This window comes from Psychromonas sp. MB-3u-54 (assembly GCF_002836415.1).
In the GTDB taxonomy this organism is placed as follows: Bacteria; Pseudomonadota; Gammaproteobacteria; order Enterobacterales; family Psychromonadaceae; genus Psychromonas.
Genome location: NZ_PJBP01000177.1, coordinates 1 through 57,671 on the forward strand (window position 1 = coordinate 1; position 57,671 = coordinate 57,671).

A 57,671-nucleotide genomic window follows, 5' to 3' on the forward strand; every position below is an offset into this window, starting at 1 on the left:
CAGACAGAAAACAAATGTTTTGTTTTTGAAGTGCATATTTTCCCCAAGCGTTGTCTCACGCTGTCAGGCTATATTAGGCAAATAGAACATACAGCGCAATCCTTACAAAATGCACTTGATAAAAACCTTCCCGAAGCGCTGATCGCCTTTGAATGCACACTTTTTATTGATCAGTTCCAAGTATTATTACAACTGGTACAAAGCTTAGAAAAAGGGGAAGCCGACATATTATATAAATCCTATTCATCCATTAAAGAAAATATCTACCAACAGTTACAGAAACAATATCACTATGAAGAACGTTTATTAAACATGATTGCAGAGCAGGAAGAGTTAATGACCCATTCAAACGCGCCACAAAAAATAGACATTAAAGAAAAAATTGAGGTCTTAAAAGGACGGTATCAAAAGTGTACTAGCTATACTCAAATGTTAGAATTTAAATTTCAGGATAGCAGCGATGAGTGAAGGTAAAAAAAACCATGCTCCGCTAGAGAATGCACCGCTATCAGTGCAACTAGCCGTTGATTTAATTCAACTATTAGAAGAAAATAAAATTGATAAGCAAGTGGCGGTGGGCGCTTTAGAGATAGTATTAAAAGATTTTAAAAATAAACAGGACTAATCACTCTTACATAAATTACCTGATATTTTGAGCTGCTTACTCAATAAAAGCGCTCTTTAAGATCAGAATATTTTGAGTGAATGGTTAACAAACTATAAAATTATTGCTTTTCTGATAGGGAATTTCGCTGACAGTGATGCCAGTGACACGTGCGGTTTGAGGCCCTTTTTCAAGCCATTTCAGCATTTTCGCTATTTGTTCACGCGGGCCGTACATAACAACTTCAACATCACCACATTGTAAATTTTTTGCATGTCCCATAACATGATGCAAACGCGCTTCCATACAGGTAAAATAGCGGAAACCAACCGCCTGCACTATGCCCGACACAATCACTTTACAACCGATATTATCCATATTACTCCTCTCTAAATAACCATCACAGTGAGTCACTTTTGTAAGAAAAATAGTTAAGTTGATACCAACCAGATGCCGACACACATCATTAAGCTACCGGCAATTCTATTCATCAGAATAACATTACCACGCTGCTCTAAAAGGTGGCGCAAAGTATGACCGCCCGCTGCATAAAGCAATAAACAGACTAATTCAAAAAACAATATGATAGCGACTAAAATCATGGCCTGTGGATATAATGGTAGCTCAGAATTAATAAAAGGGGGTAATAATGAAATCATAAAAGCCCACCCTTTTGGATTGGCAATAGCAGTCACAAATCCTTGGGTTATAAGTGACTTGCGAGTAACATTACCCTGTTGTACAAAATTTTCAGGAATCGCCATTTTACCGCGAGAACGCCACATCTGTATACCCAGATAAAACAGGTACATCCCCCCCAGATATTTCAGCACCAGAAACATATTCGGCCGGGCTAATAAAATAGTTGCCACACCAATCAATGATGAAATGCTCACCAGCGCAACCCCAACTAATTCACCGACCATCATCCACAGGCTTTTACGTACACCTATTGTCATACCCAAGGTCATTGCCAGCGTCATACACAATCCAGGTGTCGCCGATACAGCAAAAAAAGTGGGAATAAATAATAGCAGAGCAGAGCAGAATATTCCATTTTATCTCCAATAGATAAAAAAGGGCCAGCAACAAATAGCTAAATTTGCTGCTGTGATGAAATTAACAGGGTACTGCAGTAATGATTACTGGAACGCTACTGTTTTCGCCAAGTCGTGCCGCCAGGACCATCTTCTAAAACAATTTTTAATGCCGCCAGTTTGTCACGCGCCGAATCCGCTGAAGCCCAATCTTTATTTGTTCGAGCATCATTACGTTGTTTGATAAGTGCTTCTATCATGGCAACTTCATCTTGGGTTTCATCACCCTGCAAAAACTGCTCTGGTGGCTGGTTTAATAAACCAAGCACATTAGCAAGTGGCACTAATAATCCCGCCAATAAAGATGCCCGTTTAATATTCGACTGTTTAAGACGGTTTATTTCTTTAGCAAGATCGAACAATACAGCTAAAGCCTCAGGCGTATTAAAATCATCATCCATGGCTTTAATAAATTTCTGATAATACGGATTAGTTTTATCCAACGGGGTGTCTTTATCGAAGGTTAAATCACGAACTGAGGTGTATAAACGCTCCAGGCTCGCACGAGCCTGCTTTAAATTATCTTCAGAATAGTTAAGTTGGCTGCGGTAATGTCCCGAAATCAAAAAGTAACGGACCGACTCACTATCGAAAACTTTTAACACATCTTTAATGGTAAAAAAATTGTTAAGTGATTTCGACATTTTAACTTTGTCTACCTGCACCATGCCCGAATGCATCCAGGTATTAACATACTGGCCATGATGTGCACAACAGGATTGTGCAATTTCATTTTCATGGTGAGGAAAAGCAAGATCCGATCCGCCACCATGGATATCAAATACTTCACCAAGATGTTTATGGTTCATGGCTGAACATTCAATATGCCAACCGGGACGACCGTTGCCCCAAGGCGAAGTCCAAAAAGGCTCTGCGGGTTTTGCCATTTTCCAAAGAACAAAATCCAGTGGGTTACGTTTACTCTCTTCAACTTCGACGCGCGAGCCTGCCCGTAACATTTCCAAATTTTGACCGCTTAATTGACCGTATTCTTTAAAACTGTCAACTGCAAATAAAACATCATCGTTTTCGGCCACATAGGCGTGCCCTTTTGCGATCAATTTTTTGATCATATCGATAACTTCTGGCATATGATCCGTTACCCGAGGTTCAAGATCCGGGCGTAACATAAACAACGCATCAAAATCTTGATGCATAGCCTCGGTAAAACGTGCTGTTAATTGCTCACAGCTTTCATTATTTTCGGCCGCCCGTTTAATTATTTTGTCATCTACGTCGGTGATATTACGAATATAATTAAGTGAATATCCGCTAAAACGTAAATAACGCGCCACAGTATCAAAAGCCACAAATGTGCGACCATGGCCTATATGGCAATAATCGTAAATAGTGATACCACACACATACATACCAACTTTACCGGGGATGAGCGGTTTAAACGGTTCTTTTTGTCGCGTTAAGCTGTTGTATATTTTTAACATTGGGCTTCCAATCTGATCACTATAAAATGGGTATTCTAACCCGCAACTAATAGAAATTCACCCTTTGTATTTAATGAATCTCATGCTTTAGGGTATGATGCAAGCAAACCCTAAGGGGATTTATTCTTTTTTCAAAAACAGGATTCAAAAATGGTTACTTTACATACAAACTTTGGTGATATTAAACTTGATTTAAATGCAGAAAAGGCGCCTAAGACGGTTGCCAACTTCATCAAATATGCGCAGTCGGGTCATTATGACAATACTATTTTTCATCGCATTATCGAAGGTTTTATGATTCAAGGTGGTGGTTTTGCAGCAGGGATGGAAGAAAAGCCAACCAATAAACCAATAAAAAATGAAGCAAATAGCGGTCTGTCAAATACAAAATATTCCGTCTCTATGGCAAGAACAATGGAACCTCATTCTGCGTCTGCGCAATTCTTTATTAATCTTAACGACAACACGTTTTTAGATTTCAAATCGGAAACGACCGATGGTTGGGGATACTGCGTATTTGCACAAGTTGTTGAAGGATTCGATGTTGTTGATAAGATGAAAAATGTGGCAACAGGCAACTCTGGTTATGTGCATCAGGATGTTCCGCTGGAAGATGTAGTAATCACAAGTGTCACTATTGTTTAACGGTTAACTGGTGTCTTCTATGCGCACACTCTTTATCGCCGATCTGCATCTCAGTGAAAAGCATCCGCAAATAAGCCGTGCATTTTTTGAGTTTCTACAAAATGAAACTGAAAATGTGGATGCCTTATATATTTTGGGTGATTTATTTGAAGTGTGGATCGGAGATGATGAGCGCACTCCGTTAATGAATGAAGTTGCGCTTAAATTATCAGAATATGCACTGAAAAATAATATATTACTGTATTACATTCATGGTAACCGTGATTTTATGGTTGGCAAAAAATATGCAACACAATCATCAATGCAATTGTTACCGGAACACTGTGAAATAAATTTGTATGGCAAAAAAATATTGATTTTACACGGTGATACACTTTGTTTAGCAGATAAAAATTATCAAAAGATGCGTACGCTGATCCATAACCCTCTTCTACAATTCGTTTTTAATCTTTTACCACTCTCCCTACGTAAAAAAATAGGCTGGAAAATTCGACATGCAAGCAAGTCCAAAAAGGTCTATAAAAATCGGGAAGTGATGGATGTAACTAAAGATGAAGTAGTACGTTTAATGGAAAAGCATGATGTCCAAACATTAATTCACGGGCATACCCATATGGTCGCTTGCCATGAAATATTGATTAAAGGGCAAGCTGCACAACGATATGATGTCGGCGACTGGCGTAATAATTTAAGCTATGTCGAAGTGCAGCAAGATAAAATTAATTTGGTTATCCGCCCGATTAATTTCTATCACCTGCATCATAAACCAACCGAAGTAAATCTATAACTTTTTGTTTATTAATATTAAAACACAAAAAAGCCGGCTAACTAGCCGGCTTAAATATCAAGTTTAAAAATCAAGAATGGGCATAATCCAGGGTGATAGCAGCCGCTTCAAGTAAAAATGAGTCGATAGGTTCAAAATCATCAGGAATATCATCGATCGATTTCACCTCGGGTAAACCTGCACGTTTTAAACGTTCGTTCACTCGTAGTAACGCTTGCTTTTCATTTTCTTCTCGTAATTTAAGCCGATCACTTTCTTTAAGAGAAATTGTCGTCATATCTTTTTCTTGAAGATATTCTTCAATATCTTTTTCTAAGTAACTAAACTCAATTTTATTTTTAATACGTAAATTGTGTTTTGCAGTTAATGACTTAACAACAGATTGTAAATTATCTACCGGAGAATAATCAGCTGATTTTATATTATCCCAAGGTAATGCATTTTTTTCCAGGCTTTCACCCGTATCATTAGGATCGATTCCACTTGGAAATTGAATGTCAGGAATGACGCCTTTGTTCTGCGTACTGCCACCGTCGATACGATAAAATTTAGCGATGGTATATTGAACTGAACCAACCAGATCGGCATCTTTATCATAAAATCGAGAGATACGACGATGTTGTTGTACCGTCCCCTTGCCGAAACTTTGCTCACCGAGGATAATTGCACGGCCATAATCTTGTAAAGCTGCTGCAAATATTTCAGATGCAGAGGCACTGTTGCGATTAATCAAAACAGTTAACGGCCCTTTATAACTTACCGCGTTATTTTCATCCTGATGTACCAAAACTTGATTACGTCCGTCCCGTACCTGCACAACGGGCCCTGTTCGAATAAACAAACCGGTTAATAAGGTCGCTTCGCTTAATGCGCCCCCCCCATTATTGCGCAAATCAATAATAATACCTTTAATATTTTCTTTTGCTAATAAAGCTAATTCTTGGTCAACATCTTCACTTAATTTCATGTAAAAGCTTGGAATGGTAATAACACCAATTTTTTGACCATCAATGACTTCTACGGATGATTTTGCTTCACGGTCTTCAAGGTGTATTTCTTCACGTGTGATGACCACAATATGGCTTTTATCGCCAGCTTTACCCGATAAAACCTGTAATTTAACATCGGTTCCTTTGGGGCCTTTTATTAAATCGACAATATCATCTAAGCGCCATCCAACCACATCAACAATTTTTCCATCATCTTGTCCGACGCCTATTATTTTGTCGTTTTTGAAGATCTGATTGGAACGCTCTGCAGGTCCACCAGGAACAAGACTTCTGATCACCGTATAATCATCTTCGAGTTGCAAAACAGCCCCTATCCCTTCCAGAGACAAGTTCATTTCCATTTTAAAACGTTCAGCATTGCGAGGTGACAAATAGCTTGTATGGGGTTCAATAGTTCGCGCATAAGCATTCATAAAAGTTTGAAAAACATCTTCACTTTCAGTTTGAGTCAAATGTTTAAGTGCGTAATTGTAACGTTTACTTAATAGCTCTTTGATTTCTTTCCATTTTTTACCGCTTAATTTAAGCACTAAAGCATCGGATTTTACTTTTTGCTGCCAAATTTCATTAAGTTCAACCGTATCTTTTGCCCAGGATGCCTGGCTACGGTCAAATTGAAACTCATCTGGAGCCTCAAACTTAATTTCTTTGTCAAGTAAAGATAGCGCATAACTAAAACGTTCATAACGACGTTTCAAACTAAGTTGGTAGATTTTATAGGCAGGCTTTAATTGACCCGTTTGTAAATTATCATCGAGAGAAAATTGATATTTTTTTAAACCGTCAATATCGCCCTGCATGAAGATTTGTTTATTATAATCAAGCTGCTCGATGTAACGCTCAAACACTTGTTGCGAAAGAGCGTCATTCAAGGGTATATATTTGTAGTGAGAACGACTGAATAAGTCGCTCACTCTTTTCGTCACTTTAGCATGCTGTGCTTGTTGCTCTAATTGAGGGATGTCTACGCTATCAAAATCGGCTGGAACCGCGTAGACAATACCAATATATAAATAACTCGCTATAACGGCTAAGTGTCGAAAATATTTGTTCATCAATATTCCTTTAAACAATTAAATGTTTGGCTTTAACTTTAACCATCATTCCAGAAGCCAGTTGTACCTGAATATCATCCTTTGAAATTTCAACAACAACGGCAGAAACAGGTGATTTACCCAGCAACACTTTGACAGTTTGTTTTAACGTAAGTTCAGAGTGAGTTGCTTCTTTATACTGACTCAGGTCAACCGAAGTTTCTTTTTTAACTACTTTTTTCTCAGTGCGTTTAGGTACATTAACTTGCTTGGCGACTTTCGCGGGTGCAGCTTCTTTCTGCGCCTTTTTCTGTTTAGCAAACACTTTATCTTTACTTTCTTTAAGTGTTTTTAAAGCATGATCGGCATGTTCAGCAGAAACACTGTCGCCTTCATTGCCATCTAAATCAACACGCTTTTCTGATACTTTTATACAGTGCAGGTAACGCCAACTTAATGTGTATTGACGTAAGGCGCCACGTAGTTGAGTTTTACTAACCCGCTCTTCATTTTCTAAACGTACAGCAAGATCTTGAAATATGCCAATTTTCAACGGTTTTGCAGGGTTATTAGCCGCTGTAAAACATAAAGGAAACTGTTCAGTTAGAAAGTTAATTATTTGTTTGTTGTTAGTAAATTTTTCTGTGTTTTCCATGTAGAACCTAATTAGTGATGCCAATAGCTCAATGATTAAAACGGTGTCTTAAATCATTGCGAGTATAAATTTATTCCACAGTATAGGGATGCGATAGTAAAATGTGAAACTTAATTTAGGTTTGTTAATCATTTTACGGATTGTAAAGGCCTAAACTGACGTGCTTGCTGCTCTATTTTTAATTTAATCTGTTTTTAAAGCACCTAAATTGATCTAACCCCATAACTTTATAACCAAAACAAGTAGGATGTGTCGCCCATAAACCCCTTGGTTTATCCTGACTTGATATCAGAATAGAGATTTATTATGACACCTGAATTACTCTCCCCTGCCGGGACGTTAAAAAATATGCGTTATGCTTTTGCTTATGGAGCAGACGCTGTTTATGCCGGTCAACCGCGTTATTCACTGCGTGTAAGAAACAATGAGTTTAATGTTGAGAAATTAGAAATTGGTATAAATGAGGCACACGCACAGGGCAAAAAGCTTTACGTTGTCTGTAACATCCAACCCCATAACTCTAAATTAAAAACATTTATACGCGATATGCAGCCCGTGGTGAATTTAAAACCCGATGCGTTAATCATGTCAGATCCCGGTTTAATCATGATGGTACGGGAAGCATTTCCACAGATGCCTGTCCATTTAAGTGTGCAGGCGAATGCAGTGAATTGGGCAAGCGTTAAATTTTGGGAAAAACAAGGTATTGAACGGGTTATTTTATCGCGGGAATTATCATTAGATGAAATCGAAGATATTAGACAACATTGTCCTGATATTGAGATTGAAGTCTTTGTTCATGGTGCACTGTGCATGGCCTATTCAGGCCGTTGTTTATTGTCCGGTTATATCAATAAACGCGATCCCAATCAGGGAACGTGCACCAACTCCTGCCGCTGGAAATATGATGCACATCCGGCAGCAGAAAATGAAACGGGTGATATTGTGGCGATTCAACGCCCGGATCCAACGTTAGGTGAAGGCAAACCGACTGACCAGATGTTCCTATTACAGGAGCAAGGTCGTCCCAATGAATACATGCCGGCATTTGAAGATGAGCATGGCACTTATATCATGAACTCCAAAGACTTACGCGCGATTCAACATGTTGAACGCCTTTTAAGCATCGGTGTGCAGTCTTTAAAAATTGAAGGTAGAACCAAGAGTTATTATTACTGTGCGCGCACTGCGCAGGTTTATAGAAAAGCGATGGATGATGCCATCTCGGGTCGACCCTTTGATCCGAAGTTAATGGGGACATTAGAAAATCTTGCACACCGTGGGTATACGGAAGGTTTTTTAAGTCGCCACACTCACGATCAATATCAAAACTATGATTATGGTTACTCCATGAGTGATACTCAACAATTTGTGGGGGAAATGACCGGTCGTGACGCCAATGGTTGCGCTGAGGTGTTGGTTAAAAATAAATTTTTAGTCGGTGACCAACTTGAATTGATGACACCGCAGGGTAATATTAATTTCACTTTAGAGCAGCTGCAAACCAAAAAAGGAGAGCTTGTTGATGTGGCACCTGGTTCAGGACACATTCTTTATATGCCAATACCCAAAGAAATTGACCTTAGTCATGCATTGTTAATGCGTAATCTCAATAACGGCCAAAACACCCGTAATCCGCACAGTAAATAACCATGGCACTCTTAATTAAAGATAACTGTATCAATTGTGATATGTGCGATCCCGAATGTCCGAATGAAGCCATCTATTTTGGTGAGGAGATCTACGAAATTAGTGCGGATCTTTGCACTGAATGTATCGGTTTTTATGAAAAGCCAACCTGCATGACGGTCTGTCCAATTAACTGTATTATTATTGATCCTGAAAATATTGAATCTGAGCAGCAATTGATAGATAAATTTGCAGAATTATATAGTTAGTCGCTATAGTAGCCAGTTTTATCTCTCTTCAGGTAGCGCATGCAACAAGCAAAATTTCTGCAAGGATCTATTTTAAAACATGTCATCACCATGTCCGCCACTAATGCTATCGGCATTAGTGCGTTGTTCATGGTCGATTTAGCAGATATCTATTTTATCAGTTTATTGAATAATCCGGCCCTCGTTGCTGCAATAGGCTATGCGACTGCAATATTGTTTTTTACCACTTCAATCAGTATTGGTTTAGTCACAGCAAACAGTGCCAAAGTGGCCAAAGCCATTGGCCAGAAAAACCGCCAGAAAGCTTGCCGGTATATTTCCCACATCACCCTCTATGCTTTTTGCCTAACCACTTTATTAACCGTCTTTTTATGGTGGTTTACACCACAATTATTAGCGTTTATTGGCGCGCAGGGGCTGGAATTAACCGAGGCTAGCCTCTATTTACGGATCATTTTACCGACCTTTCCCATTTTGGCGATTGCCATGCAGATGGGCGCGACATTACGTGCAATGGGTAATGCAAAAGCGGCCATGTTTGCGACATTAGGCGGTGGGCTGGTCAACGCGGTACTCGATCCGGTGTTTATCTTTTTACTGGACATGGATTTGCAGGGTGCCGCAATTGCTTCCGTCATTTCACGTTTTTTTATTCTAGCTATTGGCTTATATTTTGTTTTTTTTAAATACAAAATGCTTACTTTCCCTGAATTTAATAGTTTTCGCGAAGATATAAAAAAAATATCGCATGTTGCATTACCGGCAATATTGACCCAAATTGCAACCCCTATCGGTAATTTATACGTGACCTATGAGGTCGCTAAGTTTGGCACTGAATATATTGCAGGATGGGCAATTATTGGTCGCTTGATACCCGTGTCTTTTGGTATGATGTTTGCTCTGTCGGGTGCCGTTGGACCTATTATTGGACAAAATTATGGCGCACAACAATTTGATCGCGTTCGAAAAGTGTTAAATGAATCATTAAAATTTATGACCAGCTATACAATAGTCATCGCATTATTATTATCAATGGCGCAAGAGATGATAGTTAATTTATTTCATGCACAAAACCAAAGCGCTGAGATTATAAGAATATTTTGTCAATATATCGCAGCCAGCTTTTTATTTAGCGGCATTACGTTAATTGCGATGACCTACCTTAATAATTTAGGGTACGCAAAATACGCAACTTTTTTAAATGTAGCTAAGATGACGCTGGGAACCATACCTTTTGTCACTATTGGCGCTTTCTATTTTCAAGCACCAGGTATATTGTATGGTCAAGCTGCAGGGAATATTATATTCGGTATTTTCTCTTTGTTATTAACCTATAAGATAATGAGTAATATAGAAAAAATATAAATAAAATGACCTAAGTACTCACTCAACGTTTTCTGATATTAAAAATCGCCTTTATTGAGTAAACTGCTCAAAAATACCGAAAAATTGTTGCAAGAATACTCAGCTTCAACTTATTGGTCTATTTTGTTAACCATAAATAGTAATATTGCTCTAATCAAAACCAGCGAGGGATTCATACCTAAATGACTGAAGGGGAACAACCATTCGGAATGTTAAATGCTTGTATTTACATCCACCGAGAGAGGATTAATTCAGTTAATCGCTCGACAGATATGTTGCGCCTTGTGCTAGTCCGAAGACACTTTGCATCTTCAAGTCGTTTGGGTAACCCCCGACCCACTTAAAAATACCGTATTCAGCGGGTTGGCTATGTTTATATATCAAATGGGATGATAAATTTCACCATGCGTTTTATTCTTATTTTTACTACGGCACTTATTTTAAGTGGATGTTATCAAAGCGAATCATCACTAAAGGATAGTTTAATATACTGTCCTGAAAGTAAGGCGCTCTCTTTTAATCCACAAATCAGTCACGACATATCAAGCTTAGATGCAACAACTCACCAGTTATATAACCGCTTGGTTAAAAGAGATCCAACCACTCATAACTACGTTCCGGATCTTGCTACAGGGTGGTTGTTAAGTGCCGATAAATTAAGTTATACCTTTTTCTTACGGCAGAATGTTAACTTTCATCAAACAGATTATTTTACTCCAACACGTCATTTCAAAGCAGATGATGTTATATTCAGTCTGCAAAGAATGCTCGATCAAGCCCACCCTTTCCATTCAGTTAACCACGGGATGGGTTACTATTTTTTTAACCACCCTTTTACTAATTTAATAAAAGATATTGTCAAAATTGATGACTATACAATTAAGTTTATTTTAAAAAAACCTGATATAACCTTGCTTGACAATCTAGCGGCTCATTATTCGGTGATTCTGTCTCAAGAGTATGCCCAGCAATTAATAGCTCACGGTGAGCCTGATAAAATTGATTTTTATCCTATTGGAACAGGCCCTTATAAATTTAAATCCTCCAATGATGCGGGTATTACTCATTATCTTAACCATGCCAAATTTTGGGGAGATAAGGTCTCGGTAAACAATATTATCTTTGACGTGACGGAAAATAATACTAAACGTTATGCAAAACTACTAACGGGTGAATGCGATATTATTGCGAATCCAGCACCCAGTCAGTTAAAACAGATGAGTGAAAAAGCGAATATATTGCTCAGCAGTGAACCGACCGCCAACATTCTGCTGTGGGCATTCAACAGTAATAAAATTCCTTTTACAGAAAAAAAAATTCGCCAGGCTTTTTCGAAAGCCGTCGATCAAAATAATCTTTTAGAGGCGGTATTTTATCAAAGCGCGACTGCAACAAGCACCCTATTAAACCATCAATCTTGGGCATACAATCGACGTTCAACTGACATTCCGTACAAGCCACAGGAGGCATTAAGCACCCTGCAGGAAATGGGTTATGATTTTAATAAAAAAATCACCATTCTGACACCCGTCAAAAATTCACTTTTTAACCATAGCTTCCATAAAATAGCTGAATTAATTCAAGCAAACTTATTAAAAATAGGCGTAGAAAGTGAGATACTCTTTTTAACGCAAACAGAACTTGAAAAACGTTTGCTCAGTGGCAAATATGATACCTATTTGACTGCGGTCAATGGTAAAATCAATGATCCGGATAGTATCTTCAGACCCTTACTAAGTTGTGATTCAACCGTATTAGAAGGCAACTCAAGTCAATGGTGCAGTAAAGAGGTGCAATCTTTATTGAATTTAACCTTGTCAGAATCAAACTTCACAACCCGAATAAAAAATTATTATAAGCTGCAGGAAATTATTCAGGAGGAACGTATTTATTTTCCAATTGCACATGTATTACGTATGGATGCATTTAAGATCAATATATCTGGTTTTTGGGTTGATCCTTTTACGGGTATAAACTTCCAACATGTCAAAAAAACAGAAGCTCACTAACTATGCTTAACTATTTATTTCGGCGCTTAAATTTATTATTAATTACAGCACTTATTCTTTCCATCATTGCATTTATAATCTCACTTTGGTCAAATCAGGCACGCACTGTTCAAGATGTTAATGTCTTTATCCTTTATTTGGATTACATGGGTAATATTTTACAAGGTCAATGGGGAATTTCATTAATCAACCAAAAATCTCATATGCAGAATGGACTGATTGCATTTTCCTCAACACTCGAACTCTGTTTAGTGGCTTTACTAACCTCGGTTATTATTGGTATACCGCTGGGTATTTTTTCTGGAATTTATCGTAATGGGATTCTGGATTATACCATTATGTCAATTGCACTTATTGGTCTGGCGCTGCCCGCGTTTTGGCTGGCTATCATGCTGATTATGTTACCTATAACATTCGATATGGGACTGCCAGTTGACGGCAATATCAGCCCCATCTATGACATTCCAATGATCACCGGTTTTCAACTGATAGACAGTTTATTAGCATCAGACTTATATAACCTGGCAGCCTTTGTCGATCGTTTAACGCATCTGATATTACCCTCGGTGGTTTTATCTTTTTTTCTAACCAGTGAAATAATCAGACTCACCCGATATTCAATATCTCAAGTCATGAAAAGTAATTACATAAAAGCCGCAAATACTAAAGGGCTAACGGTAATACAGATTGTTTTCCGGCATGTTTTAAAAAATGCATTGCCGCCTATTATTCCTCAATTAAGACTGCAGTTAAATACCATTATTTCTATTGCGATGACGGTAGAAATTGTATTTGATGCTCAAGGATCAGGTGTTTGGTTATTGACCAGCATCAAAGCCGGCGATTATTTGGCACTCTCTGCAGCTGTTATCATTATTTCGGGATTCATTTTATTATCGAGCATAGTCATCGATATTTTACAGATGTTTATTTCCCCCACCACACGGAAAATGTTATATGCTGATAAATAACGAATTTAACGAGCAAAAAATACAATCCCCATTGCATTATATTTGGTCTATTTTTCTCAAAAATAATTTTGCGGTTTTTGCCATGTGGGTTGGTATTGGGCTTATCCTGATTTCCTTGTTTGCCGATGTTATCGTGCTTTACTCCCCTTTTTTACAGGATCCAGAACACTTATTATCAGCCCCTTATTGGATTGAAGGCGGAACCACTGAGCATCTTTTTGGCACCGATGATTTAGGAAGGGATACCTTAGCGCGTTTAATTAAAGGTTTTCAATTCACCTTCGGTGGCGCATTAGTTATCACCTGTGCTATCACCTTTGTTGGTGCTATTATCGGCTCGACAGCGGCTTTAACCAGAGGTCTTAAAGCCAGTGTTTTACATCACCTTCTAGATGCACTTTTAACTATTCCGACATTACTTATCGCGTTTATTTTAATTGTGTTGTTCGACCCGAGTTATCAAAATGCCTTAATAGCAGTCTCACTTTCACTCCTGCCGCAGTTTATACGGGGCATCTACAACACCATCGACAGCCAATTAAACAAACAATATGTGGTTGCCCTTCAACTTGACGGGGCAACCAATATACGTCTGCTGCGGTTTGGTATATACCCAAATATCCTCGAACCGATAGTAACGCTGGTCAATAGGATTTTCACTATGGCAATATTAGAAATCGCAACGCTCGGTTTCTTAGGGTTTGGCACCCAATCACCTGATATTGAGTTGGGTAAGCTAATCGCCGACAGTATCGATCTGTCTTATTTATCCCCCTGGCTTATCATACTGCCAGGTCTGCTGATTTTTATTATCATTATGGTTGTTAATATATTTACGGAAGGTTTACGCCATGCAATTATACAAGGGGAAGATTGATGGCTCTATTAGATATACGCAACTTAAGTATCGATATCACAACGGCCCAGGGCACTACGCGGGTTGTTGATAAAGTATCATTACATATTGTTGATGGTTCAATACATGGTTTTTTTGGAGAGTCGGGCTCAGGTAAAAGTTTAATTGCCAGCGCTATATTAGGATTACATAACCCAAATTGGAAAGTAACAGTCGATAGAATGTTTTTAGACTCAAAGGATTTAACTAAACTCTCTCCGTCTGAGCGGCGTAAAATAATGGGAAAGGAAATTGCCATGATATTTCAACATCCCCGTTCTTACTTAGATCCAAGTAAAAAAATATTTCCGCAAATAAACGAAGTTTTACCTGATATCTCTTTAAAAAACCGAATATTTGATAAAATAAAGCACGATAGAAAGAAAACATCAACTCAACAAATAAAAGCGTTATTTCACAAAGTTGGCATTCAGAATGATCAAGCTGTATTACAAAGTTATCCTCACCAGCTATCGGAAGGTATTTGCCAAAAAATAATGATCGCAATGGCAATTGCTAATAATCCGAGACTTATTATTGCAGACGAACCAACCAATGCCATGGAAGCCGTGACTCAGGCGCAGATACTGCGCTTATTGTATAAATTAAATAGGTTGCACAGTACCACTATTTTATTATTAAGTAATAACTTTGGCTCTATCTGTCATTTATCCGATTTTATCACTCTGATTTACTGTGGTCAGGCTGTTGAGTCCGGTAGTTATAAAAAAATCACTGAAAGCCCAATGCATCCCTATACAGAAGCAATGATAAAAACCACTCTAAATTTTAACGAATCTATTATCCATAAAAGTCAATTATATACATTGCAGGGGAACATTCCCTCCTCCAACCAAATACCTATAGGTTGTCGCTTGGGACCGCGCTGTCCGCGAGCGCAAAGAACCTGCGTAAAAAATCCTGATACGTCAAATTATAAAGGACATACGGTCCGTTGCCATTACCCAACCTTAGATGAAAAAACAGCATGACCGCACTTCTTCGCATAGATAATTTATATAAACAATACAAAGGCAGTAAGTTTTTTTTGTCCTCCGGCTTTCGTAATGCCGTAGGACCAATAAATTTCACCCTTGAGAAGGGGAAAATTTTGACCATTATTGGTGAAAATGGATCAGGAAAAAGCACGCTTGTACAGATGATCGCAGGCGTGATCCCAAGTACTTCAGGTGATATTTATATTAATGATCATGCTCTTGCTACCATGACACGACAGGACAGGTGTAAATCGGTTCGTATGATATTTCAGAATCCAAAAGTATCCCTCAACCCTAAAATGACTATCGGGAAAATATTATCCGCCCCGCTGGAGTTAAATACTGATTTAACGGCAGCACAACGTAAGCAACAGATCATAGCAACATTAGAGCTGGTTGGTTTATTACCGGATTATCTGCAATTCTACCCAAATATGTTATCAGCGGTTCAACAACATCAAGTTGCCATAGCACGGGCGATGGTCTTAAATCCTGATGTCGTTATCGCAGATTCAATTTTATCAACCTTAGATATCTCTCTCGGTTTTAAAATAGTAAATATTTTATTGAAGATACAAGAAAAAAAAGGGGTTAGTTTTATATTTATTTCGCATCATATGAACTTAGTTCGTCATATCAGCGATCAAATTATTGTTATGCAAAAGGGCATTATCGTTGAGAATAATACAACGGATAATATATTCAATTCACCTCAGAAGATGATCACCAAAAATTTACTAAAAAGCCAACAGCCAGACTACAGGAAATAATCCCATGATTCTTCATTGATTTATACTTTATATACCATATATTGTACGTTATATGTTATATTTTAAATCAATAGCTTTTAATAAAAATTTTTATTATTATTGTCAGTCAGTCTTCAATAGTCCAATAACAATACACCATGAAAACTCATCACCAGCAGCAGATGGAATCGAGCGGATTTTCACTATCCGGAAATTTTAGCAAAAAGAATATATTAGCGTTCAGAAAATCATGGAGTCAATTTGGATGAACAATTATAAAAAAACGATCTGGGTAAATTATTTATTTACATTTTTATCAGCAGTGGCTATTACTTTGATTATAAAAGTTGTTTTTAATCCACTTCTTTCTCAGCAACAAGAACAGCTTATACAAGCACTAAGTTTAGATGAAGCTCCCCTGTTTGTGGATGAATCATCATTAAGCCGATTAGTTGAACACAATCAATTTTCTTATATTAAAATAACTAACCCGCAGTTAATGCTGCCATTGGTCTATGAAAACAAACAGGCAGCAGGGATCAGCCGATTTTTATTTTCTATCCCCTCCACTTTTGTCAGCTCCGAAAATAGCACGCAGTTAATTGAATTTAAGTCTAATAATGATGCCCTATTCGGACTGTTGCCAAATATTCTTTTTACCCTATATAGCGCATTAATCATTGTGTCGACATTTATAATGTTTAATTTCTATCGCCTGTTTAAAAACATTGAGATAGCACTTATTAATGAAATATCTGAGACAACGACACTGCAGGGTCCCTATACTAAGGTTTCTGCAATATTAAATGATCAAAAAGAAGCATTCCAAAACAAATTAAATGAACAGAAAGAAAAAATAACCAGATTGACGCAGCAGGCGACGACTGACAATCTCACTGGCGTGAATAACAGAAGTGCATTTCGCAAAACCTTAACCGAAATTTTAAGTGCAGAGAGCGGACAAAAACACGCCATCTTATCTATTATCAGAGCAAGTGAATTACTGGCAATAAACTCTCAGCAGGGCTTCATGCAGGGTGATTTATACCTTGAAAATCTCACTGCAATTATCCTCAAAGTGACCTCTCCCCATAAAAATATATCGGTTTACCGGATCAGCGGTTCCGATTTTGCGTTGATAGCACCGGGAATGAGCGTCAACGAAGCGCAACAAATTGCACAAGACTTAAAGGCTCTATTTGACCAATATCAAGCTCAGCATAACCTCGGCAGTATTGCCTACAATGGCATATCATCATTCCTGTCTGGACAGAAGCCCGAACAGGTATTGGCACGAACTGATTTAGCATTGGCAAAAGCTCAAACAGAAGGCGTTAATAGCTGGGTATTTCAACAAAGTAATGATAATGATAACCAATTTGGACAGCAACAGTGGCGTACTGTGATCGAGAATATTATCGCCCAAAAGGGGGTCATATTATTACACCAACCTATTCTAACACTTCCACCTGATATGGTCGGCTATGAGGAAATTTTCACCCGATTCGTATCGGATGATGGTCATGTGACACCCGCAGAGACTATTTTTGCAATGGCTCAACGTGTTGATATGATAATTAAACTTGAGCAATTAATTATCGGAGAAGTAATAAATCAATGCCGCAAGAAAACCGACCAGAACAGTCGTTGGGGGATCAATATAAGCAGCTCTGCTATGCAGAACAGTAGCTTTATCGTGTGGTTAGAAAGATTATTATTACGTGATCCTAAAGTAGCCGCATTACTCACTTTCGAAATGCAGGAAGAGTTGCTCGATAGTAATATTGTTTCAAGTAAACGGGTTTTTGATATGCTCAGGCGCACCGGGACACGATCTGCAATTAGTAACTTTGGTAAAGGGATTGGTTCATTTGGCCTCCTTAGGACACTTAAACCTGATTTTGTTAAAATTGATTCAAGTTTAATCAATAATATTGAACTTGACAGTGCGAATCAACAATTTATAAGGATGATTATAGATGTTGCGCACCGCATGAATTGTTCTGTTATCGCCGAAGGCGTCGAGCATTTAGCGCAAAAGCAGATATTGGAAACCATGCATATAGATGGTATTCAAGGCTTCTTAATCGCACGCCCGAGCGAACTAAAGATCCCCGGCCAAGTGAACTTGATATAGTCAATTAACATAACAATCACATTAAATTGCCCGACGTGATGCAAGTCGGGCTTTGCATCTTAAAAATTATTTTTGTACAATACCCCGCAAATCCTCGGCTCTCTTTTTCAAGGTTTATTCATGTCAGACGTACTTTCAAAAAAACAACAGTTCTCACTAAAAAAACTGAACAAATCTTTACGGAAATCCACAGGTCAAGCTATCGCAGATTACAATATGATTGAAGATGGTGACCGGGTTATGGTTTGCTTGTCGGGGGGAAAAGATAGTTTTACTATGCTTGATATTTTACTTGAGTTACGCGCGGCTGCACCCATACACTTTGAGATCATTGCCGTAAACTTAGATCAAAAACAACCTGATTTCCCCGAGCATATCCTGCCTGAATATTTACAAAAGTTAGGCGTTGATTACAAAATAGTAGAAGAAGACACCTACAGTATTGTGCAAGATAAAATTCCGGAAGGTAAAACAACCTGCAGTTTATGCTCACGTTTAAGACGCGGCATTTTATATCGGACAGCTAAAGAATTAGGCGCGACTAAAATTGCCCTTGGACATCATAGAGATGACTTATTAGCAACGCTAATGTTAAACATGTTTTTTGGCGGTAAATTAAAATCTATGCCGGCAAAACTGGTTTCTGATAACGGTGAACACGTTGTTATCCGCCCGTTAGCCTACTGTAAAGAAAAAGAGATTGAAGCCTACGCAAAACTCAAAGAATACCCCATTATTCCCTGTAATTTGTGCGGTTCACAACCCAATTTACAGCGACAAGTCACCAAGAATATGTTGAACGAATGGGATGTTAAATTCCCGGGCAGGCTAGAAACTATGTTTACCGCCATGCAAAATGTTGTTCCTTCACATCTTTCAGACACCGCTCTTTTTAATTTTAAAGAGATAGACAAAAGTTCCGGGGTAATTGATGGTGGCGATATCGCTTTTGATAAAGAACCCATAAAGCATCACACTGAAGACATCACCCCGATCGAAACAGAATATTATCAACAGCATCAAGCCGTTAAAATAAAACAATTAATTTAGCATTAAAAGGCGACATTTCAATCTATTCGCTTTGTTACAGATCATAGTATTGTCTCTTAGAAAGCATGATCTGATCTGTTTCTAAAAAAAAGGTAGGCTTAACGCAATAGTCATTTATACTCGAATACAAATTTTAATTTAATAACAATAATGGAGAAAAGCATGAGAACACCACTAGTAATGGGTAACTGGAAATTAAATGGTACAAAAGAATCTGTATCAGCTTTAATCAAAGGCATTGAAGCTGCAGCCGATTCAGCAAAAAATGTTGAAGTAGTCGTTTGCCCGCCCACTATTTTCATCGAACAAGTCGCTAACCTGGTTGCAGATAACAGCATCGAATTTGGTGCTCAAGACGTAAGCACCAATGTTTCAGGTGCTTTTACGGGTGAAACTTCTCCTGTAATGGTTAAAGAATTCGGCGCTAAATACAGCTTAGTCGGTCACAGTGAACGTCGTCAGTACCACAATGAAACAGATGCCGTTGTAGCCGCTAAATTTGTTGCTATTCAGGCTAATGCTTTAGTCCCTGTCTTGTGTATTGGTGAAACACTAGAAGAGCGTGAAACTGATAAAACATTTGCTGTTGTAGAAACACAACTTAAAGCAGTTATCGATGTTGCAGGCATTGACGCATTAGAAAACTCTGTCATCGCATACGAGCCAGTTTGGGCTATCGGTACAGGTAAAGTTGCATCTTCAGAGCAAGCTCAAGACGTTCACGCGCACATTCGTACTTGGTTAGCAGAGCAAAGCAAAGTTGTTGCAGCAAAAGTACAAATCCTTTATGGCGGCAGTGTTAAAGCTTCAAGTGCAAAAGAATTATTTGCCCAGCCTGACATTGACGGTGGTTTAGTTGGTGGTGCGGCATTATTGGTTGAAGAGTTTGTTGGTATTATTGAAGGTGCTAAATAGCCTTATAATTTAATATTTATAGTTAATAGTTAATATCTATAAAAGGCGCTGTTAAGCGCCTTTTTAGTTTCTCGTCTGATTTCTCACTTTGTAATAAAAACCATGATATATTCAAAAAAAAAGAGTAGAACTAAGCATTTTAGATTATCTTACTTATTAAAATGGTAAACCAGCACATGCAGTTAATGGGTATTTATCACTGATTTATTATGAGCACAGAGTTGCTAAGAAAGTGTTTTTTTTATGGACCATTACATTATATCTACCACCTCAGCTTTGCACTTTTTTGGAATTTTATCCACCAATAGCCTGAAATCAGCTGACATTTAACTGACGACCGCTTCCTTCGAAGCTCATACCAAACGTATTAAATTTATGATCAATGCCTTCAAAGGATAAAGTGTGCAGCAGCTCTCGGAACCGGGCCTTTAGGTTCGGCCTGTTGCTTTTAAGCCTGAACAGCACTTTAAAGGGACTACCACAGAGAACACCGAGGCGCTGCGCGCTACACAGAGAAAGACCAGCCCGTAGGGTGCGCTCCACGCACCGATTGCCACTGCCTGCGGAGCATAGAATGCACTCTACCCATTCCATTAATTAACTTCAGATCACAATTTAATTTCTTTTGGTATCACTATTGGTTCCTGCTCCCCTTGTCATAGGAATGATCTCCCCTCTAATACCAATCCGCATAAGTAAATGGTCTAAAATTGCGAAGGAAAAAGTAATGATAGCAAGACGTTTGATTGAGCAATAGCTGGCTATTGAGATTGAAAACAACGAAGCTAGCGTTAATTTTAACAAGTAAGATAGGTCAGATATTTATGCGGATTGGTATAATATCACTTTCTTGCAAGTGAGCGGATTAGCAAGCTTTACAGGACAAAAAAATGGCATCATCAGTATTGATGAAGCCATAGATAGCTGAAGTTAAAAATGAGAGTGGTTAAAATGGTAAAAAATTAAATGTATATTCCAGCTCCGTTTCGGCAAGCAGTTTAGAACCAAAGTTAATCAAACGAATTCTACGTAATAGTTTTCCAGCAAAATCATAATTATCAATTTCGATTTCAGAAGCAATAATCTTAACGGCAGAAACACTACCATCAGGTAAGATAATTAGCTTAACCGTAACACTGCCTTCCAAGCTTGGGTCGCTGCGCAACGCTCGGCGGTAGACAGAATAGATAGCACTTTTATTCCTATCAAACATTTGCCGAATTGATTCGCTACTGCGTTGTCCTGAAGCTCTTTCAACAGCCTGAATGACTTCTACCTGCTTCGCTATTTCATCAACGACCGTTGCCACTTGAGCAACTTGACCTGACTGATTTGAAGCTAGTTTGCTAGTTTCCCCCACATCACTAAAGCGTTTACCCGTAAGACCACCAGAGGTGCCTGTCACTTTTTGTCCAAGCATAACCCGTTCCGTTTTTGCGTCAGTTCCATTACCTTCGGCTAAGCCACTATTAGCAGTAGGGGCTACAGACGGCACGGCTTTAGCAATGTCACGCATGGCATTTAACTGTTTCGATAACGCTAACAGGCCAGATTTCTGTACTTTTTCGTCAAGCGCTTTTTCAGCTATTTGAGGCTTCGGTTTTGGTTCCGGCTTCGGTTTTGGTTCCGGCTTAGGTTTTGGCTCCGGTTTTGGTTTAGTTTCCGGCTTAGGTTCTGGTTTAGGTTTAGGTTTAGGTTTAGGTTCCGGCTTAGGTTCAGCTTCAATTTTTTTCGGTTCGGGTTTAATCTCAGGTGGTTTTACTGCGACCTTGCTCTTCATTATTTTGATCAATTGCGGAGGTAACTTTTCTTTCTCTTCCCGACTTAGTTCTGGCAACTCCACAAATGAAACAAACACTGAAGATAGCAGTGTTATTGCTACCATCCCTAAAGTTAGTCTGTTAAAAAACCTATTGCCGAGTTGAGTATCCCATGTTGGTAGGCTTCTATTTTCAAAATTATTCACTACAGACTAGTCCCCGTCGTTGAATGCTGAGCCTGAATGAATTGTTCATCACTGGCACCATACACTTGCTCTACAGCTAAAGAAATATTGGTATAACCAGCACCTGCAGCGGTTTGCATCACTATCTTTAAGAGTGAATAGGGTACATTTTTATCTGCCAGAATGTTAATTCCTCGCCCCTCGTCAAGATTTTCATCTGATAATGGTGACTTTGCACTGTAATAGTTTAACTCTTTAGTTAAACGCCCAATTTCAGCACTTTTACTCTCCTTAAGATCAGCAACCTTAACAATAGGTTTACCTTGAAGCAAAATAGTCGACTCAAAAATGGTCAGCACCAAGTTATCCCGTGCGCTTGCTTTAGAAACAGACTCAGGCAGTTGCAGCTCTTTATTATTTTGCAGCACTTGTACATCGGAAGCGTTCACCATCAAGAAAAACACCAAAATAGTAAAAATATCCATCAGTGATACTAGCGATAACCTAGAGGTTTTTTTCATTCGCGTCTGGTGGTGTTCCATGCGAACTTGTCTTGCCGATTTTTTCATTGGCTTACCTCTTGAACTGACGCTTCTACTGATACAGTTTCTGTCCGAATCGGCGCATCACCCAATGAGATGTCTGGAAAAAGCTCTGCATCGACCACCGATGCAACAACCACCGCTTTGTAAGATCGTGTTTTATCCATCAAAGCAATAATAGTTTGATAATTCGTATCTTCTTGTAAGAGAAGAGACACGTCCTTTTTTTGGATATTTTCACTGATCAATGCAGCTTTCAGCTGTTTGAGTGTAGTGACAAATAAATCGTAATCATAACCATTATCATCAGCCGGAATTACCTTAAGTAAATGTGATTGCGGGTAATAAATTTCAATCTGCTGTTTAAATACTATGATTTCAATCTGCTTTTCCTCATCGCTTAGCAGCTGAGACTGTTCAGTTGTGTCGCTTAACTGAGGTAGCTTAAGATCTAACACGGTAATATGTGAAAATACCATCATCATCAAAAGCACGGGCACCAACACAATCATCAAATTCATAAACGAAGTGATATCTAGTTCTACGTCTTCACGCTTGATCCTCTGCTTTCTAAACATAATTAAAACCCTAACTACTTAGTTTCAACATTAGAAAGCAGATTGTTTTTGGCGATAATATTTAAAAACTTAACACCCGCTGTTTCCAGATTAGTAATAATATCTAAGGTTTTAGTCTGCAACACTGCGTGGAAACCTAATAATGGGATAGCTGCAATAAGACCAAATGCAGTCGTATTCATCGCGACCGAAATAGATTCTGACAGCAAGCTTGCTTTTTCAGCAGGATCCGCATTTGCTACTGCTGAGAATGCCGCAATAAGACCAATAATTGTCCCTAATAGACCCAATAAGGTGGAAATGTTCGCCAAGGTGGCTAGATACTGAGTACGCTTTTCAAGTTGTGGTAATGCATCCATTATCCCTTCTTCCATTGCATATTCAATTTCTTGACGCTCAGCGGTTTGCTTCATACGACGGATACCCGCTTGAAAAATACCGGTGATTTCCGATTTCTCTGTTAATAATGCAATATTGTTGAATTCAAGATTTTTTAACATTGGGTTAATAATTGCGATCGCTTTACCATTTTGACGTGACACTCTAAATAAATAGATCGCACGCTCAAGTGCAATAGCTAAACCAATAGCTAATACAATTGCGATAGGTAGCATGAAGTCGCCACCTTCCTGGAAAAAACGAATAATTGTATCGAACATAAAGTACTCCAAAAAATGTAATGTGATTATTAAAATATTATTTTAGTTTTGTAATAATAATTGCTGATAACGAAGTGTTACTCTAAGAATGAATTCTCGAAAATGTACTTGAACAACCATCCAAATTCTTTAAAAATGCAATAACTATCAATAATTTATTGCCCCCCTATTTCTAAGCCTATATTTATTGCTCTATATTATCTTGCCATTAATGGTCTGCCTTAAAGTATTCCATTTCGCGGGCTAAACTAGCTGCATCCAGTGGTCTAAATTTTTGCTGATTTTTGTCATTAACCAGCTGAACCGGTATCTCACTAAATACTTCAGATTTTTGCCAAGGTACAATAGTCATGACTTTAGGCTGCTCTTTGTCCGCGATAATGTCTGATTGCAACGACAGTACCTTGCGGGGTTTATCGGTAGTCACTTCAGCACTCGCACATGGAGCCAACAACAACATAACGGCCACTGTAAACATTTTCATTATTTACCCCTTGTTTGCTTGCGTTATTTGACGCTTAACATCACGGATCCAGCCTTTCACTCTGCGGTTACCCTCTGGATTGATCAATTGATATATTTGATAGTTTTCAACTGCAGACGTTTTTTGGTTTAAATATAAATCCTGCAAAATTGCAAGATTTAAATACGCATCAGAAAACCCCGGCCATGCTGAAATAGCCGCTTGATAACTTTTTTCGGCTTCAGTAAATTTTCCCATCTTACGCTGCAGGGCACCTAAACGATTATGCGCATAATAATTGTGCGGATTGGCACTCACCGCCGCTTGATAATGCTGCATTGCCGTGGATTGATCCTGCTGCTTGATAGCAAGATCCCCAAGCTGCAGCTCAATCCCGGAAAACTCAGGATGTTGATTTAGTAAACTGAGCAAAAGCTGCTTTGCGGCATCTAGCTGATGACTATTTTTTAACGCTAAGGACTGTGTAAATGACTCAGTCAATGAATCAGGTGCTACCACAGCCGTTGACAGATAAGCATTAGGTGAGGTTAAAAGTGCTTGTTTACGTAACTCATCAGCACTCAGTTCAATCTTAACGGCAGTACTCTCCTGAGGCAGTACGTCCGATACTTGCGGTGCCAAGCTGCAACCGGTTAACGTGAGCAACGCTAAACCCGTCAGCTTTTGTCTATTAATAAATCTCATTAACATCCTCAACAATGATTTCTGGTTTGTAATAACGACCAGATTGCAATTTACTTAGCTCATTAAAGCTCTTTTTAACCCATTCATCATAAATCCCTGAATAGACACTATTGCTGTTGCTTATATAGATGGCAATAGCCTGGTCTTCAAAGGGAAAAGCTTGTCCTTCAAGTAAAATATCATAGCGCTCCAGACCTAACTCTCCCAAGCCCGTTGGTCGCTCAGAATCCATCAGATCTTTGGCCAATTGTTGATAGAGCCCTGCCAGCTCATAGGTTGCTGCGGTAGAAAAATCAGCAACTTTATAATCGAGGACGCGGTTAAGCGCAACAACACTCTCATTAAGCAGGCCTTGCTTTTTAGTCAAGCTTTTTGCCAGTGGCAATTTCAACTTGGTATGCTTAAATTTAGCGACGGGGATTTTACTTAACTCGTTGGCAGACATTGCCGCTAAATAACGGGAACGGGCACTGCGAGCATCTCCTGCATTAGTGTCACTAGCAATCAGCTTGGTCAACCAAAATTTACGTTTTAAAGGCTGCTGCGTTTTTAAATAGTACTCACTCAATATAAACTGTGCTTCAACCAAATTAGCTAAAGGCTTAGGATAGGTATGGGCATAAATTCGATAAGTGCTCATTGCCTGGTCAGCATCCCCCCCATTTTCGTAGGATTGTGCAGCCAACCATAATAATTCGTGAGCACCTTCGTCTGCTTTATTATTCTCCCAGCCCAGCTTTAAGTATTTAGCCGCTTGAGACCATTGCTCAGTTTCCTGATAAGCAAAGGCTAATTTAGTGGGTATATCTGCGCTTAATCGGTGACCATTAAAACGCTTATTAAAGTCAAGCAGTTGATCAATCGCTTGGTTATACTGCTGCTGATTAAGCAGGTGAGTCGCTAAATCATATTGAGCATTAATACGCACTTGACTATTGGGTACAAGCTTAATTAAACGTTTTAAATGCGTAATCACCGCCCCCATATCGGCGGGTTCACTGGCGATTGCAGCTTCAGCTTGTCGGTAAATAGTCAGACCTAACTGCTCTGATAACGCCTTATAACTTTTATCATTTGTCGCTAATGTACTGAGGATTGCAGCATAACTGGACTCTGCATCAGCAAAGTTTGTCAACTCAAACTGGCTGTGGGCAATCACCAGCTGTGCAGAGTGAAGCTGTGCCTCTGATAATCTGTCTCTGTCAAGCAATGCTTGCTGAGCAAAAAGCAAAGCTTGTCTATATTGTTTATCTTTAAACCCGTCTTGAAGCAATTTCACCTGCAAACTAATACTGCGCGGATCGCTCTTAAAAGTATCTAAAAAGAAATTAATAGCAGCGAGTTGCGCGGCTTTATATTCGGCAGCTTGTTCAGTATCAGCGTGATTGGTCAGCAAAGTATCGTAAGCTAAAATAACAGTATAGGCAGCATTAGCCTGGTGATCATTGGCTTTAAAGGGCTCAATGTCAGCCCCGTTTGTGGCCACCGGCGCAATCTTCATATCACTGCTTGCTACCTGCTGATATTGATCAATAGCGGCATCAATATTGCCTGACTTAAGCAAGGTTTCAGCATAATAATAACGAATCGATGCCTGTGCTTGATCATCGGGGAAGTTGGCTAAATATTGCTGATAATCTCCTGCAGCAGCTTGATAATACTCAGTTACTTTTGTCGCTAAATCATTATTACCTTGCTGCGCCTTAAGCTCTAGCCTCTGAGCTGCAGCATGCTGATTTTGAGTCTTAACTTTTAACAGTTGCTGTAATGTCTGCGCGGCTTGTTTCCGTGTATTGCTGTTTTTACCAAGCCAATAATCATTAGTCAGCTGATAGTCAGCAATAAATATTTTTTGTTGTTCAAGCACTAAACCGGGAAAGCGCCCTTGCGTTAATAGGTTGATTTTTTTTAGTGCAAATAAAACCGAGGTTTCACTATTCGGATAACGCTGAATAAAGGCCTCTAATACATCAGCCGCTTCGGTATAACGCTGCTTCTTTACCAGGTCATCGGCTAACAACTCATAGTTTAGTTGTTCATATTGTCGTGGGCCCACTATCGAATAGTGTCTTTGAATATTATTTGCACCATCAGCTTGACTAAAAATCAATGTCATTATCGCAAATGTGTCCCGTAATAACAGCTGGTCTTTCTTGCTTAGCGTATTGGCAATATCATCTACATTATGAATGCGTGAAGCACGCTCGGCAGAGATTAATCCATCCAAAATATCAGTATAATTAACCAACGCTTCCGAGTGACGCTCTAATTTAAAGTTGCTCCAACCTTCCATATACAGCGCAATACTGTAATAGGGGTTGTTTTCCGGCTTATCAACAACCTGCTGATAACTGTTAAGTGCCAAGTCATAATTACCCTGGCTATATAATATTTCAGCTTGCCTAAAGTAGAGCTCCACTAAATACGGAGTGTTCGGGTGATCATTAATAATAGATTGAATAACAACCAGACTTTCTTCTTGCATACCTTGTAAATCATAGGCTTTAGCTAATTGATACATCAACTTGTCAGCTTGTTGGCTATCAGGAACTTCAGCTAAAAATTGATTAATAGAAACAACTGCACGCTGGTAATAAGCGTTCGCCTTCTCGGGAGAATCAATTTCCACCTGTTCAAGCTGCATAACCTCCGTATTGATAATCCAGTGTTTAATCTTCAAGGCTAATTCCGGGTTATCAATACGTTCAAGAACAGCTTGATAAGCCGCACTTAACTTAACGAGTGGCAGCTTGGTCATGACAGGTTTGATCTGCAATGAGGGGGATAAGTCTAGCGTGGCCAATGTTCTACCACGGGCACCTACCTGCGGCTCGAGGGCGGTAGCACAGCCCCCTAAAATGGCTGCGCTAACAGCCAGTGCTAAAATGCGCTTTTTATTCATGGTAATACTTTCTCATTAAGCTTAGCGACGACAGCAGATTTATCTGTGTTACGGCTATCACGAAGTCTGACCATAGCCAATTCAGAATGAGTGATATAATCTTCAACATCATCAAGTTGACTCGCTAACAAGCCTTCAAACCGCTCTGTTATACGCGTAATAACTGTTTGAGAATGCTTTTCTGCCTGCTCTAACTGTTGATCTATTTTGGCGAGTTGTTTAGTCAATAATTGCGCATCACGATTTTCCAGTTCAAGCACATATTGTTGCTGTGCAAGTAAGGCATTCTTAGTGGCAAGCATTTCTGATGTTAAATAATAATCGCCAATATGCCATATTAAACCACCGGCAACACGATTGAGGCGTGCTCGTAAAAGGGAATAATCTTTATGATTTACATCTATCGTTTTAAGCGCAGCTTCCAATGTTTGATAGCGCTTATAGGCTGACAGTAAGGCTTTCTGCTCCCCCCCTAAACTATCTTGGCTGAAGTAACTCCCCATTAACTGCCGGGTCAAGCGATTAAGCGAATTATCAATGTCCTGCAGTTTATTTTTTTCTCTGCCCAGCAACTTTTCTGCCAACTTAGTTTCACTAGTCGGCAACGTTTCTAAAGTGATACTCGGCTCGGTATAATAACGCTGAGCCAAGGCTAATAACTGACGCTGCCATGCCGCTAGTTGTAAATGCAAACCTTCCGTTTGCTTAAGTGCAGTAAGGCGACGCTGAAATTCAGGAGAGGCGATTTGGGCGTAATCATCAATACTTTCGGGCAAATTCAAGGTCACTTTTCCAACATCTAAAAAGTTTTTACTGCTGTTTTCAAGCAGAGACGATAGATAGTCAGGTTGATCCACTCTGGCCAGTTCAGCCGTTAATAAACGTTGGGCGTCAGTAAAGTGTTGTAGGGCATTTTGATAAGCTGCGTAAGCCTGTTGCGGTTTACCTAAGCGTTCTAATGCATAAGCACTCAGCACATAACCCTGATTAACATAACCTGAAGCACTGTCACGCTGAGCCAGTTGCTGCCAAACGGCTAATGCACTGTTTAAGTCGTTTTGATAATAAGCAACCTTGCCCATACCGAGCATAGCGGACTCGGTATCAAGACTATTAAGAGTTACCTGCCTAAAGCTTGCCATCGCCTCGTCATAGTCTTTTAAATCGCTATAAATATAAGCTTTTGCTAAATAGGCTCTATCAATAATCGCATTAAGTGAATCGGTAAATGACAAGGCATTAATATGCATATTCCCACGATAAGCCAAGCCTTCCAGATCCTTTTGCTCAGTCACTGCAGACACCGACAGCAATGCGAGTGCTGTCTCCGTATCTTGTTGCTCTAATGCTTTCATTGCATGATTAAATGCGAGGTAACGATGTTTCACTGAGCCCGGTGATATATGCTGCTTTGCCATCGTTAACTGTTTATCATTATCTAATGCAATAGCAAGTTCACCAGATAAATAATAAAACTGGTCAGAATATTTAGGGAGTAAGTGATCACCTATCATATCGTGGGCTTGCTGGGCTTTCTCAAGGTTGCCCTGCTGGTAAAAGCCTTGCATTAATACAAAGAAGACATAATCATGTTCAGCGGCCGGCAAGTGTTTAGCAGCAGACTGTTGTTTAAAATAACGCTCAAAGAGTTTACCGGTATTATCATCAGAATTAAAATCAAAGTGCACGACTAAGCCTGCATGTAGCAGGCTGGTTTTTACATTTAACTTTTCACCCTTTAATTTGGCATGCTCAAGGGTGGTTAAAGCATGCTGGTAATCACCCTGGTGATAATAAAAAAGAGCTTCCCGCTGTAGCATGTTTTGTTCAGGCTTCGCTGTCATGTTATTGGCATAACCTGCGGGCAAGTAAGTGCTAATCAGTAGCGCTGCAGCAGCTAACTTAGCCGTCTGCGCGGAGCTTAACAAAGAGCGAATAGTTATTTGCATAGACACTCCACTACAGCTTCGCTAAGTCAAGTACGGCATAGCTTGCATTTTTAGGCTGTTCTGCACTTAATAAAACCGAGTAAGCCTGACTATCTTTAGTAAATTGATGAGTTAGTGCTCGCTTAACGGGCAAACCAAAATTATCCGTACCGGTAATAAAGGCCACCAATTTATGCTCCCCCGTTGACAATGATCCAACATAAAACTTATCGACACCGCCGCGATCTAAAGCCGCAGTTTGGCGAGCAGTATAATGTTTATGAATTAATTCATTATCATCAAGCAACACCTTCAGTTCGCTTATACGAAATGATAGCTTAGTATTAATCGCAAAATGTAACGCGAGTTGCTGATTTTTAGGATGAAATAGCTCGTCTTCCAGTTGCGCCATCTCGGCACTGATCATAACGGTATCTTTTTTAAGCTGCTCTAATGTTTTACTGTTTTCGGCGCTAGCAGCACCCGTAAACAGCACCCCTGCCACCATGGCCAAAGAGAGTATAAACTTCATTATATTTCCTTACCTAAGATTGCCAGATTAAAAGTAGTAGCCCAGACCCAGAGTTGCTTGTGGATCTAAAGACCAACCATCCCCCCCTAAGCTACTATGAACGTTGCTGCGAACTTCTGCACGTACAGAAACGTTATCAGATAACATCATGCGGTAACCTGCTCCGGCGACAAAAGAGTTCAAATTACTCCCTTCAAAGCTAATAAGGCCCGCTCCACCAAGAACATAAATTGATGATTGAGCGCGAAAATCTGAGCTTAGGTAAGTATTTTGATATAGGCTATAGCCCACCACCAGATTAGTAACAGTCATATCTTCGACTGGTTCTGAATCATTATTGTCTATGCCTTTAGTAAGCACTAGTGACGCCTCAGTAAACCAGTTATTATGGAAGTGATAGGCTAGCCTGACACCCGCTGCCACACCGTTCCAACCATCAGCATCAATTAAACCGCCCACAATGCCGACCTCAAAATCTCGTGATCTTATGTCTAATTCTACCGCATCTCGCTGAATAACAGGCTCTATAACACTGGCCGTATTATCTGCAGCAAAGACAGTTGTTGAAGCGAAAAAAAGTGAACAGGCTAAAAGCCCCGAACGAGTAAACATATAAATCTCCTTAAAAGCCACAAGCTGTGGCTTGGGCGCATTAAGCCCAATGTTCTATTGGTATGGTTATTGTTGGTATTAGTACTAGTCGAATAGCTTATGGCCGGTATTCGCCTTTGATTTTAAAAATCCAGTACTGAAGAATTGTCGAGGTTTACCTCTTGACCTGCAAGGGTGGTCAATGCGGAAATGTCTTGTTCGGCTATCCAACCCTTTATACCCGAGGGAGTTTGCACCTGCAGAAAACCAACTCGACGAGCAAGCACCTGCAGTTTATCGCCTTTTTCAACAGCATAAAATTTTTGTGCCGCATCAGTATAATGGTGCAACTCTACGTAATCAGCTTTAACTGTTAATACCCTTGGATTCTTTTGTTGTGCATGCGCAACAAAAGAAATGACGGTCAACAACAAGACTGAGGAGATAAAAGAAGGTAAGTTCATAATTGTACGCCATTTTATTATTTTGTGGTTACTTCTCGACCAAATTTAACATTAGATAATGCTATCCTGTATCTGATCGATAGTTTAAACCTTTTATGCGCGGTTTATGGGAGGGCAAAATAACATATTTTTATATTTATTCAAGAGGTTATATAAAGAAAATCAGGAAAATAGCATCACAAAACGGTCCGAAGTAGTTGTTGTTCGACAGCGATATATTTAAATGATTTTTTTTTCACATAATACAGCTGCAACTATATGTAGCGGGCATTTGCACCATTTTTTTTACACCTTCTTCAAAATGTTAGAAATCGGTCTGTCCTTAAGAAAAAAGTTGTTTGTTATTTGCACATTTCAGTTGTGCAGAAAAACCTAACAGGCGTCATTAATGTCTTCTCGGTCAGGCTCATAAAGTTAGTTTCCATTTTAACGTTCAGTATTGCGCAAATAGTTATATACTCTGTAACATAAAGCGGCTGTTTTTTTGTCTGCATTAGAAAAAATAGCGCATTTAATCAATGCCGTGCTATTATCAAATATGATTTTTTTGAAGAACTTGGAGAGACAAATGAATTCACCGATCACTAATACCCGCTCAAAGAGCCATGGTATTGAAATTAATAAAGTACTTAGAAATACCTATATGTTGTTGGCTATGACGCTGGCGTTTTCTGCTTTAACGGCAACCTTAGCAACGATGATGCAAATTGGACCAACCGCATCTTTAGTGCTTATGCTTGTGGGTTTTGGCACATTATTTGTCGTATCTAAAAATGCAAATTCCAGTAAAGGGATCTTTTGGGTCTTCATCTTTACCGGCGTAATGGGCGCATCATTGGGTAACATGCTAAACCATTATTTAGCAATGGAAAATGGCGCAGCACTTATCATGCAGGCACTAGGTTCAACTGCTATTATTTTCTTTGCCCTATCAGCTTATGTATTAACAACGCGCAAAGATTTCTCATTTATGGGCGGCTTTTTAATGGCGGGTATGATTGCTGTTATTATCGCAATGGTTGCAAATATCTTTTTACAAATACCCCTGATGCAAGTTGTTATTAGCAGTGTTGTTGTATTAATTATGTCCGGCATGATCCTTTTTGATACAAGTCGTATCATCAACGGTGGAGAGACTAATTACATCAATGCAACCGTATCGTTATTCTTAAACCTATTTAATATGTTTATTCATCTACTGGTTTTATTAAATATTTTAGATGACTAATTATTTCTGATTTAAAAGAAAAACGCACTTAGAGTGTAATGCCTTAACTGTTCGACATTACACTCTAAGTGCGTTTTTTTATATCTGAATTTCAGGATAATATAGTGACACTCTGTATTTTTAGCTTTCTTATTTCCGACAGAGAGCCTGCCAAGTTAAGCGAATGAATTAATATCTGCGTTATTAATGCTGGTGTCAATAGAGAATTAATTCTTCGAGGATTGTCAAGATTAGACGCGATTTATAGTTAATGTCAGGCAACCTGAAGGAGATGATAAGGTGAGCAAAAGAAAGAGATATTCAAGTTGTTCTTATTACGGTTTCCTGTCTAGTGCTGATTTTATCACTTGGTGATCGAAAATAACATACCCACAAACAGACTAAATAGCACAGTTCCTAACGTAAAAAATAGCCCAAGCTGTCACCCATTTAGTAGATAAGCGTGCCGCTCTTAATTTGTCATCGTATTAATGAATAAATCCAGTTTTTAAGCTTAACACTCATCTAATGGATAAATCCCAGTTCCCATGCAGCAATTTCTGATCATATATTACTTGATCGTTCTAGCTTTTAAGCTTCACACTCAGCTAATGGACAAATCCCAGTTCCCATGCAGCAATGCTGATCATATATTACTTGATCGTTCTAGCTTTTAAGCTTCACACTCAGCTAATGGACAAATCCCAGTTCCAATGCAGCAATGCTGATCATATATGACTTGATCGCTTTAGCTTTTAAGCTTCACACTCAGCTAATGGACAAATCCCAGTTCCAATGCAGCGATGCTGATCATATATTACTTGATCGCTTTAGCTTTTAAGCTTAACACTCAGCTAATGGACAAATCCCAGTTCCCATGCAGCAATTTCTGATCATATATGACTTGATCGCTCTAGCTTTTAAGCTTCACACTCAGCTAATGAGCAAATCCTAATTCCAATGCGGGCTGAATATTACTTGCCCGCCAAGCGGGGTACAGGGTAGATAAAACACTCATAAAAAAAGCGGCAACAGTCACAACGACAACTTGCTCATAAATTAAATGTGAAGGTAGAAAATCTATAAAATAGATATCACCCGATAAAAATTTATGGCCTATGACCGTTTCTATAAATTTAACAATATCAGTCAAATTTAAGGCAATAAAAATACCGATAGCAGCACCTAAAAGACAACCTACCAGGCCATTAAATGCACCCTGCACGATGAATATACCGCGTAACATCCATTTTGAGGCCCCCATGGTTTTTAAAATAGCAATATCGCCTCTTTTTTCATTAACGGCCATCACCAGAGTAGATACAATATTAAAGCAGGCAACCGCGATAACCAGCAATAAAATGACATACATTAAAGATTTAACCATCTGAATATCTTGATATAAATAACCCTGGCTGGTGATCCAGCTTTTTATATACAGATAATCATTAAGACTATAACCCACATCCCGTGCTAATGTTTGTGCATTCAATATATCCGCTACTTTGAAAGCAATCCCATTGGCACTGCCCAGTCCCAATATTTGTTTGGCATCGTCGATATGCATAAAACCAAGGGCATTATCCAACTGCCCTCCCATTTCAAATAACCCCACTAATGTGAGTTTGATTTTACGAGGAGATTTTAATTGTTGTCCGCCGTCTTGCGGCAAGATTAATGTTAACGAGTCACCTATCTTCACAGCAAGCTTTAGTGCGACACTTTTACCTAATACGATTGAACGCTGCCCCGTTTTTAATAACTCCCAGCCTCCGCCTTTTATATAAGGCTCAACAGCTGTCACATTCCTTTCACTTTTCGGGGTTATTGCTCTAATTTGTAACGCTTTTATTTGGTCATCTTTTTGTAATAAACCATTCAACATTATATACGGACTCGCAGCAATAACACCTGGATGCTCCCTGACCTGTGTTAATGAACTGCCCAGGTTTTTAAAACTGCCATTGACTGTTTCTAATTCTGCATGAGGAATAACAGCTAACATCTGCTCACGTAATGCCTTTTCAAAACCATTCATTGCCGATAGGCCGACGATTAATGCTGTTACCCCCAGTGCGATACCTAATATAGAGGCCATAGAAATAAACGAAACAAACTTATTTTTATGTTTAGCTTTACTATAGCGTAAGCCGATAAAAATTAATAAAGGGCGAAACATTATACTTTTCCCTGTAACACACCACTGTTCATATGTTCCTGACGCGTTAATTTATTGGCTAACTGTTGATCATGTGTCACTACCACAAAAGCAGTGCCCGACTCTTCATTAAGACTGACAATCAATTGGTAAATACTCTCGGCACTTTTTGCGTCTAAATTTCCGGTGGGTTCATCGGCCAAAACCAGTTTAGGTTCATTGATTAAAGCGCGAGCAATAGCAACTCGCTGTCTTTCCCCGCCAGAAAGTTCAGAGGGGCGGTGTAAAACCCGATGCTCCAAACCGACACGCTTTAAAATAGCATGCGATTTTTGGGTTGCAACTTTAATACTTTCACCCGCAATTAATAAAGGCATAGCAACATTTTCAAGTGCATTAAATTCAGAAAGGAGATGGTGAAATTGATAGACAAATCCCAAACATTGATTACGCCATTGAGATTGCTCATTAGCGCTTAGTTGATGAATATTCTTACCCTGATAAAATACTTCGCCTTGAGTTGGTATATCAAGGGCACCTAACAGATGCAATAAGGTACTTTTCCCTGAACCGGAGCTGCCCACAATGGCTAATAATTCACCCGCCTTAACGGATAAATCAACATTATGTAATACCGCGGTGGATAGTTTGCCATCAACATACACTTTACTTAAATTACGGCACACCAAAAGTTCTTTATTCATATCTTAATGCCTCTATTGGGCTTACTTTCCCGGCTTGATAAGCGGGGTACAAGGTCGCCATTAAACTTAATAACATAGCACCAAATATGATAGTAAATATCTGTACTGGTTCGTACAAAACCGGTAATAAGCGAGTACCACCAGACGCACTAGAGAGCAGGTTAAGCCCCAAAAAAGATAATGTTTCATTAATGTAAGCGCTAACCAACAGCCCTAATCCGGTGCCAATAAGCGCACCAACAATGCCGCTCCATGCACCTTGAATAATAAAAATAAGGTTGAGGGTTGTGCCTTTAATACCCAGAGTCTTCAAAATGGCCACTTCCGCATTTTTGTCATTGACCACCATCACAGATGCAGAAAGTATATTAAATGCGGCGACCGCAATAATCAGGCATAACAATAACCAAATCATATTTTTTTCCATTTTTACAGCAGAAAATAATTCACCATGTGTTTGCCGCCAATCCTGCAGCGTTTGCCCCTCTTTCAAAACTGGCTGTAACCAATCTTGAACATCAAAAGCATCATTAAAATAAAGCCTTAAGCCAGTCACTTGATCAATGCCTATTCTAATTAAACGTGCCGCATCTTGCGCATGTAATAAAACAAGTTGTTTATCAACATCTGATCCAACGGCAAACAATCCTGCTACGGTAAAATTTCGCTGACTGGGAATACGCCCCAAAGGGGTAAAACGACTGCCCCTGGCAGAGATAACTCGAATTTTATCCCCGACAGTAACACCCAGTTGCTGTGCTAAGCTTTGACCAATAATAACCTTGTATTGTCCCGCTTTTAAATCACTTATTTGACCCAGAGTAAGATTATTTTTAATCACATTGCTTGCGTATAAATCAGGTACAATACCTTCAAGTTGCACCCCCTGCAGGCTTCTACTGCTCTGAATAATAGCTTCACTGCGCACCACCGGCTCGACGGTGTTGACTAATGGCATATTCTGCAACGCAGAAAGCCGGCTTTGCCAATCATCGATGACTTGTTCGTCATTACTGATAATAGCATGCGGAATTGCGCCTAATATTCTCACTTTCAGTTCATTTTCGAAACCGTTCATAACAGATAACACCGTGATCAGTGCCAGCACACCTAAGGTAATGCCACCCGTTGAAAAAAAAGAAACAAATGAGATAAATTTATTATTACGCTTTGATTTGGTATAGCGTAAGCCGATAAATACACTAAGGGGGTAGAACATAGATGCCTTTATTATTTAAACTGTTATTTTGCCATTAGCAATGGAAATTAAGTGCTGTAAAAATCAGGAAATGACAAATAACTCATTGATTAAAAATTATAAATAAACATTCTAATGGATTCGCAAAGATCAAGATACCCAAAAGTATTTAAATCAAAGCGATAGCCAATTTGTTGATAAATACACAGCGTAAAGTTCAAAGTTCATTGCATATTTGCTGTAAACAGTTAAAAATAGTTAGAATAACTCCTTTTTAATGAATATAATGGATAACATTCAATGACCGACCTAGCTTTATTATCTGTTCCCGCATTAAAGAAAAAATCAGATCGTTTAATATTCGGAAATTTATTGGGTAGCAGTCAAGCATTGGCTATCAGTGAGTGTGCTAAACAACAAGCATCACCCCTGATTTTGATCGTTAATGATACCCCCTCTGCTTTAAAATTAAGGCAGGAACTTGAATTTTTTGTGGAAGATAAGCTTGAACTCATTACATTTCCTGATTGGGAAACTCTGCCTTACGATAATTTCTCACCTCATCAGGATATTATCTCTAACCGTATCGAAACATTATACAAGTTACCCAATCTTAAAAATGCGATCTTAATAGTCCCAATCAGTACGCTGTTACTGCGTATCGCCCCCCCTTCCTATTTAAAACAGCACACTTTAATAATAAAAAATAAGCAAAAGATTGAATTACAAGCATTACGAGCGGATCTTGAAGAAGCGGGTTATTATGCAGTTGAACAGGTCATGGAACATGGCGAGTTCTGCGCACGCGGGTCTTTGTTAGATATTTACCCCATGGGCAGTGACACACCCTACCGTATTGACTTTTTTGATGATGAAGTTGACTCTATTCGTCCCTTTGACAGTGAAAGCCAGCGTTCTTTAAAAGCGATTTCGGAAATAAATTTACTGCCCGCACATGAGTTTGCAACGGACAAAGACGCTATTAAGCGTTTTAAAGTGCAATTTACCCATAAATTCACCTCACCGTTATCAATCGGTAAAGACTCTATCTTTGAGCAAATTAGTCAGCATAATTTACCTGCGGGCATAGAATATTATTTACCCCTTTTTTTTACTGACACCGCAAGCTTATTTGATTATTTCCCAAGTGATGCAAGGCTTGCAATTGCGGGTGATATTAATCAGGCCTGCAGCGATTTTTGGAAAACCATCTCCGCCCGTTATCAAGAAAAATCCGTTGATTTATTCCGCCCTTTATTGCCGCCCGAAGAGTTATATTTGCGCCATGAACAGTGTTTTGAACTTATAAACCAGTGGCCTCGTTATGATTTTCGACCGCAACCTTTTGAACACTCAAAAATCGCCAGGCAGAACTGCTTAATAGAACAGATTCCAGATATTCAGATTGAACATAACAAAAATGCGCCGTTGCAGAAGCTTCAACATTTCATTACCAATTTTACCGGTAAAGTATTATTTAGCGTTGAATCAGCGGGACGTAAAGAGTCTTTATTAGAGTTATTAGCCCCCTTAAAATTACCGCTGGGCGAATTTTCTACTCTGACCTCTTTTGTCAACAGTAAGAAACAATTTGGCATCACTATTAGCCAAGTTGAAAACAGTTTCATCTTAACGGATACCCAATTTGCATTTGTGACCGAAAATGAATTATTAGGCCATAAAGTCACCCAACGACGTCGGCGTAAAGAAAATAATGATGAAAACTACAGCACTGATCATATCGTGCGTAATTTGGCAGAGATTAAAATAGGCCAGCCAGTTGTTCATATTGATTATGGTGTGGGTAAATATTTAGGACTGGAAACAATAGAAACTGCCGGCCATTTAACTGAGTTTGTTAAACTGGAATATCTGCGTGGTGATAAACTTTACGTCCCCGTAAGCTCTCTGCACCTGATCAGCCGCTATAGCGGTCATGATGTAGAGAATGCCCCATTCAACAAATTAGGCACTGAAACCTGGCAAAAAGCCAAAAAACAGGCTGCAGAAAAAGTGCGCGATGTCGCCGCAGAACTGCTTGAAGTTTACGCACAACGTGCAGCCAAGGTCGGCCATCAGTACCAACTTAATAAAACGCATTATGCGCTGTTCAGCAACGACTTTCCTTTCGAAGAAACCCATGATCAGGCGCTTGCCATTAAAGCTGTTATATCTGACATGTGCTCTTCACAGCCGATGGACAGGCTGGTTTGTGGTGATGTAGGTTTTGGTAAAACGGAAGTTGCCATGCGGGCGGCTTTTGTCGCCACGGATAATGTACGCCAAGTCGCTCTTTTAGTGCCAACAACGTTGCTCGCACAGCAGCATTATGAAAATTTTAAAGATAGATTTGCTAATTGGCCGGTGCGTATCGAGGTCCTTTCACGCTTTAAAACAGCAAAACAACAAAAACTTATTCTCGAAGAAGTAAACCAGGGAAAAATTGATATACTGATCGGTACACACAAACTGCTCAGCAGCAATGTACAATTTTCTGATTTAGGGTTGTTAATTATTGATGAAGAGCATCGCTTTGGCGTACGCCAAAAGGAAAAAATCAAAGCCTTGCGTGCACAAATTGATATTTTAACCCTGACAGCAACCCCCATTCCAAGAACATTAAATATGTCTATGAATGGCATGAGAGATCTTTCGATTATCGCAACGCCGCCGGCAAAACGCTTAGCGGTAAAAACTTTCGTAGTGCAGAAGAAAGATCAAATTATAAGCGATGCAATAACGCGTGAAATTATGCGTGGCGGACAAGTTTATTTTTTACATAATAACGTTGCAACAATCGAAAAAGCAGCCCAAGAGATACAGCAACTTACACCACTGGCTAAAGTCGCTGTTGCTCACGGGCAAATGAATGAACACCAGCTTGAAAAAATCATGGCTGACTTTTACCATCAGCGACAAAACGTATTAGTTTGCAGCACTATTATTGAGACGGGTATTGATATCCCCAGTGCTAATACGATCATCATCAATCGTGCCGACCATCTTGGTCTTGCACAATTGCATCAACTGCGTGGCCGGGTTGGCCGTTCACATCACCAGGCCTATGCGTATCTTTTAACACCAAAACCCAAGCTGATGACCAAAGATGCACAAAAAAGACTGCAGGCGATCGAGGCATTAGATACCTTAGGCGCCGGCTTTACACTGGCCACTCACGATTTAGAAATTCGCGGCGCCGGTGAATTATTGGGAGATGAACAATCGGGTCAGATTGCCAGTATTGGTTACAACCTTTATATGGAAATGTTAAATCAAGCGATCGAGGCATTAAAAAATGGCCAGGAACCTACATTAGAGCATCTTCTGGCAAGCCAGGCGGAAGTTGAATTGCGTATCCCGGCATTGATTCCAACGGATTACATGCCCGACGTTAATCTGCGTTTATCACTGTATAAGCGTATTGCCAGCAGTAAAAACAAACTCGCGCTAAGAGAAATTCAGGTGGAATTAATAGATCGCTTCGGTCTCCTACCCGCTTCGACTAAGAACCTTATCCAGGTGGCCACAATAAAACAACAGTGTACGCCATTAGGCATTAAACGTTTAGAAGCGCATGCGAATGGTGGTAATATTTTATTCACAGAAAATACACCAGTGGATCCAATGTTCTTAGTATCATTGCTGCAAACGCAGGCAAATACATTTAAACTAGAGGGTCCCACTAAACTTAAATTTATTTGCGACCTGTCGGACAGCAGGCAACGAATCAACTGGATTATGCAATTACTGCATAGTTTTGAATCACATTTAATAAAAAAATCTAAAGGATGATACTTTGAATTACAAACTTTTCTTACCCATTATGTTGTTGTGTTCCTCATTTTCAGCCAATGCCGAAGAGCGCTGGTTTGAAGTTGAAGTTCTGCTTTTTCAACGTAATATCAGTCTTGAAAAAATCGCAGAGAAATTATCTGACGATTTGATCGCGGTGGATACGAGCAGCAGCACCTCAATGTTAAAGGTAAACGCGATGGATGAGCCTAATCCCGTGATTATTAGTGCGCAACAGTATGATCACAATGCGAACAACTTCATCCTGTTAGACAGTTCGCACCTGCAACTCAGCGCACAACGTGAAAAATTAGCCGCACATGCAGCCTTCAAGCCGGTTTTACACATGGCTTGGCAAATGCCTGTTAAAAGCAATAATGACGCTAAACCTATCCGCCTTTTTGGCGGTGAAAATCTCGCATTAGGAACTCAATCGGGAAATAAATGGGCAATTGACGGGAATTTTAAAATCTACTTGGACCATTATCTTTTTATAGACACGCAATTTATTGTCAGTCAAAAAACAGTGCAGGAGCAAATCAAACGACAACCCGCTGATGAGCAAGATTCCAATAGTCTCGAGAGTGAAAATATTGTTGAAATCATCTCTCTAAAGAGAGACAGCGATACTTTTATAAATGAGCCGGAAATGGTTATTAAAGAAGCTTTATTTGATCAAAGACGTCGTTTAAGAAGTGAGGAAATTCATTATTTAGATCACCCATTGATGGGGATAATTGTACAAATAAGAAAAATTGAAGAGAAATAATTTTTATAAATAACATTGTCAATCGCTTTGGCAATAGCGCCAAAGCGATGACTCTTAAATATATTTCCAGAGCTGGGTGGGTAAATCGCTTAAAATTGCAATGGGGTTGTACTGAGATAAGATAGCGTCGGAGTGCACGCCATAGGTCACTCCAATACAATCCATATTGGCATTGTTCGCCATTTCCAGATCAAAAGAAGAATCACCTATCATCAGTGCTTGTTCTGCATTGATAGACAATTCTTCTAATATATTATTTAGCATCAGAGGGTCAGGTTTAGAAAGCGTTTCGTCTGCGCAATAGGTAATTGAAAATAAGTCTGTTACCTCATATTGCAAAAGCTGCCTATCTAGTCCTTGGCGCCCCTTCCCCGTGGCAACTGCGAGCAGATAACCTTGCTCTTTTAACAACCCTAACCAAGCTTTAATACCCGGATAAAAGGGGGTTTGTTGTTTATTCAAATAGGTATATTGATGACGATATGCATCGATCAGTTGTTGTTGCTTAGCGAAAGATAACATCGGATAAAGTATGTCCATCGCCTTATCTAAGCTGAGACCTATAATATTACGAATTGCTTGGGGAGTCGGAGCCGGTAACTCGCTCAGCTTTGCGGCTTGTACAACACAATTGATGATTTTATCAATGGAGTCCATCAGGGTGCCATCCCAATCGAAAATAATCACTGAATATTTATTATTTTCCGGATTTTCAAGCAGCAGTTTATTCGAGTGCATAAAAGCTCCGTTCTATTTAGGTAGTCGATTAATATTATTAGTGGGTTCTATTAACATTTAATTTTTGTTCCCAAGGTACTGAATGAGCAAGTGCCTTGGGTATAAACGAAACTAAAGCTTGAGCTTAATTTCTTTGCAATTTTTCTAGCAATGATGTCAGTTCAGTGCAAAGAGGTGCACTCACCGTCATCTGTTTTTCTAATACCGGATGGAAAAAAGTGATATGCGCTGCATGTAAAAATAAGCGGTTTAAGCCCAATGCCTGCATCTCTTTGCTGAACTGTTCATCCCCATAACGGTCATCACAGGCTATATTATGCCCTTTAGAGGCGCTGTGGACCCGTATTTGATGCGTTCTTCCCGTCACCGGAGAGGCTTCCACTAATGTTGCCCCCTGATAACGCTGTAAAATTTTAAACCGCGTTTCGGATGCTTTACCCAATTCACTCACTTTTACAATAGAATCCTGTGCTTTTTTAAGTAACGGTGCGGTCACACTGCGCCATTTTTTTTCCCAGATTCCTTTAACCAGAGCATGGTACTGTTTATTCATTGTTTTGTTACGTAACTGTTCATGCAGCGCACGTAACATACTGCGTTTTTTAGCGATCAGTAAACAACCCGATGTGGCTTTATCTAGTCGATGTACTAACTCCAAAAATCGCGATTCGGGGCGTAAAGCACGTAATCCTTCAATTATGCCGAAATCAAGACCGCTACCACCATGCACAGCAAGACCAGAGGGTTTATTTAAAATGATCAAACCATCATCCTCATAAACAATCTGTGATTCCAGACGCGCTATTTTATTCAATTTAGGAGAAGGTAAAGCATTTTCTTTGGCAACGCGCACGGGCGGAATACGGACCAAATCGCCCGCTTGCAGTTTATAGTCTGGCTTGATACGTTTTTTATTAACACGTACTTCTCCCTTACGTACAATCCGGTAGATCATACTTTTAGGGACGCCTTTTAAATGTAAACGAAGATAATTATCAATTCGTTGCTGTGCATTTTCTTGAGTAATCTCAAGTATGCGTACTGAGTGATTTATTTGTTCCATTAGTTAAGTTTATCACGTGTTAAGCAGATAATATCTAAAAATTTATATTGCGGGTAAAGTACTATTAATGAGACAATCGATGGGTTAATGACTCGTTAATAAAAAAATTAGCTAGCAGTCTAAACAACTAAAAAAAACATAATGTTGAGTCTTAAACTTATTCTTGTATTTTGATTAATATCAATTAATAAAGAATCAGACCGTTGCTCTCACTTTCAAATGCACCTCTACATATTTCCAGTCGCGAGACTGCATAACCAGACTCGAGGTCAAGTGAACAAAGACATAACCAACAAATTAAAAATAACTATAAAATATAAGAGTTTATTAAATGAAAAGAATGTTAATCAATGCGACTCAAGCAGAAGAATTGCGTGTTGCACTCGTAGATGGTCAAATGTTATATGACCTAGATATTGAAAGCCCTGGTCACGAACAAAAAAAAGCAAATATTTACAAAGGTAAAATCACTCGTGTAGAGCCCAGCTTAGAAGCTGCGTTTGTAGAATATGGCGCTGAACGACATGGTTTCCTTCCTCTAAAAGAGATTGCCCGCACTTACTTCCCTGAAGGTTATTCTTTTAAAGGACGTCCGAATATTAAAGACGTCATAAAAGAGGGTCAGGAAGTCATCATCCAAATTGAAAAAGAAGAACGCGGTAATAAAGGGGCAGCATTAACTACTTTTATCAGTTTAGCCGGCAGTTACTTGGTATTAATGCCAAATAATCCCCGTGCAGGCGGTATTTCACGTCGCATCGAAGGCGATGAACGCACTGAACTGAAAGAAGCGCTTAGCCACCTTAAACTACCCAATGGCATGGGACTTATCGTACGCACAGCCGGTGTCGGTAAAACACCGGAAGAGTTGGAATGGGATTTAAATGTGTTAGTTAATCATTGGCAAGCCATTGACGAAGCTGCTCGTGCTCAACCCGCCCCTTTTCTCATTCATAGAGAAAGTAATGTCATCGTACGCTCTATACGTGATTATCTGCGCCGAGATATAGGTGAGATTGTTATTGATCATGCAAAGACCTTTGAACTGGCTAAAAACCACATTGCGATGGTTCGTCCCGACTATGTTAGCCGCTTAAAATTATACCAGGGTGAAGTGCCATTATTTACTCATTATCAGGTAGAAAGCCAAATTGAATCCGCTTTCCAACGTGAAGTCCGTTTACCTTCAGGCGGTTCGATTGTCATTGATCCCACTGAGGCCTTAACCTCTATTGATATCAACTCTGCACGTGCCACGCGCGGTAGTGACATAGAAGAAACCGCTTTTAATACAAATCTGGAAGCTGCAGAAGAGATAGCTCGCCAATTACGCCTGCGTGACTTGGGCGGTTTAGTGGTTATCGACTTTATCGATATGACCCCCCCTCGTCATCAACGTGAAGTTGAAAATCGGATGCGTGAATCCGTACGTCAGGATAGAGCGCGTATCCAATTAGGTCGTATTTCTCGTTTTGGTCTGATGGAAATGTCTCGTCAACGTCTTCGCCCTTCTCTTGGCGAATCTGCTTCTCGTGTGTGCCCTCGCTGCCATGGTCAAGGCACAATCCGTGATAACGAATCGCTTGCATTAGCCATTTTACGATTAATAGAAGAAGAAGGCTTAAAAGAAAATACGGTACAAATTCAAGCGACTGTCCCGGTTGCTGTTGCCGCATACTTATTAAATGAAAAACGTAAAGATGTTCAAAAAATAGAAAAACGTCATTCTTGCGAAGTTTATATCATTCCCAATGCGAACCTGTTAACACCGCATTTTGAAATTAAACGTACCCGCAAAGACGGCAAAGAAGATATCAATTACGATGCACTTGAAAAACAACATACTGTTTATGTTCCTAATGTCATCAAAGATGAACATAAAAATGAAGCTGATCCTGTGTTGTCTGGGTTTTCAAGCCCTAAACAAAAAACCACAGAAGAAAAACCACAGAAGAAAGAGATAATTCCTGAGCCAAAAACAGTAGAAGCGGCAAAACCTTCTCTCTTTTCAAGAATAATCGCGGCGATATCTTCTCTATTCAGTGATAGCGAAAAACCACAGCCTGTTGAGGAAAAAGAAGTAGCACCCGTTGCAGAGCCTGTCACTAATAACCGCAATAATCGTAATAACAATCGTAATCGCAACCGTAATCAAAATCGTGCAGAGAAAAGTCGTCCTACGCAAGCACCAGCTGAAGCTAAAGCGACTCCCCACAAAGAACCTGAACGCCCTAAAAAGCAAGAAACACCCGTTCAGGCTCCTGCAAATGAAGATGCAGTTGCCGTTCGCCGTAAACGAAGAAATATGCGCAAAAAAGTACGTATTCAAAATACACGTGAAACAGAAGCGCTCAGCACAGAAAGCGTAGCTGTTGATGCGCAGGATACTAAACCTGTTGTTAACACGCCTAAAGTTAAAAAAACTGCAACACAGAAAAGCAAAGCTGTAAAAGCAGAAACAGCTGACACGGCATTAGCAGCGGACGATAATACTGCCCCGACGGCAGATAAAATTGAAACTGAAGAACATAAAGCAGTTGCAATTCCAAGTCGTCGTTCACGTTATCTGCGCAATAATGCCCAACGAAATAAAAAAAATGTAACGCCCGATAGTAATCAGGAAGCATCTACCCTACCAACAGATCAGCAGGATCCGATAAGCAGTCGCTACCCGGAATCTGAAACTGTTGATAGTGAAGCTAAATTTGAGCCCGTCGCAGATCAAGCTATGGCCGAAATGATAAACAAAGCTGAGCAGCCAGTTTCTATTGCACCGGAAATTGAAACTATTGATAATACATTGACAACCCAAGAATCTGTTGAACAGATTCAAAAAAGCGTTAATGCTGCAATTGAAGAAGCTCAGCAAATGTCGTTAGAGGCCGCTGGTAATAAAACTTCCAAGGTTATTGAAAAAGCTGAAGTTAAAGAAACAGCTCCTGCTAAAGAAACAGCAGTCGTTGAAGAAACAGCAGCCGTTACAGAGACAGCAGTCGTTACAGAGACAGCAGCTGTTAAAGAAACAGCAGCTGTTAAAGAAACAGCAGCCGTTACAGAGACAGCAGCCGTTACAGAGACAGCAGCCGTTACAGAGACAGCAGCAGTTACAGAGACAGCAGCAGTTACAGAGACAGCAGCCGTTACAGAAACAGCAGCCGTTACAGAGACAGCAGCCGTTACAGAGACAGCAGCTGTTACAGAGACAGCAGCCGTTACAGAGACAGCAGCCGTTACAGAGACAGCAGCCGTTACAGAGACAGCAGCCGTTAAAGAAACAGCAGCCGTTAAAGAAACAGCAGCCGTTAAAGAAACAGCAGCCGTTACAGAGACAGCAGCCGTTAAAGAAACAGCAGCCGTTAAAGAAACTGCTAAAATTAAAGAAACAGTCAGTAACCTTAAAAAATCGTCAACATCCCCAATGACTAAAACAGTCAGTGGGCCGCTTGATACAAATGCTGAAATAAAGATTGTTGCCGCAACGCAGCGACTAGCAGTCACTAAGTCAGGACGTCCCGCCGGTAGTCTTTTTGCGACTAGTAGTGCGAGCAGTGAAACCGTTAAGGCAAAATTATAATAAATATTTAGTTAATAGGCTTTAACTATCAATCTAAACGGATATTTCAATGAAATATCCGTTTTTTTTTACTGTATTTTTTTTTCAGAGGGTTAGTATTAGCCCTTATAATCTATCTCTCTTTATTCAAGGTGTCTTTATGAGCGAAACAAAACATCACAAATTATTAATTTTAGGTTCCGGACCTGCGGGATATACAGCAGCGGTTTATGCTGCACGTGCCAATCTAAACCCTGTATTAATCACCGGCATGGAACAAGGTGGGCAACTTACCACAACAACTGAAGTTGAAAACTGGCCTGGTGGTTCGGCTGACATGACAGGACCCGGTTTAATGGACAGCATGAAAGAGCATGCGGAGCGTTTTGATACTGAAATAATTTTTGATCATATCAATGAAGTCGAGTTAACCAAGCCTCCTTTTTACCTAAAAGGCGATAATGGTTCATACAGTTGTGACGCTTTAATCATTGCAACGGGTGCATCAGCACGCTACCTGGGCATGGACTCAGAAGAAGCATTTAAAGGACGTGGTGTTTCAGCTTGTGCTACTTGTGACGGTTTCTTTTACAAAAATCAAAAAGTGGCAGTGGTAGGCGGCGGTAATACTGCCGTTGAAGAAGCATTATATTTATCAAATATCGCCTCTGAAGTACATCTTATTCACCGTCGCACAGGCTTTCGCAGTGAAAAGATTTTACTAGATAGGCTCAATGCAAAAGTGGCTAACGGTAATATTATTTTACATACGGACAGAACCTTAGATGAAGTTTTAGGCGATGAAATGGGTGTCACTGGCCTACGCTTAAAAGATACCCTATCCGATAAAACTGAACATCTGGAAGTAATGGGTGTTTTCATTGCCATTGGTCATAAACCCAATACAGGTATGTTTGCAGAGCAACTTGAGATGAATCATGGTTATCTAAAAGTGCACTCTGGCAACGATGGAAATGCAACACAAACAAGCATTAAAGGTGTATTTGCGGCAGGAGATGTAAGTGATCATATATATCGCCAGGCAATCACTTCAGCCGGCACAGGTTGTATGGCAGCATTAGACGCCGAACGCTACTTAGATAATCTTTAACCTTTAATCTTTAACTAAAATCTGATTCAAAAAAAAGGTAACCTATGGTTACCTTTTTTATAAACAGATCACTGCAACAGATATGCCCATGATACTTCAAGATACAAAGTCAGCAAGGCAAATTGTGCCGAGATGCTAGGCATAAAATTGAAGTAGAGTTATTCTACATAGATATTTTTTAACAAAGCAGATTGGTACAATTTGACTTGCCCTACGGCGCACGAGCTCGAAAAGCAGCGCTGCGTTGCACCAATCGAAAAGGGATAACCATTACCTCATGTTGCGTCTTGCTCTGGTCTCCGACCTTGCGCCTGACAAAGCATCTTGAAGTAACATGGGTATAAGCAACCGGATTATTCTTTACCCGTCTGCAGATTCCTTTGAATTGCACCTAACTCTATCAATGCATATTTATATTCAATAAACTCATGAATATTTGTCGCGGTACTTAATTTAAAGTAATAGACAGCTTTTTCTAAATTACCTGACAATTTATGCCAGTGCCCAAGATAAAAATAGGCCTCACATAGACGCTGAGCAAGTTCTTTATTTGTGCGAACACCGTAGGAAAGACTTTCAAGAAAATCTTTTTCTGTTGTCCTGCCCGCTATCACATCAGCTATTGCCCAAGCAAAGCTGTGATCATCGCTTAATTGAGTTGATGACTTAAGTGCCTGTAAAGCTTTTAACTGATCGACTTTACTGTTAATAATGAAACGCCATAAAACGCGATAGGGATCATTTTGATCAAGCGCATAGAACCTTTCAATATCATTCATTGCTAATTGGTAACGTCCGATTTGATACAGTCCGACAGCCCGATGTAAATAACTGTATTGCATATCATCGGATAACTCTAATGCCGAATCAAAAGCATCAAATGCTTCGTCATAGGATTGTGATAATAATAGATAAAGCCCTAAAAAATTGTAGGCATCAGCAAAGGTAGGATCAACATTCAAGGCCTGGATAAAATCGTAACGACTATGTGCCGCCAAGCCCATTCGGTCATAAATAACCCCACGTTCGTAAAATAATACTGCGTGCTGTCTTGCATCCAGATCTTTTTGTTCAACAAGCAATTGGTTAATTTTTAATAATTTAACTTCATCTTGATAGTCTATTTGCACAGCCGTAGAGAGAGGGAATTTATTAATTACATTATTTTTCGTTGAGAAATCCTGCTCAGTATTAGGAAGGCTTTGACAAGCTGTTAATGTAAATAAAACGGATAATACGCATAATAATGAACAATGGAATCTCATGAACAAACCCTTTAAGACAAGTGAGTTAAGAGTGAACTATAAGCAGCTGAAAGTAAAGTTAGATATATTTTGAAATAAAAAAAGCACTGCAGGCAGTGCTTTTTAGCTGTCCAATTCGTCTATTATAAGGAAGCCTGATCTGCCCCCTCTTTTTCAACAACTTCTGGAATCATATGCTCACGCGAAATGCCTAATTTAATGGCCAGTGAACTGGCCACATAAATGGAGGAGTAAGTACCAACGATAACACCAATCAATAAAGCAGTTGCAAAACCATGGATCAATGCACCGCCAAAAATAAACAGTGAAATCAATACAAAAATAGTCGTTCCTGAGGTAATTAAGGTACGGCTTAAGGTCTGAGTAAGCGATTTATCGACAATGTCATTTGAAGTGGCCGTTGTCAGTAAGCGAAAATTTTCACGTATTCGGTCAAATACTACGATAGTATCGTTGAGAGAGTAACCAACAACTGCCAATAAGGCGGCTAATACAGTCAAGTCCACTTCAATTTTAAATAATGAAAATATGCCAAGCGTTATAATAATATCGTGTCCTAAAGCTAACACCGAGCCAGATGCTAAGCGCCATTCAAAGCGAATACTGACATAAATTAAAATACAGATAAGCGCAATGATAATAGCTAAACCGCCTGAGTTGGCTAACTCTGCCCCAACATTAGGCCCGACAAATTCAATCCGGCGCATATCCACTTGTCCGAAATCGGCATTTTGTAATGACTCGAGAACCTGAGTCCCAATAACTTCCCCTTGCACGCCTTCACGAGGCGCTAAGCGGATCATAACATCACGACTAGTCCCAAAATGCTGAACAACGGCATCGGAGAAATCATTCGATGCTAATACCTCACGCACATCGGGTAATACCGCAGGTTGCTCAAAACCCACTTCAATAACAGTGCCACCGGTAAAATCAAGGCCCCAGTTTAACCAATTAATACTTAACACGGCAACTGAAGCGACAATTAAGAACATTGATAACCAAGATGCCGGTTTCGAATATTGCATAAAGGGCAGCGTTTTTTTAGATTTAATTAACTCAAACATAATATTTCCTTGCGCTAGATTGATAGTTTCTTAATATCATTACGACCACCCCAGACAGCGTTTACAATAGCACGCGTTCCGAAAATAGAAGTAAACATAGAAGTCGCAATACCAATCGCGAGCGTAACAGCGAAACCTTTAATGGGTCCTGTACCCACAGCAAACAAAATTAATGCTGTTATGAAAGTGGTGATATTCGCATCCGCTATGGTAGAAAATGCATTAGAATAGCCTTCATGGATTGCTTGTTGGATTGATTTTCCAGCAGCCAATTCCTCTCGAATTCTTTCAAATATAAGCACATTTGCATCAACAGCCATACCAACGGTCAAAACGATACCGGCAATACCCGGTAAGGTTAATGTCGCCCCTGGAATCATAGACATAAAACCGATAATCATGACGATATTGAAGAGCAAAGCCGTATTGGCGATAATCCCAAATTTGCGATAATAAACAAACATAAACAACACAACAGCAAGCATGCCATAGACCATTGCTTTGATGCCGTTATCTATGTTTTGTTGTCCTAAACTCGGTCCAATAGTACGTTCCTGGACGATTTGAATAGGCGCAATAAGCGCACCTGCGCGCAGTAATAGCGCCAGATTATGTGCTTCTGCTGCATTATCAAGTCCGGTAATTCGAAAACTACGACCAAGCTGCGCTTGAATAGTGGCCACATTGGCAACCTCCTCACGCTTTTCAATAACAGCCTTACCGTTCGGTTTTTTCTTACCTGTTGGTAAATACTCAATAAACAGGGTTGCCATCGGTTCACCAATATTATTTTTGGTAAAACGAGACATCATACTGCCACCTTGTGAATCAAGTGAGATACTCACTTGAGGGCGCCCCATGTCATCACTGCCGGATTGTGCATCCACGATATGGTTACCGGTTAAAATAATCTGTTTTTTAACCACTACAGGGCGACCATTTCTCTCCTTATAAACGATCGAAGAAGAAGGCAGACGTCCTGCTAATGCATCATTAATATTCGTTTCTGAGTCTACTGCATGAAATTCAAGTGTCGCCGTTGCACCCAGGATCTCTTTCGCACGGGCCGTATCTTGAATACCTGGTAATTGAACAACAATTCTGTCCGTACCTTGGCGTTGAACTAAAGGCTCTGCAACGCCAAGTTCATTAACTCGGTTACGAAGAATAGTCAAATTTTGCTGCAGAGCGTACTCTTTGCTGGCTTGCAGCTTCTGATCGGTCATTTCAATGGATAGAATAAAACGGCCATTGTCAACGGATTCAGAAAATTGGTAACCTGGATTATTAGGTTTTAAATAGTCAATGGCACTGTCTAGAATTGATTGCTCAGTGAATGTTATAAGTACACCCGTTGCGCTATTCGCTTCAGTGATACCGCGAAATCTTATTTTTTCTGTCCGTAAATCGCCACGTAAATCCTGCACCATTTGCTCTTGCGCTTTACTGACGGCCTCATCCATATCCACTTCCATCAGAAAATAAACACCGCCGCGTAAATCAAGCCCTAATTTGAGTGGTCCGGCACCTATAGCTTCTAACCAGGCAGGCGTTGAAGGCGCCAAATTAAGTGCAGTAACAAAATTGCCCTCTAATTGTTCAATAATGGTTTCACGCGCTAATAGCTGATCTTCACTGGATTTTAGACGAATTAAAAGCTGATCATTTTCAAGAACGACACTTTTAGGAATGATATTTGACTGTTTGAGAATATCTTGAACGTCGCCCAAGGTTGAAAGCTCAACATTTGCACCACGGGTTGCCGAGATTTGAACGGCAGGATCTTCACCGTATAGATTTGGAGCGGCATAAAGTAAACTGATTAAAACTATAAATAAAAGCAGCAAATACTTCCACATAGGGTATTTATTTAACACTGTATTGTCCTTAAATGAAGCGCCTAATAAAATGATAACGAAGTAATGTTTATCTATTATACCAAATGCATTAAAGATGTGATCTTGTATTGCGCCGGAAAAATCAGCCCTAATAAGGCGTGAGTTGCAGGAGATAGTTATTCTCACTTCAAAACTCACAACGCAGTTAGGGATGGTTTTAACCAGCAAGGCTGATCACTTATTTGATGCTTTTGGTATTACTTCGTTATCTCTATTAAAAAAGCTGAATGTTTCTTAGATAGATTTAAGCGTGCCTTTTGGTAAAACAGCTGTCACGTAATCTCTTTTAATCGAGATGATATTATTTTCATTTAATTCAATTTGAAGATAATCATTTTCAGTATTAACTTTAACAACACGGCCAATTAAACCACCCTGAGTTAAGACTTCGTCACCTTTACCGATGCTTTCCATTAGGCTTTTATGCGCTTTAGTGCGTTTTGCCTGAGGACGGTAAATCATAAAATAAAATATCCCAGCAAAAACAACCATCATCAAAATAAAAGACATACTGTCCGTTGCTTGACCTTCACCTGCAGCATGTGCTTCAGAAATAAATAAACTCATTTTGTTACCCTTATAAATTAAAATTGAATAATATTGTTATAGATAAATTTGTTAAACGTTCAGCATCGGTTTTTGTTTTCCGATGCGTTGATAAAACGTATCAACAAAGTCTTCTAATTTACCCTGTTCAATGGCTTCACGCAAACCTTTCATTAAACGTTGGTAGTAACTTAAGTTATGGATAGTGTTTAAACGTGCACCCAATATTTCTCCACATTTATCAAGATGATATAGATATGCACGCGTGTAATTTTTACAGGTGTAACAATCACATTCGGAATCTAAAGTAGTTGCATCTTCACGGTGCTTAGCATTGCGAATTTTCACCACACCATCGGTTGTGAATAAATGCCCATTACGCGCATTGCGGGTCGGCATAACACAATCAAACATATCAATACCGCGACGCACGCCTTCAACTAAATCTTCAGGTTTGCCAACCCCCATTAAATAACGGGGTTTATCCTCGGGGATTTTAGGCGCAATATGTTCTAAAATGCGGTACATATCTTCTTTCGGCTCCCCCACTGCAAGGCCGCCAATCGCATAACCATCAAAACCTATCTTGGTTAATCCATCTAAAGAAATATCGCGAAATTGCTCGAAACATCCCCCCTGAATAATACCAAATAAAGCATTCGGATTTTGTTGCTCATCAAAGCGATCCCGACTGCGCTGCGCCCAGCGTAGGGAAAGCTGCATTGAAACATCGGTTTCTTCTTCTGTCGCCGGATAAGGAGTACATTCATCAAAGATCATCACAATGTCAGATCCTAAATCGTACTGTATATCCATTGAGACTTCTGGAGATAAAAACACCTCACTGCCGTTAATAGGACTGCGAAAATAAACACCCTCCTCTTTTATCTTACGCATTTTTCCTAGGCTAAAGACTTGAAAGCCGCCTGAATCTGTTAAAATGGGGCCCTTCCAATTCATAAAATCATGCAAGTCACCGTGTGCTTTGATGACTTTCTGACCGGGCCGTAACCACAGGTGAAATGTATTTCCCAATAAAATTTCTGCGCCCGTTGCATCAACCTCTTCGGGCGTCATTCCTTTTACTGTGCCGTAAGTACCAACGGGCATAAATGCCGGGGTTTCAACGCTGCCGCGATCAAAGGTCAAACGACCCCGACGCGCACGCCCGTCTGTGTTAATTAATTCATATTCCATGATTTTCCTTATCAGATGAACAATCTGATTATATTTTTGTTTGTTTTATCCATAACAAAAGCACTTAAAGCGCCAAAAACAGGCCCCTCAAGTGCTTTAAATAGATAACGGTTGAAGTTTATTCTATTTAGTTTTTTTAGTTAAAAACATCGCATCACCATAACTAAAAAAACGATACTTTTCCTGAATAGCCACTTTGTATGCATTATCAATATTTTCTTTACCTGAAAAAGCGGACACCAGCATCAGTAGTGTCGATTCTGACAAGTGAAAATTGGTCACTAGTGCATCAATCACCTGAAATTCATAACCCGGGTAAATGAAAATGCTCGTTTCAGAAAAGAATGGGGCAAGGTCATGACCCGTTTTAACACTCTCTTGTGCTGCGCTTTCAACGGAACGTACAGAGGTTGTGCCAACGGCAATAACGCGTCCACCTTTCGCTTTAGTGTTGTTTATTTTATCAATAACCTCTTGCGACACCTCAGCATATTCACTGTGCATTTGATGATCGAGTATGTTATCTACTTTAACGGGTTGAAATGTTCCCGCACCAACATGCAGGGTAACAAAGGCAAAATCAACCCCTTTATCCTGTAATTTAGTCAGGACGGCCTGATCAAAGTGAAGACCTGCGGTGGGTGCGGCAACCGCCCCCGGATTTTTATTATAAACGGTCTGGTAACGCTCTTTATCGGCATCTTCGTCAGGGCGGTCAATATAAGGAGGCAACGGCATATGACCAATTGACTCCAGGACTTCAAGTACTGTGCTGCTGTGATCAATATGTATTTCAAACAAAGAGCCCTGCCGTTTTACCATCACCGCATCAATGCTATTTTCTAAACGTAATTTACAGCCAGGTTTTGGTGATTTGGAACTGCGCAGATGCGCGAGGAAACTTTTCTCATTCAATACTCTTTCAACCAGCACTTCTATTTTTCCTCCCGTCTCTTTTTCACCAAAAAGACGGGCGGGAATAACCCGCGTATCATTAAAAATAAGCAGATCATTTTCGTCAATAAGATCGACCAGATCAGTAAATTGTAGATGTTTTAACCCACCAGAATTCCCTTCCACCGACAATAAACGGCTAGCTGAACGGTCTTTCATAGGATAACGAGCAATTAATGCTGGCGGTAATTCAAAAGAGAAATCTGAAACTTTCATGCAAAACATTCCGGAAGGATAAATCGATGTAGTTTAAGGATGACAAAAGTGAAGTCAAGCGGGAGTAACTTAAAAAAGAAAAAATGCGGCCATAAAATGATTAATTCGAAATGTATTTTACTTTATCGTATATAGAGACTCATCTATATTTCACGGGGGGACAAAAGCAACCCCTTGAACGCACTATTACTGCCTTGCTGATAATATTTAGAATAAAAAAAAGGAGACATATGTCTCCTTTAAAAATCTAATTACTTACAAGCAATCGAATTAAGCAAGTGCTTTTTTAGCGACTTCAACTAAATGAGCAAATGTTGCTTTATCAAATACTGCAATATCAGCAAGTATCTTACGATCTATCTCAACAGAAGCCTTTTTCAGACCATTGATGAAACGGCTGTAAGATAAACCACTAATACGAGATGCAGCGTTGATACGCGTGATCCATAATTGACGGAATACACGTTTACGTTGACGACGGTCACGGTAAGCGTATTGACCCGCTTTAGTAACGGCCTGAACAGCTACACGATAAACACGTGAACGTGCTCCGTAATAACCTTTAGCTTGTTTTAATACTTTCTTGTGACGGGCACGAGCCTGTACACCACGTTTAACTCTTGGCATTTTTTATTCCTTACTTAAGCAAATGGCAACATTCTGCGGATTTGTGGTACGTCTACTTTATTTACCATGCTTTGTGCACGTAAATGACGTTTACGCTTAGTAGACTTCTTAGTAAGGATGTGACGTAAGTGTGATTGCTTACGCTTAAAACCGCCAGAAGCAGTCTTTTTAAAGCGCTTTGCAGCACCTTTGTTCGTTTTTAATTTAGGCATTGCGAACTCCGCATTGTTAAATTTTAAATTAAACCAGTAAGGCGAATGTTTATACCGCTGCATATAATAGACAGGGTATATAACACTACTTTATGCCTTAGCTAGCACGTTTGGGGCCTAACACCATCACCATTTGACGACCTTCCATTTTCGGGAAAGACTCGACAACGGATATTTCCGCTAAATCCGCTTTAATACGGTTTAACAGATCCATTCCTAATGATTGGTGTGCCATTTCACGACCGCGATAACGCAGTGTTACTTTAGCTTTGTTACCCTCTTCTAAAAAGCGAGTCAGGTTGCGTAGTTTTACCTGATAATCGCCTATATCAGTCCCAGGACGGAATTTTATTTCCTTTAACTGAACCTGTTTCTGATTTTTCCGTTGCTCTTTAACGGATTTAGTCTTTTCATACAAAAATTTGCCATAATTCATGATGCGACAAACTGGTGGCTCGGCGTTTGGACTGATCTCAACTAAGTCTAGATCAGATTCAATGGCCATATTTAATGCTTCTTCCAGTGAAACGACGCCAACGGGTTTGCCTTCTGAATCGGAGAGACGTACATCAGTCCCGGTGATCTCATCATTCAAACGATGTTTATTGCCCTGTTGTGGGGCTTTTTTTGCACCTTTTATAACCAATCCTCCTAATAAATTTAACGGCGTGTAATGATTTCTTCTTTAATGTAAGCGGCAAAATCTTCTACTTTGAATTTACCTAAATCATCACCTTTACGTGTTCTTACCGCAACTTCACCTGCTTCGACTTCTTGATCACCGATAACAAGTAAATACGGAACACGTTTTAATGTATGCTCACGGATTTTAAAGCCTATCTTCTCATTTCTCAAGTCCGAAATGGCTCTAATGCCTGATTTTTTTAATTTATTTACAACTTCGTCGACAAAAGCAGACTGTTTATCGGTAATATTCATTACCACCACCTGTTTTGGTGATAACCATGTCGGATAAACGCCAGCATACTCTTCCGTTAGAATACCAATAAAACGTTCTAAAGAACCTAAAATAGCGCGGTGAATCATAACCGGTGTATGTCGTTCATTATCTTCACCAACAAAAGAAGCGTCTAAACGGCCTGGCATTGAAAAATCTAGTTGGATTGTACCACATTGCCAACCACGACCTAAACAATCATATAAAGTAAATTCGATTTTAGGCCCATAAAAAGCCCCTTCACCCGGTAATAGACCATAATTGATATTATTTATGTCCAATGCATTAGCCAAAGCCCCTTCTGCTTTATCCCAAGTCGCATCATCTCCCACACGTTGATCTGGGCGGGTAGATAGTTTGACCGCAATATCATCAAAACCAAATGTTTTGTAACATTCAAATACCATCTGGATACAAGCAGAGACTTCGTCAAGAATTTGTTCTTCCGTACAGAAGATATGGGCATCATCCTGAGTAAAGGCACGTACACGCATTAAACCGTGTAATGAGCCAGACGGTTCGTTACGGTGACAGGAGCCAAACTCGGCCATACGCAGCGGCAAATCGCGATAAGACTTCAATCCCTGGTTGAAGATTTGTAAATGTCCCGGGCAGTTCATTGGCTTAATCGCATAGTCACGATGTTCAGAACTAGTACAGAACATATTGTCTTTGTATTTACCCCAATGTCCCGATTTCTCCCAAAGAGCACGATCCAGGATTTGTGGCGCTTTTACTTCTTGGTAGTTATAAGCTTCAGTTTGTTCTCGCACATATTTTTCGAGTTCGCGATAAATTGTCCAGCCATTACTATGCCAAAAAACCATACCAGGCGCTTCTTCCTGCATATGATAAAGATCTAGCTGTT

51 protein-coding genes (1 of these 51 running past the window's edge) are annotated in these 57,671 nt (G+C 39.6%); 20 read left to right on the forward strand and 31 right to left on the reverse strand.

Going from position 1 to position 57,671, the window contains the following annotated elements; all coding sequences use genetic code 11:
* Both CXF72_RS15510 and CXF72_RS15515 read left to right on the forward strand, forming a co-directional pair.
* On the forward strand, window positions 1-468 hold a 468-nt coding region (locus CXF72_RS15510), incomplete at its 5' end, for a primosomal replication protein (protein WP_101040317.1).
* On the forward strand, window positions 461-625 hold the full coding sequence (locus tag CXF72_RS15515; RefSeq protein ID WP_101040319.1) for a YbaM family protein: 165 nt from the start codon (window positions 461-463) through the stop codon (window positions 623-625). The genes CXF72_RS15510 and CXF72_RS15515, both read left to right, overlap by 8 nt.
* 84 nt (window positions 626-709) lie before the next feature.
* Here the strand turns inward: CXF72_RS15515 and CXF72_RS15520 are convergent, their stop codons facing one another.
* The 3 genes from CXF72_RS15520 to cysS all read right to left on the reverse strand — a co-directional run bounded on the left by CXF72_RS15520 (window position 710) and on the right by cysS (window position 3,143).
* Window positions 710-982, reverse strand: a complete 273-nt coding sequence (locus CXF72_RS15520) for an acylphosphatase (RefSeq protein ID WP_101040321.1) — start codon at window positions 980-982, stop codon at window positions 710-712.
* A gap of 53 nt (window positions 983-1,035) precedes the next feature.
* The gene (locus CXF72_RS15525) at window positions 1,036-1,656 is read right to left on the reverse strand and encodes a LysE family translocator (RefSeq protein ID WP_101040323.1); all 621 of its coding nucleotides are present in this window, start codon (window positions 1,654-1,656) and stop codon (window positions 1,036-1,038) included.
* Window positions 1,657-1,757: 101 nt separating this feature from the next.
* Entirely contained in the window at window positions 1,758-3,143 is a 1,386-nt protein-coding gene (gene cysS, locus CXF72_RS15530) for a cysteine--tRNA ligase (protein WP_101040325.1), read from the reverse strand.
* A 150-nt stretch (window positions 3,144-3,293) separates the two neighbouring features.
* Here cysS and CXF72_RS15535 point away from each other — a divergent pair, with 150 nt between their 5' ends.
* Window positions 3,294-3,788 (forward strand): peptidylprolyl isomerase, encoded by a 495-nt coding sequence (locus tag CXF72_RS15535; protein WP_101040327.1) that lies wholly within the window; start codon window positions 3,294-3,296, stop codon window positions 3,786-3,788.
* A 19-nt stretch (window positions 3,789-3,807) separates the two neighbouring features.
* Window positions 3,808-4,575 (forward strand): UDP-2,3-diacylglucosamine diphosphatase, encoded by a 768-nt coding sequence (locus CXF72_RS15540; protein WP_101040329.1) that lies wholly within the window; start codon window positions 3,808-3,810, stop codon window positions 4,573-4,575.
* A 70-nt stretch (window positions 4,576-4,645) separates the two neighbouring features.
* Here CXF72_RS15540 and prc read toward each other — a convergent pair whose 3' ends face one another.
* Both prc and proQ read right to left on the reverse strand, forming a co-directional pair.
* Window positions 4,646-6,640 (reverse strand): carboxy terminal-processing peptidase, encoded by a 1,995-nt coding sequence (gene prc, locus CXF72_RS15545; protein WP_101040331.1) that lies wholly within the window; start codon window positions 6,638-6,640, stop codon window positions 4,646-4,648.
* Window positions 6,641-6,650: 10 nt separating this feature from the next.
* On the reverse strand, window positions 6,651-7,274 hold the full coding sequence (gene proQ, locus CXF72_RS15550; protein ID WP_101040333.1) for an RNA chaperone ProQ: 624 nt from the start codon (window positions 7,272-7,274) through the stop codon (window positions 6,651-6,653).
* Between the two features lie 303 nt (window positions 7,275-7,577).
* On the opposite strand from proQ, the gene trhP reads away from it, so the two are divergent.
* The 11 genes from trhP to tpiA all read left to right on the forward strand — a co-directional run bounded on the left by trhP (window position 7,578) and on the right by tpiA (window position 20,261).
* On the forward strand, window positions 7,578-8,924 hold the full coding sequence (trhP, locus tag CXF72_RS15555) for a prephenate-dependent tRNA uridine(34) hydroxylase TrhP (RefSeq protein ID WP_198552626.1): 1,347 nt from the start codon (window positions 7,578-7,580) through the stop codon (window positions 8,922-8,924).
* Between the two features lie 2 nt (window positions 8,925-8,926).
* Window positions 8,927-9,172, forward strand: coding sequence for a YfhL family 4Fe-4S dicluster ferredoxin (locus tag CXF72_RS15560; RefSeq protein ID WP_101040337.1), 246 nt, complete (start codon window positions 8,927-8,929; stop codon window positions 9,170-9,172).
* A 39-nt stretch (window positions 9,173-9,211) separates the two neighbouring features.
* Window positions 9,212-10,537, forward strand: coding sequence for an MATE family efflux transporter (locus CXF72_RS15565; protein ID WP_101040339.1), 1,326 nt, complete (start codon window positions 9,212-9,214; stop codon window positions 10,535-10,537).
* Between the two features lie 404 nt (window positions 10,538-10,941).
* A complete protein-coding gene (locus CXF72_RS15570; protein WP_232785003.1) occupies window positions 10,942-12,546 on the forward strand; it encodes an ABC transporter substrate-binding protein in 1,605 nt (534 codons plus the stop codon).
* A gap of 2 nt (window positions 12,547-12,548) precedes the next feature.
* Complete coding sequence (locus CXF72_RS15575) at window positions 12,549-13,517, forward strand: ABC transporter permease subunit (protein ID WP_101040414.1); 969 nt, start codon at window positions 12,549-12,551, stop codon at window positions 13,515-13,517.
* Window positions 13,504-14,394, forward strand: a complete 891-nt coding sequence (locus CXF72_RS15580) for an ABC transporter permease subunit (protein WP_101040343.1) — start codon at window positions 13,504-13,506, stop codon at window positions 14,392-14,394. Before CXF72_RS15575 ends, CXF72_RS15580 begins: the two co-directional genes overlap by 14 nt.
* Complete coding sequence (locus CXF72_RS15585) at window positions 14,394-15,404, forward strand: oligopeptide/dipeptide ABC transporter ATP-binding protein (protein WP_101040345.1); 1,011 nt, start codon at window positions 14,394-14,396, stop codon at window positions 15,402-15,404. Before CXF72_RS15580 ends, CXF72_RS15585 begins: the two co-directional genes overlap by 1 nt.
* A complete protein-coding gene (locus CXF72_RS15590) occupies window positions 15,401-16,180 on the forward strand; it encodes an ATP-binding cassette domain-containing protein (protein ID WP_101040348.1) in 780 nt (259 codons plus the stop codon). Before CXF72_RS15585 ends, CXF72_RS15590 begins: the two co-directional genes overlap by 4 nt.
* Before the next feature lie 244 nt (window positions 16,181-16,424).
* Entirely contained in the window at window positions 16,425-18,296 is a 1,872-nt protein-coding gene (locus CXF72_RS15595) for an EAL domain-containing protein (protein ID WP_101040349.1), read from the forward strand.
* Between the two features lie 120 nt (window positions 18,297-18,416).
* Window positions 18,417-19,346, forward strand: a complete 930-nt coding sequence (gene ttcA, locus CXF72_RS15600; RefSeq protein WP_101040351.1) for a tRNA 2-thiocytidine(32) synthetase TtcA — start codon at window positions 18,417-18,419, stop codon at window positions 19,344-19,346.
* 162 nt (window positions 19,347-19,508) lie between these two features.
* Window positions 19,509-20,261 (forward strand): triose-phosphate isomerase, encoded by a 753-nt coding sequence (gene tpiA, locus CXF72_RS15605; protein WP_101040353.1) that lies wholly within the window; start codon window positions 19,509-19,511, stop codon window positions 20,259-20,261.
* A 946-nt stretch (window positions 20,262-21,207) separates the two neighbouring features.
* Here the strand turns inward: tpiA and CXF72_RS15610 are convergent.
* The 11 genes from CXF72_RS15610 to CXF72_RS15660 all read right to left on the reverse strand — a co-directional run bounded on the left by CXF72_RS15610 (window position 21,208) and on the right by CXF72_RS15660 (window position 31,570).
* Window positions 21,208-22,227 carry an AgmX/PglI C-terminal domain-containing protein gene (locus CXF72_RS15610; protein ID WP_157823275.1) on the reverse strand — a complete coding sequence of 340 codons (1,020 nt, stop codon included), beginning with the start codon at window positions 22,225-22,227 and terminating at the stop codon, window positions 21,208-21,210.
* Entirely contained in the window at window positions 22,227-22,775 is a 549-nt protein-coding gene (locus tag CXF72_RS15615) for an ExbD/TolR family protein (protein WP_101040357.1), read from the reverse strand. The genes CXF72_RS15610 and CXF72_RS15615 overlap by 1 nt, the downstream gene beginning before the upstream one ends.
* The gene (locus CXF72_RS15620) at window positions 22,772-23,326 is read right to left on the reverse strand and encodes an ExbD/TolR family protein (protein WP_101040359.1); all 555 of its coding nucleotides are present in this window, start codon (window positions 23,324-23,326) and stop codon (window positions 22,772-22,774) included. Before CXF72_RS15620 ends, CXF72_RS15615 begins: the two co-directional genes overlap by 4 nt.
* 14 nt (window positions 23,327-23,340) lie before the next feature.
* Window positions 23,341-23,985, reverse strand: coding sequence for a MotA/TolQ/ExbB proton channel family protein (locus CXF72_RS15625; protein ID WP_101040361.1), 645 nt, complete (start codon window positions 23,983-23,985; stop codon window positions 23,341-23,343).
* A 208-nt stretch (window positions 23,986-24,193) separates the two neighbouring features.
* The gene (locus CXF72_RS15630; protein WP_101040363.1) at window positions 24,194-24,469 is read right to left on the reverse strand and encodes a hypothetical protein; all 276 of its coding nucleotides are present in this window, start codon (window positions 24,467-24,469) and stop codon (window positions 24,194-24,196) included.
* A gap of 3 nt (window positions 24,470-24,472) precedes the next feature.
* The gene (locus CXF72_RS15635) at window positions 24,473-25,153 is read right to left on the reverse strand and encodes a tetratricopeptide repeat protein (RefSeq protein WP_101040365.1); all 681 of its coding nucleotides are present in this window, start codon (window positions 25,151-25,153) and stop codon (window positions 24,473-24,475) included.
* On the reverse strand, window positions 25,140-28,055 hold the full coding sequence (locus CXF72_RS15640) for a tetratricopeptide repeat protein (protein WP_101040367.1): 2,916 nt from the start codon (window positions 28,053-28,055) through the stop codon (window positions 25,140-25,142). The genes CXF72_RS15635 and CXF72_RS15640 overlap by 14 nt, the downstream gene beginning before the upstream one ends.
* Window positions 28,052-30,004, reverse strand: coding sequence for a tetratricopeptide repeat protein (locus CXF72_RS15645; RefSeq protein WP_101040369.1), 1,953 nt, complete (start codon window positions 30,002-30,004; stop codon window positions 28,052-28,054). Before CXF72_RS15645 ends, CXF72_RS15640 begins: the two co-directional genes overlap by 4 nt.
* 10 nt (window positions 30,005-30,014) lie before the next feature.
* Entirely contained in the window at window positions 30,015-30,515 is a 501-nt protein-coding gene (locus tag CXF72_RS15650; RefSeq protein ID WP_101040371.1) for a hypothetical protein, read from the reverse strand.
* Between the two features lie 27 nt (window positions 30,516-30,542).
* Complete coding sequence (locus CXF72_RS15655; protein WP_101040372.1) at window positions 30,543-31,127, reverse strand: outer membrane beta-barrel domain-containing protein; 585 nt, start codon at window positions 31,125-31,127, stop codon at window positions 30,543-30,545.
* Between the two features lie 122 nt (window positions 31,128-31,249).
* A complete protein-coding gene (locus CXF72_RS15660; RefSeq protein WP_101040374.1) occupies window positions 31,250-31,570 on the reverse strand; it encodes an SH3 domain-containing protein in 321 nt (106 codons plus the stop codon).
* Between the two features lie 568 nt (window positions 31,571-32,138).
* Between CXF72_RS15660 and CXF72_RS15665 the strand changes: the two genes are divergently transcribed.
* Window positions 32,139-32,798, forward strand: a complete 660-nt coding sequence (locus CXF72_RS15665) for a Bax inhibitor-1/YccA family protein (protein ID WP_101040376.1) — start codon at window positions 32,139-32,141, stop codon at window positions 32,796-32,798.
* Between the two features lie 916 nt (window positions 32,799-33,714).
* Here the strand turns inward: CXF72_RS15665 and lolE are convergent.
* From lolE to CXF72_RS15680, 3 genes are read right to left on the reverse strand one after another with little or no spacing between them, the layout of a single operon-like run.
* Entirely contained in the window at window positions 33,715-34,956 is a 1,242-nt protein-coding gene (lolE, locus tag CXF72_RS15670) for a lipoprotein-releasing ABC transporter permease subunit LolE (RefSeq protein ID WP_101040378.1), read from the reverse strand.
* Window positions 34,956-35,639, reverse strand: coding sequence for a lipoprotein-releasing ABC transporter ATP-binding protein LolD (gene lolD / locus CXF72_RS15675; protein WP_101040380.1), 684 nt, complete (start codon window positions 35,637-35,639; stop codon window positions 34,956-34,958). Before lolD ends, lolE begins: the two co-directional genes overlap by 1 nt.
* On the reverse strand, window positions 35,632-36,858 hold the full coding sequence (locus CXF72_RS15680; RefSeq protein ID WP_101040382.1) for a lipoprotein-releasing ABC transporter permease subunit: 1,227 nt from the start codon (window positions 36,856-36,858) through the stop codon (window positions 35,632-35,634). Before CXF72_RS15680 ends, lolD begins: the two co-directional genes overlap by 8 nt.
* Window positions 36,859-37,137: 279 nt before the next feature.
* Between CXF72_RS15680 and mfd the strand changes: the two genes are divergently transcribed.
* Together mfd and CXF72_RS15690 are read left to right on the forward strand one after the other, a co-directional pair.
* Window positions 37,138-40,629, forward strand: a complete 3,492-nt coding sequence (gene mfd / locus CXF72_RS15685; protein WP_101040384.1) for a transcription-repair coupling factor — start codon at window positions 37,138-37,140, stop codon at window positions 40,627-40,629.
* Between the two features lie 4 nt (window positions 40,630-40,633).
* A complete protein-coding gene (locus CXF72_RS15690; protein ID WP_157823276.1) occupies window positions 40,634-41,398 on the forward strand; it encodes a peptidoglycan binding protein CsiV in 765 nt (254 codons plus the stop codon).
* Window positions 41,399-41,452: 54 nt separating this feature from the next.
* Here the strand turns inward: CXF72_RS15690 and CXF72_RS15695 are convergent, their stop codons facing one another.
* Window positions 41,453-42,136: an HAD family hydrolase gene (locus CXF72_RS15695; protein ID WP_101040388.1), complete on the reverse strand. Its 684-nt coding sequence runs from the start codon at window positions 42,134-42,136 to the stop codon at window positions 41,453-41,455.
* A gap of 124 nt (window positions 42,137-42,260) precedes the next feature.
* Window positions 42,261-43,199, reverse strand: coding sequence for a 23S rRNA pseudouridine(955/2504/2580) synthase RluC (gene rluC, locus CXF72_RS15700; RefSeq protein ID WP_101040390.1), 939 nt, complete (start codon window positions 43,197-43,199; stop codon window positions 42,261-42,263).
* Window positions 43,200-43,530: 331 nt separating this feature from the next.
* Between rluC and rne the strand changes: the two genes are divergently transcribed.
* Together rne and trxB are read left to right on the forward strand one after the other, a co-directional pair.
* Entirely contained in the window at window positions 43,531-46,773 is a 3,243-nt protein-coding gene (gene rne, locus CXF72_RS15705) for a ribonuclease E (RefSeq protein ID WP_101040392.1), read from the forward strand.
* Window positions 46,774-46,912: 139 nt separating this feature from the next.
* Window positions 46,913-47,863, forward strand: a complete 951-nt coding sequence (trxB, locus tag CXF72_RS15710; protein WP_101040394.1) for a thioredoxin-disulfide reductase — start codon at window positions 46,913-46,915, stop codon at window positions 47,861-47,863.
* A gap of 353 nt (window positions 47,864-48,216) precedes the next feature.
* Here trxB and nlpI read toward each other — a convergent pair whose 3' ends face one another.
* The 10 genes from nlpI to thrS all read right to left on the reverse strand — a co-directional run.
* Window positions 48,217-49,128, reverse strand: coding sequence for a lipoprotein NlpI (nlpI, locus tag CXF72_RS15715; RefSeq protein ID WP_101040396.1), 912 nt, complete (start codon window positions 49,126-49,128; stop codon window positions 48,217-48,219).
* A gap of 122 nt (window positions 49,129-49,250) precedes the next feature.
* A complete protein-coding gene (secF, locus tag CXF72_RS15720; protein WP_101040398.1) occupies window positions 49,251-50,195 on the reverse strand; it encodes a protein translocase subunit SecF in 945 nt (314 codons plus the stop codon).
* A gap of 14 nt (window positions 50,196-50,209) precedes the next feature.
* Window positions 50,210-52,072, reverse strand: a complete 1,863-nt coding sequence (secD, locus tag CXF72_RS15725; protein WP_198552625.1) for a protein translocase subunit SecD — start codon at window positions 52,070-52,072, stop codon at window positions 50,210-50,212.
* A 255-nt stretch (window positions 52,073-52,327) separates the two neighbouring features.
* Entirely contained in the window at window positions 52,328-52,660 is a 333-nt protein-coding gene (gene yajC, locus CXF72_RS15730; protein WP_101040400.1) for a preprotein translocase subunit YajC, read from the reverse strand.
* A gap of 51 nt (window positions 52,661-52,711) precedes the next feature.
* Window positions 52,712-53,836, reverse strand: coding sequence for a tRNA guanosine(34) transglycosylase Tgt (tgt, locus tag CXF72_RS15735; RefSeq protein ID WP_101040402.1), 1,125 nt, complete (start codon window positions 53,834-53,836; stop codon window positions 52,712-52,714).
* Between the two features lie 123 nt (window positions 53,837-53,959).
* A complete protein-coding gene (gene queA / locus CXF72_RS15740) occupies window positions 53,960-55,006 on the reverse strand; it encodes a tRNA preQ1(34) S-adenosylmethionine ribosyltransferase-isomerase QueA (RefSeq protein WP_101040404.1) in 1,047 nt (348 codons plus the stop codon).
* Window positions 55,007-55,276: 270 nt separating this feature from the next.
* Entirely contained in the window at window positions 55,277-55,633 is a 357-nt protein-coding gene (rplT, locus tag CXF72_RS15745; RefSeq protein ID WP_011770517.1) for a 50S ribosomal protein L20, read from the reverse strand.
* 14 nt (window positions 55,634-55,647) lie between these two features.
* The gene (gene rpmI, locus CXF72_RS15750; protein ID WP_041767196.1) at window positions 55,648-55,845 is read right to left on the reverse strand and encodes a 50S ribosomal protein L35; all 198 of its coding nucleotides are present in this window, start codon (window positions 55,843-55,845) and stop codon (window positions 55,648-55,650) included.
* 97 nt (window positions 55,846-55,942) lie between these two features.
* A complete protein-coding gene (gene infC / locus CXF72_RS15755) occupies window positions 55,943-56,485 on the reverse strand; it encodes a translation initiation factor IF-3 (RefSeq protein WP_232785004.1) in 543 nt (180 codons plus the stop codon).
* Window positions 56,486-56,505: 20 nt separating this feature from the next.
* Window positions 56,506-57,671, reverse strand: the 3' portion of a protein-coding gene (thrS, locus tag CXF72_RS15760; RefSeq protein WP_101040408.1) for a threonine--tRNA ligase. Its footprint extends 742 nt past the window's final position; only the last 1,166 of its 1,908 coding nucleotides appear in the window; the start codon falls outside the window, past its right edge — the gene reads right to left on this strand; it ends in the stop codon at window positions 56,506-56,508.

Coding starts and splice junctions, on each gene's coding strand:
- CXF72_RS15515 (WP_101040319.1), top strand. CDS start 461: ATGAGTGAAGGTAAAAAAAACCATGCTCCGCTAGAGAATGCACCGCTA.
- CXF72_RS15520 (WP_101040321.1), bottom strand. CDS start 982: ATGGATAATATCGGTTGTAAAGTGATTGTGTCGGGCATAGTGCAGGCG.
- cysS (WP_101040325.1), bottom strand. CDS start 3,143: ATGTTAAAAATATACAACAGCTTAACGCGACAAAAAGAACCGTTTAAA.
- CXF72_RS15535 (WP_101040327.1), top strand. CDS start 3,294: ATGGTTACTTTACATACAAACTTTGGTGATATTAAACTTGATTTAAAT.
- CXF72_RS15540 (WP_101040329.1), top strand. CDS start 3,808: ATGCGCACACTCTTTATCGCCGATCTGCATCTCAGTGAAAAGCATCCG.
- prc (WP_101040331.1), bottom strand. CDS start 6,640: ATGAACAAATATTTTCGACACTTAGCCGTTATAGCGAGTTATTTATAT.
- proQ (WP_101040333.1), bottom strand. CDS start 7,274: ATGGAAAACACAGAAAAATTTACTAACAACAAACAAATAATTAACTTT.
- CXF72_RS15560 (WP_101040337.1), top strand. CDS start 8,927: ATGGCACTCTTAATTAAAGATAACTGTATCAATTGTGATATGTGCGAT.
- CXF72_RS15565 (WP_101040339.1), top strand. CDS start 9,212: ATGCAACAAGCAAAATTTCTGCAAGGATCTATTTTAAAACATGTCATC.
- CXF72_RS15570 (WP_232785003.1), top strand. CDS start 10,942: ATGCGTTTTATTCTTATTTTTACTACGGCACTTATTTTAAGTGGATGT.
- CXF72_RS15575 (WP_101040414.1), top strand. CDS start 12,549: ATGCTTAACTATTTATTTCGGCGCTTAAATTTATTATTAATTACAGCA.
- CXF72_RS15580 (WP_101040343.1), top strand. CDS start 13,504: ATGCTGATAAATAACGAATTTAACGAGCAAAAAATACAATCCCCATTG.
- CXF72_RS15585 (WP_101040345.1), top strand. CDS start 14,394: ATGGCTCTATTAGATATACGCAACTTAAGTATCGATATCACAACGGCC.
- CXF72_RS15590 (WP_101040348.1), top strand. CDS start 15,401: ATGACCGCACTTCTTCGCATAGATAATTTATATAAACAATACAAAGGC.
- CXF72_RS15595 (WP_101040349.1), top strand. CDS start 16,425: ATGAACAATTATAAAAAAACGATCTGGGTAAATTATTTATTTACATTT.
- ttcA (WP_101040351.1), top strand. CDS start 18,417: ATGTCAGACGTACTTTCAAAAAAACAACAGTTCTCACTAAAAAAACTG.
- tpiA (WP_101040353.1), top strand. CDS start 19,509: ATGAGAACACCACTAGTAATGGGTAACTGGAAATTAAATGGTACAAAA.
- CXF72_RS15615 (WP_101040357.1), bottom strand. CDS start 22,775: ATGAAAAAATCGGCAAGACAAGTTCGCATGGAACACCACCAGACGCGA.
- CXF72_RS15620 (WP_101040359.1), bottom strand. CDS start 23,326: ATGTTTAGAAAGCAGAGGATCAAGCGTGAAGACGTAGAACTAGATATC.
- CXF72_RS15625 (WP_101040361.1), bottom strand. CDS start 23,985: ATGTTCGATACAATTATTCGTTTTTTCCAGGAAGGTGGCGACTTCATG.
- CXF72_RS15630 (WP_101040363.1), bottom strand. CDS start 24,469: ATGAAAATGTTTACAGTGGCCGTTATGTTGTTGTTGGCTCCATGTGCG.
- CXF72_RS15635 (WP_101040365.1), bottom strand. CDS start 25,153: ATGAGATTTATTAATAGACAAAAGCTGACGGGTTTAGCGTTGCTCACG.
- CXF72_RS15640 (WP_101040367.1), bottom strand. CDS start 28,055: ATGAATAAAAAGCGCATTTTAGCACTGGCTGTTAGCGCAGCCATTTTA.
- CXF72_RS15645 (WP_101040369.1), bottom strand. CDS start 30,004: ATGCAAATAACTATTCGCTCTTTGTTAAGCTCCGCGCAGACGGCTAAG.
- CXF72_RS15650 (WP_101040371.1), bottom strand. CDS start 30,515: ATGAAGTTTATACTCTCTTTGGCCATGGTGGCAGGGGTGCTGTTTACG.
- CXF72_RS15655 (WP_101040372.1), bottom strand. CDS start 31,127: ATGTTTACTCGTTCGGGGCTTTTAGCCTGTTCACTTTTTTTCGCTTCA.
- CXF72_RS15660 (WP_101040374.1), bottom strand. CDS start 31,570: ATGAACTTACCTTCTTTTATCTCCTCAGTCTTGTTGTTGACCGTCATT.
- CXF72_RS15665 (WP_101040376.1), top strand. CDS start 32,139: ATGAATTCACCGATCACTAATACCCGCTCAAAGAGCCATGGTATTGAA.
- lolE (WP_101040378.1), bottom strand. CDS start 34,956: ATGTTTCGCCCTTTATTAATTTTTATCGGCTTACGCTATAGTAAAGCT.
- lolD (WP_101040380.1), bottom strand. CDS start 35,639: ATGAATAAAGAACTTTTGGTGTGCCGTAATTTAAGTAAAGTGTATGTT.
- CXF72_RS15680 (WP_101040382.1), bottom strand. CDS start 36,858: ATGTTCTACCCCCTTAGTGTATTTATCGGCTTACGCTATACCAAATCA.
- mfd (WP_101040384.1), top strand. CDS start 37,138: ATGACCGACCTAGCTTTATTATCTGTTCCCGCATTAAAGAAAAAATCA.
- CXF72_RS15695 (WP_101040388.1), bottom strand. CDS start 42,136: ATGCACTCGAATAAACTGCTGCTTGAAAATCCGGAAAATAATAAATAT.
- rluC (WP_101040390.1), bottom strand. CDS start 43,199: ATGGAACAAATAAATCACTCAGTACGCATACTTGAGATTACTCAAGAA.
- rne (WP_101040392.1), top strand. CDS start 43,531: ATGAAAAGAATGTTAATCAATGCGACTCAAGCAGAAGAATTGCGTGTT.
- trxB (WP_101040394.1), top strand. CDS start 46,913: ATGAGCGAAACAAAACATCACAAATTATTAATTTTAGGTTCCGGACCT.
- nlpI (WP_101040396.1), bottom strand. CDS start 49,128: ATGAGATTCCATTGTTCATTATTATGCGTATTATCCGTTTTATTTACA.
- secF (WP_101040398.1), bottom strand. CDS start 50,195: ATGTTTGAGTTAATTAAATCTAAAAAAACGCTGCCCTTTATGCAATAT.
- yajC (WP_101040400.1), bottom strand. CDS start 52,660: ATGAGTTTATTTATTTCTGAAGCACATGCTGCAGGTGAAGGTCAAGCA.
- tgt (WP_101040402.1), bottom strand. CDS start 53,836: ATGGAATATGAATTAATTAACACAGACGGGCGTGCGCGTCGGGGTCGT.
- queA (WP_101040404.1), bottom strand. CDS start 55,006: ATGAAAGTTTCAGATTTCTCTTTTGAATTACCGCCAGCATTAATTGCT.
- rplT (WP_011770517.1), bottom strand. CDS start 55,633: ATGCCAAGAGTTAAACGTGGTGTACAGGCTCGTGCCCGTCACAAGAAA.
- rpmI (WP_041767196.1), bottom strand. CDS start 55,845: ATGCCTAAATTAAAAACGAACAAAGGTGCTGCAAAGCGCTTTAAAAAG.